Annotated in this window: 55 protein-coding genes (2 of these 55 only partly in view); all 55 read left to right on the top strand. The window is 40.8% G+C overall.

The window, feature by feature from the left end:
• Window positions 1–1,122, top strand: partial view of a flagellar assembly protein A gene (locus LF822_RS03930; RefSeq protein WP_371925851.1) — the 3' portion only. The gene continues 252 nt to the left of window position 1, outside the view; only the last 1,122 of its 1,374 coding nucleotides appear in the window; its start codon lies off the left edge, out of view; it ends in the stop codon at window positions 1,120–1,122.
• Window positions 1,123–1,326: 204 nt separating this feature from the next.
• Window positions 1,327–1,743: a DUF6115 domain-containing protein gene (locus tag LF822_RS03925; RefSeq protein ID WP_253922648.1), complete on the top strand. Its 417-nt coding sequence runs from the start codon at window positions 1,327–1,329 to the stop codon at window positions 1,741–1,743.
• A gap of 162 nt (window positions 1,744–1,905) precedes the next feature.
• Entirely contained in the window at window positions 1,906–2,652 is a 747-nt protein-coding gene (rpsB, locus tag LF822_RS03920) for a 30S ribosomal protein S2 (RefSeq protein ID WP_253922647.1), read from the top strand.
• A gap of 80 nt (window positions 2,653–2,732) precedes the next feature.
• A complete protein-coding gene (gene tsf, locus LF822_RS03915; RefSeq protein ID WP_253922646.1) occupies window positions 2,733–3,617 on the top strand; it encodes a translation elongation factor Ts in 885 nt (294 codons plus the stop codon).
• A 117-nt stretch (window positions 3,618–3,734) separates the two neighbouring features.
• A complete protein-coding gene (gene pyrH, locus LF822_RS03910; protein WP_101843910.1) occupies window positions 3,735–4,457 on the top strand; it encodes a UMP kinase in 723 nt (240 codons plus the stop codon).
• Window positions 4,458–4,459: 2 nt separating this feature from the next.
• A complete protein-coding gene (frr, locus tag LF822_RS03905) occupies window positions 4,460–5,017 on the top strand; it encodes a ribosome recycling factor (RefSeq protein WP_253922645.1) in 558 nt (185 codons plus the stop codon).
• A gap of 233 nt (window positions 5,018–5,250) precedes the next feature.
• Window positions 5,251–6,018: an undecaprenyl pyrophosphate synthase gene (locus tag LF822_RS03900; RefSeq protein ID WP_253922644.1), complete on the top strand. Its 768-nt coding sequence runs from the start codon at window positions 5,251–5,253 to the stop codon at window positions 6,016–6,018.
• 14 nt (window positions 6,019–6,032) lie between these two features.
• The gene (locus LF822_RS03895; protein ID WP_253922643.1) at window positions 6,033–6,824 is read left to right on the top strand and encodes a phosphatidate cytidylyltransferase; all 792 of its coding nucleotides are present in this window, start codon (window positions 6,033–6,035) and stop codon (window positions 6,822–6,824) included.
• A 68-nt stretch (window positions 6,825–6,892) separates the two neighbouring features.
• Window positions 6,893–8,038, top strand: a complete 1,146-nt coding sequence (dxr, locus tag LF822_RS03890; RefSeq protein ID WP_253922642.1) for a 1-deoxy-D-xylulose-5-phosphate reductoisomerase — start codon at window positions 6,893–6,895, stop codon at window positions 8,036–8,038.
• A 16-nt stretch (window positions 8,039–8,054) separates the two neighbouring features.
• Window positions 8,055–9,311, top strand: coding sequence for an RIP metalloprotease RseP (rseP, locus tag LF822_RS03885; RefSeq protein WP_253922641.1), 1,257 nt, complete (start codon window positions 8,055–8,057; stop codon window positions 9,309–9,311).
• Between the two features lie 93 nt (window positions 9,312–9,404).
• Window positions 9,405–11,111, top strand: a complete 1,707-nt coding sequence (locus LF822_RS03880; protein ID WP_253922640.1) for a proline--tRNA ligase — start codon at window positions 9,405–9,407, stop codon at window positions 11,109–11,111.
• Window positions 11,112–11,199: 88 nt separating this feature from the next.
• Window positions 11,200–15,492, top strand: coding sequence for a PolC-type DNA polymerase III (locus LF822_RS03875; protein ID WP_253923452.1), 4,293 nt, complete (start codon window positions 11,200–11,202; stop codon window positions 15,490–15,492).
• Window positions 15,493–15,721: 229 nt separating this feature from the next.
• Window positions 15,722–16,195, top strand: a complete 474-nt coding sequence (rimP, locus tag LF822_RS03870; protein WP_253922639.1) for a ribosome maturation factor RimP — start codon at window positions 15,722–15,724, stop codon at window positions 16,193–16,195.
• Between the two features lie 13 nt (window positions 16,196–16,208).
• Complete coding sequence (nusA, locus tag LF822_RS03865; protein ID WP_253922638.1) at window positions 16,209–17,309, top strand: transcription termination factor NusA; 1,101 nt, start codon at window positions 16,209–16,211, stop codon at window positions 17,307–17,309.
• A gap of 12 nt (window positions 17,310–17,321) precedes the next feature.
• On the top strand, window positions 17,322–17,594 hold the full coding sequence (rnpM, locus tag LF822_RS03860; protein ID WP_253922637.1) for an RNase P modulator RnpM: 273 nt from the start codon (window positions 17,322–17,324) through the stop codon (window positions 17,592–17,594).
• Window positions 17,594–17,905: a YlxQ family RNA-binding protein gene (locus LF822_RS03855; protein ID WP_253922636.1), complete on the top strand. Its 312-nt coding sequence runs from the start codon at window positions 17,594–17,596 to the stop codon at window positions 17,903–17,905. The genes rnpM and LF822_RS03855 overlap by 1 nt, the downstream gene beginning before the upstream one ends.
• Window positions 17,906–17,909: 4 nt before the next feature.
• Window positions 17,910–19,985 carry a translation initiation factor IF-2 gene (gene infB / locus LF822_RS03850; protein ID WP_253922635.1) on the top strand — a complete coding sequence of 692 codons (2,076 nt, stop codon included), beginning with the start codon at window positions 17,910–17,912 and terminating at the stop codon, window positions 19,983–19,985.
• A complete protein-coding gene (locus LF822_RS03845; RefSeq protein ID WP_253922634.1) occupies window positions 19,982–20,260 on the top strand; it encodes a DUF503 domain-containing protein in 279 nt (92 codons plus the stop codon). The genes infB and LF822_RS03845 overlap by 4 nt, the downstream gene beginning before the upstream one ends.
• A 26-nt stretch (window positions 20,261–20,286) precedes the next feature.
• Complete coding sequence (rbfA, locus tag LF822_RS03840) at window positions 20,287–20,637, top strand: 30S ribosome-binding factor RbfA (protein WP_253922633.1); 351 nt, start codon at window positions 20,287–20,289, stop codon at window positions 20,635–20,637.
• 93 nt (window positions 20,638–20,730) lie between these two features.
• Window positions 20,731–21,627 carry a tRNA pseudouridine(55) synthase TruB gene (truB, locus tag LF822_RS03835; protein ID WP_253922632.1) on the top strand — a complete coding sequence of 299 codons (897 nt, stop codon included), beginning with the start codon at window positions 20,731–20,733 and terminating at the stop codon, window positions 21,625–21,627.
• A gap of 20 nt (window positions 21,628–21,647) precedes the next feature.
• On the top strand, window positions 21,648–22,574 hold the full coding sequence (locus tag LF822_RS03830; RefSeq protein ID WP_253922631.1) for a bifunctional riboflavin kinase/FAD synthetase: 927 nt from the start codon (window positions 21,648–21,650) through the stop codon (window positions 22,572–22,574).
• A gap of 165 nt (window positions 22,575–22,739) precedes the next feature.
• Complete coding sequence (gene rpsO / locus LF822_RS03825; RefSeq protein ID WP_253922630.1) at window positions 22,740–23,009, top strand: 30S ribosomal protein S15; 270 nt, start codon at window positions 22,740–22,742, stop codon at window positions 23,007–23,009.
• A gap of 117 nt (window positions 23,010–23,126) precedes the next feature.
• Complete coding sequence (gene pnp, locus LF822_RS03820) at window positions 23,127–25,244, top strand: polyribonucleotide nucleotidyltransferase (protein WP_253922629.1); 2,118 nt, start codon at window positions 23,127–23,129, stop codon at window positions 25,242–25,244.
• A 109-nt stretch (window positions 25,245–25,353) separates the two neighbouring features.
• The gene (locus tag LF822_RS03815) at window positions 25,354–26,262 is read left to right on the top strand and encodes a polysaccharide deacetylase family protein (RefSeq protein ID WP_253922628.1); all 909 of its coding nucleotides are present in this window, start codon (window positions 25,354–25,356) and stop codon (window positions 26,260–26,262) included.
• Window positions 26,263–26,277: 15 nt separating this feature from the next.
• Complete coding sequence (locus LF822_RS03810) at window positions 26,278–26,499, top strand: YlmC/YmxH family sporulation protein (protein ID WP_253922627.1); 222 nt, start codon at window positions 26,278–26,280, stop codon at window positions 26,497–26,499.
• A gap of 132 nt (window positions 26,500–26,631) precedes the next feature.
• Window positions 26,632–27,525, top strand: coding sequence for a dipicolinic acid synthetase subunit A (gene dpaA, locus LF822_RS03805; RefSeq protein ID WP_253922626.1), 894 nt, complete (start codon window positions 26,632–26,634; stop codon window positions 27,523–27,525).
• Window positions 27,525–28,121: a dipicolinate synthase subunit B gene (locus tag LF822_RS03800; protein ID WP_253922625.1), complete on the top strand. Its 597-nt coding sequence runs from the start codon at window positions 27,525–27,527 to the stop codon at window positions 28,119–28,121. The genes dpaA and LF822_RS03800 overlap by 1 nt, the downstream gene beginning before the upstream one ends.
• Window positions 28,122–28,223: 102 nt before the next feature.
• Window positions 28,224–29,270: an aspartate-semialdehyde dehydrogenase gene (gene asd / locus LF822_RS03795; protein ID WP_253922624.1), complete on the top strand. Its 1,047-nt coding sequence runs from the start codon at window positions 28,224–28,226 to the stop codon at window positions 29,268–29,270.
• Window positions 29,271–29,293: 23 nt separating this feature from the next.
• Window positions 29,294–30,514, top strand: a complete 1,221-nt coding sequence (gene dapG, locus LF822_RS03790; RefSeq protein ID WP_253922623.1) for an aspartate kinase — start codon at window positions 29,294–29,296, stop codon at window positions 30,512–30,514.
• Window positions 30,515–30,529: 15 nt separating this feature from the next.
• Window positions 30,530–31,411, top strand: coding sequence for a 4-hydroxy-tetrahydrodipicolinate synthase (gene dapA / locus LF822_RS03785; RefSeq protein ID WP_371925819.1), 882 nt, complete (start codon window positions 30,530–30,532; stop codon window positions 31,409–31,411).
• 75 nt (window positions 31,412–31,486) lie between these two features.
• Entirely contained in the window at window positions 31,487–32,221 is a 735-nt protein-coding gene (locus tag LF822_RS03780; RefSeq protein ID WP_253922622.1) for a ClpP family protease, read from the top strand.
• Window positions 32,218–32,427, top strand: a complete 210-nt coding sequence (locus tag LF822_RS03775) for a YlzJ-like family protein (protein WP_253922621.1) — start codon at window positions 32,218–32,220, stop codon at window positions 32,425–32,427. Before LF822_RS03780 ends, LF822_RS03775 begins: the two co-directional genes overlap by 4 nt.
• A gap of 104 nt (window positions 32,428–32,531) precedes the next feature.
• Window positions 32,532–34,808: an FtsK/SpoIIIE family DNA translocase gene (locus LF822_RS03770; protein WP_253922620.1), complete on the top strand. Its 2,277-nt coding sequence runs from the start codon at window positions 32,532–32,534 to the stop codon at window positions 34,806–34,808.
• Between the two features lie 201 nt (window positions 34,809–35,009).
• Entirely contained in the window at window positions 35,010–35,735 is a 726-nt protein-coding gene (locus LF822_RS03765; RefSeq protein ID WP_253922619.1) for a GntR family transcriptional regulator, read from the top strand.
• A gap of 104 nt (window positions 35,736–35,839) precedes the next feature.
• Window positions 35,840–36,955: a BMP family lipoprotein gene (locus tag LF822_RS03760; RefSeq protein WP_253922618.1), complete on the top strand. Its 1,116-nt coding sequence runs from the start codon at window positions 35,840–35,842 to the stop codon at window positions 36,953–36,955.
• Between the two features lie 152 nt (window positions 36,956–37,107).
• Window positions 37,108–38,634 carry an ABC transporter ATP-binding protein gene (locus tag LF822_RS03755; RefSeq protein ID WP_253922617.1) on the top strand — a complete coding sequence of 509 codons (1,527 nt, stop codon included), beginning with the start codon at window positions 37,108–37,110 and terminating at the stop codon, window positions 38,632–38,634.
• Entirely contained in the window at window positions 38,634–39,680 is a 1,047-nt protein-coding gene (locus LF822_RS03750; RefSeq protein WP_253922616.1) for an ABC transporter permease, read from the top strand. Before LF822_RS03755 ends, LF822_RS03750 begins: the two co-directional genes overlap by 1 nt.
• A complete protein-coding gene (locus LF822_RS03745) occupies window positions 39,681–40,640 on the top strand; it encodes an ABC transporter permease (RefSeq protein ID WP_253922615.1) in 960 nt (319 codons plus the stop codon).
• A gap of 141 nt (window positions 40,641–40,781) precedes the next feature.
• Window positions 40,782–42,068 (top strand): EF-P 5-aminopentanol modification-associated protein YfmF, encoded by a 1,287-nt coding sequence (yfmF, locus tag LF822_RS03740; RefSeq protein ID WP_253922614.1) that lies wholly within the window; start codon window positions 40,782–40,784, stop codon window positions 42,066–42,068.
• Window positions 42,068–43,354 (top strand): EF-P 5-aminopentanol modification-associated protein YfmH, encoded by a 1,287-nt coding sequence (gene yfmH, locus LF822_RS03735; protein ID WP_253922613.1) that lies wholly within the window; start codon window positions 42,068–42,070, stop codon window positions 43,352–43,354. Before yfmF ends, yfmH begins: the two co-directional genes overlap by 1 nt.
• Window positions 43,351–44,070 (top strand): elongation factor P 5-aminopentanone reductase, encoded by a 720-nt coding sequence (gene ymfI, locus LF822_RS03730; RefSeq protein ID WP_253922612.1) that lies wholly within the window; start codon window positions 43,351–43,353, stop codon window positions 44,068–44,070. Before yfmH ends, ymfI begins: the two co-directional genes overlap by 4 nt.
• A 75-nt stretch (window positions 44,071–44,145) precedes the next feature.
• Entirely contained in the window at window positions 44,146–44,406 is a 261-nt protein-coding gene (locus LF822_RS03725) for a DUF3243 domain-containing protein (protein ID WP_253922611.1), read from the top strand.
• A 155-nt stretch (window positions 44,407–44,561) separates the two neighbouring features.
• Window positions 44,562–45,350, top strand: a complete 789-nt coding sequence (locus LF822_RS03720) for a DUF3388 domain-containing protein (protein WP_253922610.1) — start codon at window positions 44,562–44,564, stop codon at window positions 45,348–45,350.
• Window positions 45,351–45,369: 19 nt separating this feature from the next.
• Window positions 45,370–46,308: a helix-turn-helix domain-containing protein gene (locus LF822_RS03715; RefSeq protein WP_253922609.1), complete on the top strand. Its 939-nt coding sequence runs from the start codon at window positions 45,370–45,372 to the stop codon at window positions 46,306–46,308.
• 94 nt (window positions 46,309–46,402) lie between these two features.
• Window positions 46,403–46,981 (top strand): CDP-diacylglycerol--glycerol-3-phosphate 3-phosphatidyltransferase, encoded by a 579-nt coding sequence (gene pgsA / locus LF822_RS03710; RefSeq protein WP_253922608.1) that lies wholly within the window; start codon window positions 46,403–46,405, stop codon window positions 46,979–46,981.
• Complete coding sequence (locus LF822_RS03705) at window positions 46,978–48,213, top strand: competence/damage-inducible protein A (RefSeq protein ID WP_253922607.1); 1,236 nt, start codon at window positions 46,978–46,980, stop codon at window positions 48,211–48,213. The genes pgsA and LF822_RS03705 overlap by 4 nt, the downstream gene beginning before the upstream one ends.
• Window positions 48,214–48,370: 157 nt before the next feature.
• Entirely contained in the window at window positions 48,371–49,411 is a 1,041-nt protein-coding gene (recA, locus tag LF822_RS03700) for a recombinase RecA (RefSeq protein ID WP_253922606.1), read from the top strand.
• Window positions 49,412–49,676: 265 nt separating this feature from the next.
• A complete protein-coding gene (gene rny, locus LF822_RS03695; protein ID WP_253922605.1) occupies window positions 49,677–51,236 on the top strand; it encodes a ribonuclease Y in 1,560 nt (519 codons plus the stop codon).
• A gap of 64 nt (window positions 51,237–51,300) precedes the next feature.
• Window positions 51,301–52,098 carry a TIGR00282 family metallophosphoesterase gene (locus LF822_RS03690; RefSeq protein ID WP_253922604.1) on the top strand — a complete coding sequence of 266 codons (798 nt, stop codon included), beginning with the start codon at window positions 51,301–51,303 and terminating at the stop codon, window positions 52,096–52,098.
• 108 nt (window positions 52,099–52,206) lie between these two features.
• The gene (locus tag LF822_RS03685; RefSeq protein WP_253922603.1) at window positions 52,207–52,467 is read left to right on the top strand and encodes a stage V sporulation protein S; all 261 of its coding nucleotides are present in this window, start codon (window positions 52,207–52,209) and stop codon (window positions 52,465–52,467) included.
• A gap of 177 nt (window positions 52,468–52,644) precedes the next feature.
• Window positions 52,645–53,685, top strand: coding sequence for an L-threonine 3-dehydrogenase (gene tdh, locus LF822_RS03680; RefSeq protein WP_253922602.1), 1,041 nt, complete (start codon window positions 52,645–52,647; stop codon window positions 53,683–53,685).
• 16 nt (window positions 53,686–53,701) lie between these two features.
• A complete protein-coding gene (locus LF822_RS03675) occupies window positions 53,702–54,877 on the top strand; it encodes a glycine C-acetyltransferase (protein WP_253922601.1) in 1,176 nt (391 codons plus the stop codon).
• A 137-nt stretch (window positions 54,878–55,014) separates the two neighbouring features.
• A complete protein-coding gene (gene miaB / locus LF822_RS03670) occupies window positions 55,015–56,586 on the top strand; it encodes a tRNA (N6-isopentenyl adenosine(37)-C2)-methylthiotransferase MiaB (RefSeq protein WP_253922600.1) in 1,572 nt (523 codons plus the stop codon).
• Complete coding sequence (locus tag LF822_RS03665) at window positions 56,587–57,012, top strand: YlbF/YmcA family competence regulator (RefSeq protein ID WP_253922599.1); 426 nt, start codon at window positions 56,587–56,589, stop codon at window positions 57,010–57,012.
• A 166-nt stretch (window positions 57,013–57,178) separates the two neighbouring features.
• On the top strand, window positions 57,179–57,671 hold the 5' portion of the coding sequence (locus LF822_RS03660) for an outer spore coat protein CotE (protein ID WP_253922598.1). Its footprint extends 80 nt past the window's final position; 493 of the gene's 573 nt are visible here — the first part of the coding sequence; the start codon lies at window positions 57,179–57,181; the stop codon falls past the right edge of the window.

Raw genomic sequence — 57,671 nt, 5'->3', positions numbered from 1 at the left:
GATGGACGGATTATTTTTGAAGTGAATTATCAACCTGAAGTGAAGGTGGAGGGAAAGAATGACTTTAGAGACGTTATTAATATTCCTTCAGTCTGCGAAGGGGAAAAGCTTGCTGTGCTTAAGGAACCAATAGCCGGAGCTGCCGGGGTTAATGTTTTAGGTGAAGAAGTGCCGGCCCGGGACGGAAGGGAATCGAAAGTAAAAGCTGGGAAAAACGTAATATACAAAGATCGTGCGTTTTACTCAGAGATTAACGGGCAGCTTAACTATCAGAATTATAGAATAAGCGTCCAGCCATTATACGAGGTTAAGGGTGATGTTGACCTTTCTACTGGTAACCTTGATTTTATTGGTTCAGTTATCATTCGAGGTAATGTACCAACAGGCTTTAAAGTGGCAGCAGGAGGAGACATTTCTGTACACGGCTTAGTTGAAGGAGCAGAATTACGAGCCGGAGGGTCCATACATATAAGCGAAGGGGTCTCTGGACTGGATAAAAGCCTAATTAGTGCGGAAGGAGATATAAGAGCAGGCTATTTGAACCAGGCTAATGTGGAGGCTGGTGGTGATATATTGGTACAGTATTCTATACTTCACAGTCACTGCGTGGCAAAACAGTCTGTATCCTGCCTCACCGGAAATATTATTGGAGGAACGATTTCAGCTGGACATTCTATTGAAGCTAAAGATGCAGGCAATCGAATGAATACAGCAACCTCTTTGTCTATCGGAACCAATATTCAAGTGGAACGAAGGAAAAACAAGTTGATTAAGCAGCTTGCTGATAAACAATACGAACTTAGCAAGCTTGTGAAGATAGGCAGGATGTTAGAAGTCAAAATGCAAAAGGCTGGAGGTTTATCAGTCAAAGAACGGATTACCCATCTGCGCCAAAGGAACTCTACTCAGGTGATTCGTGAACAGATAGAAGATTTAGAAGGACAACTAATGCATCTTGAGTCGGCAATAGGGGATTTAAATCAATCAAAAATTAAAGTGAGCGGCTCTCTGTTTGGAAATGTTGAGTTAGCTTTCGGCAAATATATACGAAAAACATTACGTACATATCAGCATGTTATAGTAAGGACGGAAGATTTCGAAGTTATAATTGAAGACATTTAAAACTCAGACTGTTTTTAATTGCTGTTATGAAACTTGGTAAAGAAGCAAGAGCGTTCCTTCATAGTTGGTTCTTCTATTAAAGCTCCCGATTTGAGAAGAAAAGCTATGATAGTTTTAAATAAGAGTAACCTGCTTGCAGTGTGGTGCACCGGAGAGTCTCCCCTTTTCGATGCTGAAACGTAAAATGTAATAGAGGATGAAAAGATGATATACTTTTTATTAATTATAAGTTTTATTGTTGATGGATTATTAATATATGCACTTTTTACTATTTTTACAAAGGTAAAGAAGTCTGAAGAAATAGAACTGAGGCAGCAGGAAGTCGCACGTGAGATCGAAGACCTGTTCTCCTCTTATCTTCTCGAGATTAAGGAAGAGAATAAGCGGCTGGAATCTAAATTGACAAGTACTTCCTTTCGCGCCGGTGAGGGTGCAGGGAAACAACAGGAAGAATATACGCCGCCTGAGCCTGAGAATGATGAGCCGGAGTATCAATTGTCTCCACAATCAAAAGTGATTTCTTTACATAATAGAGGACATTCAATAAATGATATAGCTAAAAAGCTGAACTTAGGTATCACGGAGACGCAGTTAATCGTTAAATTTCATAAAAGAAATTAAATGGATCTACTTGATTGAGAATGGTGATTATGGTATATTTACTGACGGTGTCAATACACACACCTTTTAATTTCCTTCTCAGGTTGCTCTATTAAATAGAGTTGAGATCGAAAGATGATAAAGGTGGAGGATACTAAAAAAACCATTTAGGAGGATTTACTAATGTCTGTTATTTCAATGAAACAGCTTTTAGAAGCTGGTGTTCATTTTGGACACCAAACCCGTCGCTGGAATCCGAAGATGAAAAAATACATCTTCACTGAGCGTAACGGAATTTACATCATCGACCTGCAAAAAACGGTTAAGAAGGTAGATGAAGCATTTAACTACGTACGTCAAGTAGCCGCTGATGGCGGTAACATTCTTTTCGTTGGTACGAAGAAGCAGGCGCAGGATACGGTTCGTGACGAAGCCAACCGCTGCGGCATGTACTACATTAACCAACGCTGGTTAGGTGGAACACTAACGAACTTCCAAACCATCCGCAAGCGTATTAACCGCTTGAAAGACATTGAGCGCATGGAAGAAGATGGTACATTTGATGTACTTCCTAAAAAAGAAGTAGTTGATCTGTTGAAAGAAAAAGATCGTCTTGTGAAATTCCTGGGCGGTATTAAAGAAATGACTTCAATTCCAGATGCAATGTTTGTCATCGACCCTCGTAAAGAGCGCATTGCAATTGCTGAAGCACATAAACTTAATATTCCGGTAGTTGGAATTGTTGATACAAACTGTGATCCAGATGAAATCGACTATGTAATTCCAGCTAACGATGATGCAATTCGTGCGGTTAAATTGCTTACAGCTAAAATGGCTGACGCTGTTCTTGAAGCGAAACAAGGTGAAGAAACTGAAGAAGTTCAAGAGGCGGAAGTTGAAGAAGAAGCAGTAGAATCCGTAGAAGAGTAATTGATGTGGTCAAGAGGTGATAAGGGGGAATACCTTTTATCACCTTTTTTAAAGCTAGAATACTTAAGGAGGCTATAACTATGGCTATTAATGCAAAAATGGTAAAAGAACTTCGCGAAAAAACCGGCGCAGGTATGATGGACTGTAAAAAAGCACTGACTGAAACTGATGGTAATATGGAGAAAGCTCTTGAGTGGCTTCGTGAAAAAGGAATTTCTAAAGCTCAGAAGAAAGCTGACCGTATTGCAGCAGAAGGTTCAGCGCATATCGTAGTAGAAGGAAATACGGCTGCTTTATTCGAAGTAAACTGTGAAACAGATTTCGTTACAAAGAATGACCAATTCCAAAGTCTGCTTCAAGAGCTTGGTAAGCACCTGGTTACACAAAAGCCTGCAGATCTTGAAGAAGCTTTAGAGCAGAAGCTGCATGGTGAAGGAAATAAATTAAACGACTATATTACTGATGTAGTAGCTAAAATCGGAGAAAAAATCTCTCTTCGTCGTTTTGTAATTAAAGAAAAAACAGATAACGACGCTTTTGGTGCCTACACTCACATGGGTGGACGCATTGGCGTATTAACTGTTCTTGAAGGGTCTGCAGATGAAGCAGCTGCTAAAGACGTTGCTATGCATGTTGCAGCTGTTAATCCTCGTTACGTTTCCCGTGATGAAATTCCTGAGGAAGAAGTAAATGCTGAGCGTGAAACACTTAAAACACAAGCTCTTAATGAAGGAAAGCCTGAAAACATTGTAGAAAAAATGGTTGAAGGCCGCCTTAATAAATTTTTCCAGGAAATTTGCCTGCTTGAACAGGATTTTGTTAAAGATCCTGATCAAAAAGTGAAGAAGTATGTAGCTGCTGCCGGCGGTGAAGTTAACGGGTTCGTTCGCTTTGAAGTTGGAGAAGGTATGCAGAAGCGTGAAGAGAACTTTGCTGATGAAGTAATGAGCCAGGTTAAAAAATAATAGATAAAGGAATAGGGGACACGGAGTGTTCCCTATTTTAAAAAAGTTCTCCTCGAGCTACATAGAGATTAAGATTCGTAGCCATGATGAAAGAACAGGGAATAAATGGAGGTTTCTATGACTACAGCGCGCTATCGACGAATTGTATTAAAACTTAGTGGTGAAGCTCTAAGTGGGGAAAATGGCTTCGGGATTGAACCGGGCGTCATTAAGTCCATTACTCAACAAGTAAAAGAAGTAGCTGAATTAGGTGTGGAAGTAGCAGTAGTTGTCGGTGGCGGCAATATATGGCGCGGTAAAGTCGGCAGTGAAATGGGTATGGACCGTGCTAATGCTGATTATATGGGGATGCTGGCAACTGTCATGAATTCTTTAGCGCTTCAAGATAGTTTAGAGAATATCGGGATACCTACGAGAGTGCAGACCTCAATTGAAATGAGACAGGTTGCAGAGCCTTATATTCGAAGAAAGGCTATACGACATCTAGAAAAGAAACGTGTTGTCATTTTTGCAGCAGGAACCGGAAATCCTTATTTTTCAACTGATACGACAGCTGCGTTAAGGGCTGCGGAAATCGAAGCAGATGTGATTTTAATGGCAAAAAACAATGTGGACGGCGTTTATTCAGATGATCCTAAAGTAAATGAAGATGCTAAGAAATACGATAAAGTGTCATATTTGGAAGTATTAAATGAAGGGTTAGGGGTAATGGATTCCACTGCTTCTTCATTATGTATGGACAACGACATTGATTTACTGGTATTCTCTATTACAGAAGAAGGTAACATTAAGAAAGCTGTAATGGGCGAAAATATTGGAACGATTGTAAGGGGGAAATAATCATGTCTGACTCTGTGATTAACGAAACTAAGCAACAAATGGAACAAGCCGTACAAGCTTTTTCAAGACAATTAGCTACTGTAAGAGCAGGAAGGGCGAATCCTTCACTTCTTGACAATGTGTACGTCGATTATTATGGCGCAGCTACTCCGTTGAAGCAGCTGGCTCAAGTGTCAGCTCCAGAACCACGTTTACTTGTAATTACACCATTTGATAAAACAGCTATTTCTGAAATTGAAAAAGCGATTCAAAAAGCAGACCTTGGCCTTTCTCCATCAAGTGATGGAAACGTAGTAAGAATTAACATCCCTGCTTTAACTGAAGAGCGTCGTAAAGACCTGGTTAAAGTAGTCGGTAAATATTCTGAAGAAGCCAAAGTTCAAGTACGTAACATTAGGCGTGAAGCCAATGATCAATTGAAAAAACTACAAAAAGACGGAGATTTAACTGAAGACGATCTTCGTTCATCTCAAGAAGATGTACAAAAAGTAACAGATCAAAACATTGCTGAAATCGACAAATTAGCTAAAGCTAAAGAAGCAGAAATGTTGGAAGTCTAACTTCTTGATCATGCGTTTTAAAGAAGTTTCAAGATAAGGACTGCTGAAACACGCTGAAGTTTTAAACAGCCGCACTGTTGCTGGATAGGCAGTGCGGCTTTTGTTTTGCCAATCTCTCTGCTTCCAAGGCGTCACTTAAGCATTTCTTAAATCCTCTTTAAGAGACCGGCAGCATGTTGTAGGATAATAGTATATAATAATATAATGGAGCCATCGAACTGGAGGATTTATTCATGCCAATCAAGTTTCCATTTTCAAAAAATAAAAAACAGACGATAAACCGAACCCTGGGATTAGACTATGATCATATCCCAAAACATGTTGCGATCATAATGGATGGAAATGGTCGATGGGCTAAAAATAGAGGAATGCCTCGTATTGCTGGTCATAAAGAGGGGATGAGTGTCGTCAAAAAAATAGTACGCCATGCTTCCGATCTTGGGGTTGAGATCCTTACTCTTTATGCGTTTTCTACGGAAAATTGGAAGCGTCCGAAAAATGAAGTTGACTTTCTTATGAAGCTTCCTGTTGACTTTTTAGGTACATATTTACCTGAACTAATTGAGAGGAATGTCCAAGTGCAAACCATTGGTGATGTTACACTGCTGCCGGCTCATACTCAAAAAGCGATAAAGGATGCTGTGGAGAAAACGTCAACTAATGACGGGCTGATTTTAAACTTTGCATTAAATTATGGAAGTCGTTATGAAATGGTGCATGCAGTTAAGGAAATTGCAGAAAATGTAGAAAAGGGAACCATTTCGGCAGAGGATGTTACTGAAGAAATGTTTACTTCTCATTTGTATACTTCAAAACTTCTTGAGCCGGACTTACTTATTAGAACCAGCGGGGAGCAGAGGCTCAGCAACTTTTTATTATGGCAGCTCGCTTATTCAGAATTCTGGTTTACAGAAGTCTTCTGGCCGGACTTTGATGAAAGCCATTTTGAAAAAGCCCTTTATGACTATCAAAATAGGAAGCGTCGTTACGGCGGAATTTAAGGTGTGAATGTATAATGAAACAAAGAACCATTACAGCAGTCGTTGCAGCACTCATTTTTTTACCTATTGTAATATTAGGCGGTCTGCCATTTCAGCTGTTTGTCTATTTAATTGCAAGTATAGCTATATTTGAACTAATGAGAATGAAGAAGATAGCCAGGTATTCTATTGCTTCAGGAATCACTTTATTTTTGTTGTGGTCACTAATGTACAAGGAAGGTATGTTTACAGGCTTCAGCCTGCCGATTACGAAGGCGGAAATAACATTGCTGGCCGTACTGATTCTGCTCAGTTATACAGTTCTCGTTAAAAATCGGTTTACCTTTGATGATGCAGGTTTTCTTATCATTTCTGCTTTTTATGTAGGAATGGGCTTTTATTATTTAATCGAAACGAGAGATGCTGATTTAGAATACATTTTCTATGCGTTATTTGTGGTGTGGGCTACGGATACAGGTGCATATATATTTGGCCGCGCATTCGGAAAAAGGAAATTATGGCCGCAAATCAGCCCGAAGAAAACCATTGAAGGTTCCATAGGAGGAATTGCACTGGCTTGTGTAGTAGCCTTTATTTTTCAACTTGTAGAACCTGTTCATTCCTCCATGATTGTTGTTTTACTTGTAACTGTCATCATTTCAGTAGCAGGTCAAATTGGTGATCTTGTTGAATCAGCATTTAAACGACACTATGCTGTGAAGGATTCCGGGAATATCTTACCAGGACACGGGGGAGTGCTGGACAGGTTTGACAGCTTAATTTTTATGCTTCCCATATTACATTTAATCGGATTTATCGCAAATTAAAGTAATGCACAATAAATAGAATCAAAGAGCAGAAGCTTGTTTGAAAATAGTGCGCCAGGGGGATTAGTATGAAGCAGATTGCATTGCTGGGGGCAACGGGGTCAATTGGACTGCAGACGCTCGATGTGCTTCGCCTGCACAAAGAAGAATTTTCTTTATATGCCATGGCTTTTGGCAGGAATATAAAAGAAGCTGTTCCACTTATTCAGGAATTCGAGCCGGAAATTGTTGTAGTTCAGGATGAAGTAGCAAAAAGTGAACTGGAAAAAGAAATTACTAAGCCTGCGATTTTAAGTGGAACAGGAGGTTTAATTGAAGCCTCTGTTGCCGATTCTGTTGATGTAGTAGTAAATGCTGTCATGGGCAGTGTCGGCCTTCCCGCTACTCTTAAAGCTATAGAAGCGAAGAAGTCGATTGCTATTGCAAACAAAGAGACACTGGTGACGGCCGGCCACTTAGTTATGGAGGCTGCAAAAAAACATGGTGTAGAACTGCTTCCTGTCGATAGTGAGCACTCGGCGATTTATCAGTCTTTGAATGGTGAGAATACGAAAGATATTCACAAGCTGATCATCACCGCTTCAGGCGGAAGTTTCCGTGATAAGTCTCGTGAAGAATTAAGAGGAGTTACCGTTAAAGATGCTTTAAACCATCCGAACTGGAGCATGGGGGCAAAAATTACTATCGATTCTGCGTCTATGATGAATAAAGGCTTAGAAGTCATCGAAGCCCATTGGTTATTTGGGGTGCCATATGAGCAAATTCATGTTATTCTTCATAGAGAAAGTGTGATCCACTCTATGGTTGAATTCGTTGACAGAAGCGTTATGGCACAATTAGGTACGCCTGATATGAAGGTTCCAATTCAATATGCGTTAACATATCCAGATCGATTAAATCTGCCTGTAACGAAACAGCTTAACCTAGAAGAGATTGCATCATTACATTTTGAAAAAATGGATATGGAGAGGTTTCCTTGTTTACGAATGGCTTACGAGGCAGGGATTCAGGGTGGTACAATGACTACAGTACTCAATGCAGCTAATGAAGAAGCGGTTCAGCTGTTTTTAAATAACCAAATTTCGTTTTTAGAAATTGAACAGCTGATCGAAAGAGAGCTGAATAACCACCGAGTCATTCATACCCCTGACTTATCAACCATACTATCTATAGACAAGACTACCAGGGAAAGAGTCCGCAGCCATTTAAAATAAAAGGAAGGTGCTTCATTTGACTACAGTGATTGCGTTTGTACTCATGTTCGGCTTACTCGTGTTTGTACATGAGTGGGGGCATCTCATTTTTGCCAAACGTGCAGGAATGCTTGCTAGAGAGTTTGCAATCGGTTTTGGACCGAAAATCTTTGCTTTTACAAGAAACGAAACACTTTATACAATTCGTTTATTACCAATAGGCGGTTATGTAAGAGTGGCTGGGGAAGATCCTGAAATCATTGAATTAAAAGCGGGGCATCACATTGGCTTAGAATTTAATGATTCGGGGAAAGTTAGTAAAATTATCGTTAATAACAAATCGAAGCATCCAAATGCACGTGTAATAGAAGTGGAGAAGGCGGATTTGGACCATCGATTAATTATCGAAGGCTATGAGATCGATGAAGAAGAGAAGCTTTATTTCGATGTCGATCCTAAAGCCATGTTTGTCGTTGATGAAAAGGAAACACAAATTGCTCCTTATGACCGCCAATTTGCTTCAAAAACAGTACCTCAACGAGCCATGCAGTTATTTGCCGGTCCGCTCATGAATTTTGTTTTAGCAATCGTTTTATTTATGATTCTAGGCTTTATTCAGGGAGTGCCTGCAGAAAAAGCATTAATTGGGGAAATTCAGCAGGAATCACCTGCTGAACAGGCGGGTCTGCAGCCTGGAGATGAAGTAGTAGCGGTCAACAACGAGAACGTATCTACATGGGAAGAGTTTACAACCATTGTAAGAGAACATCCTGAAGAGGAAGTAACTCTAACGATTTCAAGAGATGGGGAGACCAATAACCTGACCGTGACTCCTGATAAGCTGGAAGAAGGCGATATGGAAATCGGACAGGTGGGAGTAGCTCGTGCTTTTGAAGATTCGATAGCTAAAAAGCTGACCTTCGGCTTTACTCAAACTTATGAATGGGGAACCCTGATTTTAACCAATCTTGGAATGCTCGTTACCGGTCAGTTTTCACTTGATATGCTCTCAGGCCCTGTAGGTATTTATGATGCAACGGACCAGGTTGTTCAAACAGGATTAACTAATTTTGTAATGTGGATGGCCATACTAAGCGTGAACCTGGGGATTATTAATCTTCTGCCTCTGCCGGCATTAGATGGGGGACGTTTACTATTTGTCGGTTTAGAGGGAGTCCGCGGCAAACCAATCGACCCGCAGAAAGAAGGAATTGTCCACTTTGTTGGCTTTGCCTTACTCATGCTGTTAATGCTGGTTGTTACGTGGAACGATATTCAACGATTATTTCTTTAATGAACAGGCTCGGGAGCAGGGGGAGAAATGCAGCTCTCATTCTGCTCCAGGGCCTTCTTTTTTTATTTCTAATACAAATTGGGGTGTGAAAAAATGAAACAAAGCCAAATGTTAATACCTACCTTAAAAGAAAACCCGGCAGATGCTGAAATAAAAAGTCATCAGCTGCTCGTACGTGCAGGCTACATAAGACAGATCGCTTCAGGTGTTTACAGCTTCCTGCCATTAGGAAAACGGGTTCTAAGAAAGGTAGAAGATATTGTACGTGAAGAGATGGACAAGGCAGGAGCCCATGAATTAATGATGCCTGCTCTGCAGCCCGCTGAGCTCTGGCAGGAAAGCGGGAGGTGGAATACGTACGGATCAGAGTTAATGCGTCTTCACGATCGCCATGAAAGAGAGTTTGCATTGGGTGCCACCCATGAAGAAGTTATTACGAGCATAGTGCGCGATTCTATTAAGAGCTACAAACGTTTACCATTAATGGTCTATCAGATTCAAAATAAATTCAGGGATGAAAGACGTCCACGCTTCGGTCTTCTTCGCGGCCGTGAATTTCTGATGAAGGATGCTTACTCATTCAATGAGTCGTTTGAGAGTCTTGATGAAAGCTATACTCAAATGTTTAACGCCTACTCAAAGGTATTTGAAAAGTGTGGTCTCGATTTCCGGGCAGTTATTGCTGATTCCGGGCAGATGGGTGGAAAAGATACTCATGAGTTTATGGTGCTTTCGGAAGTCGGCGAAGACGTTATTGCTTACTCCGACACGTCTGATTACGCAGCTAACATTGAAATGGCACCAGTCGTCTTAGATTATCCTGAATCGAATGAAACCCCTCTGAATTTAGAGAAAAAAGAGACGCCGGACCAAAAAACGATGCAGGAAGTGGCCGATTATCTGGGTCACGATTTAAATCAAGGCTTAAAATCGATCATGTTTAAAGTGGATGAGCGGTTTGTAATGGTAGTGACCCGGGGCGACCACGAAACGAACGATATCAAGCTGAAGAATTTCTATGATGCTGACATTGTTGAACTGGCAACAGAAGAGGAAACACGGCAGCTGTTAGGCACAGGCTTTGGGTCACTGGGCCCTGTAGATGTGCCTGAGGAAGTGGAAGTCATTGGCGATTATGCTGTTGAGAAGCTGGTTAATGTAACATGCGGTGCAAATAAAGAAGGTTATCACTATATCAATGTAACCCCTAAACGGGATTTTAAAGTAAAAGCCTATGCGGATTTACGCTTTATTGAAGAAGGAGATCCTTCACCGGACGGACAAGGCTTAATTAAATTTGCCCGCGGAATCGAAGTTGGCCATGTATTCAAATTAGGTACATTTTATGCGGAGAATATGAATGCTTCCTATTTGGATGACCAGGGGAAATCACAAACAATGGTTATGGGTTCGTACGGCATTGGAGTTTCGAGAACAGTGGCTGCTATTGTGGAACAGTATCATGATGAAAATGGAATTACGTGGCCTGCTCATATTGCTCCATACCAAGTTCATCTGCTTTCGCTGAATCCTAAAAAAGATGACCAAAAACAGCTGGCTGATGAGTTGTATGAGCTGCTTCTTTCTTCAGGAATTGAAGTATTATATGATGACCGGAAAGAAAGAGCAGGAGTGAAGTTTGCAGACAGCGACTTGTTTGGAATTCCTTTAAGAATTACTGTCGGTAAACGTGCCGCTGAAGGAATTGTAGAAGTTAAAGAACGTCAATCAGGTAAGCAAGATGAAATAAACCAGTCAGATATTATTGACACTGTTCGACAATGGTTTAATAATAAATAGAGAGAATAAAGGTACCCTTGCTTTAATAGGCAAGGGTATATATTTGTTCGAAAGAAAAGGACCCTGGTCCAGAGAGGAAGGAATTACATTGGATGTGAGCAATCAAGACAAAATGCATTATTTGTTGGAACAAATCCAATTTCCTCAAGAATTAATTCAGCCCCACTTCGAAAACAGCAGGTTGTTAAAGCTGACGGTTTATAAAACAGAAAAGAAATGGCATTTTTTATTTCAATTGGATAAACCTCTGCCGCCTTCAGTCTATCAGCTTTTTACGAGTAAATTATTAAACACTTTTCAATCTCTGGCTGCGATAGACTGGACGATTGAATCTAATGATCAAACGTTGAGTACAGATGACCTTTGTGAATACTGGAAGCATTTCATTCAATCATTAAGTGGTTTAACACCAGGGTATAAGGACTTACTTATTGAACAAACACCCGAAGTTAACGGAAATAAGATTATGTTAACCTGTAGGAACTTAGCAGAAAGTCATGCGGTAAAGAAAAAGCTGGAACTGCCACTGCAAAGTTTCTGTGTTCAGTCAGGACTTCCTTCATTGCTTCTCAACACACGAGTTAAGGAAGAACACGAAGAGCTTAAAAAGTTTCAAGAACAGCGGCAGCAAGAGGATAAACTGATTGTTCAAAAAGCGGTAAAAGACCAGGAAGAACGTGCTAAAGAAAGGGAAGACCACAAACCAAAAGGGCCTCTTGAAATTGGTTACAAAATTCAGGAGGATGCTGAGCCAATGGAAACCCTGCTTGAAGAAGAAAGAAGAAAGACGGTTCAAGGGTATGTATTTGATGTTGATATTAAAGAACTCCGTTCGGGACGTCACTTGTTACTTCTTAAAGCTACGGATTACACTGATTCATTCTCTATTAAGATGTTCTCGCGGGGGGATGATCATCCTGAGCTCTTTAAGCAGGTGCAAAAGGGGATGTGGATTAAAGCCCGCGGCAGCATTCAAACAGATAATTTCACCAGTGAATTAACGATGATGGCAAATGATATTAACGAAATAACCCCTACACTGAGAAACGATGAAGCTCAAGAGGGTCAAAAACGGATTGAGCTTCACGCCCATACTACGATGAGTCAGATGGATGCTCCTGTCTCTGCCTCACGTCTAGTAGCCCAAGCAGGAAAGTGGGGACATGAAGCGATAGCGATTACTGATCACGCGGTGGCACAGGCGTATCCAGAAGCACACTCTGCCGGGGAAAAACATGGTGTGAAAATTATTTACGGCATGGAAGCTAACCTGGTAGACGATGGAGTGCCAATCGCATATGAGGAACAGGATCGAGATTTAGAGAATGATGTCTATGTCGTGTTTGACGTTGAAACTACAGGTCTTTCAGCTGTGTACGATAAAATTATCGAATTAGCAGCTGTCAAGGTGAAAGACGGGGAAATTATTGACCGTTTTGAATCCTTTGCGAATCCTCACCAGACCTTATCTCAGACGACGATAGATCTGACGGGAATAACAGATGATCATGTGAAAGACGCACCGGAAATTGAAGATGTCCTAATAGATTTTCATAAATGGATGGGTAATGATATTTTAGTAGCGCATAATGCCAGCTTTGACATGGGATTTTTAAATACAGGGTTTCAGAGAATAGACCTGGGTAAGGCGGTAAATCCGGTAATTGATACGCTGGAGCTTGCCCGCTTTTTAGTGCCTGAGTTGAAGAATCACCGATTAAACACACTATGTAAGAAGTTTGATATAGAGCTTACTCAGCACCACCGTGCAATTTATGATGCCGAAGCTACCGGCTATTTGTTGTGGAAGCTTCTTAAGAAAGCTTTCGAGCGTGGAATAAGGAATCATAGGAACTTGAATGATTATATGGGTGAAGGTAAAGCATATCAACGTTCAAGACCTTCCCATGTTACGCTGTTAGCTGCTAATACAACTGGGTTGAAGAATATTTACAGACTGGTTTCAGAGTCTCACGTTAATTATTTTTATAGAGTTCCCCGTATCCCCCGTTCGCGGCTGTCAAAACTGAGGGAAGGTATCCTGGTCGGTTCTGGATGTGATAAGGGTGAAGTTTTTGAAGCTGCCATGCAGAAATCTGAAGAAGAAGCAGAAAAAACAGCTTCCTATTATGATTTTATAGAAGTACAGCCACCGGGCAATTACTATCATTTATTAGAGAAGGACCTGGTACAAAACCAAGCCCAAATCTATGACATCTTAAAAAAAGTAGTGAAAATAGGAGAACGTTTAAATAAAACAGTAACAGCGACTGGCAATGTACATTATTTAGAGCCTCATGATAAACAGTACCGTCAAATATTAATTTCTTCTCAAAACGGGAATCCATTGAATCGTCAAACCCTTCCAGATGTACATTTTAAAACGACGAATGAAATGATTGAGGAGTTCTCATTTTTAGGTAATAATAAGGCGGAAGAAATCGTAGTAACTAACACTCACCTTATTAATGACCGTATTGATGTAATTACGCCCGTAAAAGATGATCTCTACACCCCTAATATTGAAGGAGCAGATCAAGAGATTAGAGAAATGTCCTATAATAAGGCAAAAAGCTTATATGGAGATGAACTGCCTGAACTCGTAGAAAAACGTTTGGAGAAGGAGCTGGCCAGTATTATCGGTCATGGCTTCGCTGTCATTTATTTGATTTCGCAGAAACTTGTAACAAAATCTTTAGAAGATGGTTACCTCGTAGGTTCACGCGGGTCGGTAGGTTCATCGTTTGTTGCGACGATGACCGATATTACTGAAGTGAACCCTCTTCCGCCTCATTACGTATGCCCGTCATGCTGTCATCACGAATTTTTCACAGATGGCTCGGTCGGGAGTGGGTTTGACTTACCGGAAAAGGATTGTCCTCAATGTGGTACGGCGTATAAGAAAGATGGACAAGATATTCCGTTTGAAACGTTTCTGGGGTTCAAGGGAGATAAAGTCCCTGATATTGATTTAAACTTCTCAGGAGAATACCAGCCTAAGGCCCATAACTATACTAAAGTATTGTTTGGAGAAGAGAACGTTTATCGTGCAGGAACGATTGGCACAATTGCTGAGAAAACGGCGTATGGTTATGTAAAAGGCTATGCAGGAGATCATCAGCTTCAATATAAAAATGCAGAGGTCGACCGTCTCGTTCAAGGTTGCACTGGAGTAAAAAGAACGACAGGGCAGCACCCTGGAGGCATCATTGTCGTGCCGGACGATATGGATATATTTGACTTTTCGCCAATTCAATACCCGGCTGATGATACAAAATCGGAATGGAAAACGACTCATTTTGATTTCCATTCTATTCATGATAACCTGCTGAAGCTTGATATTCTCGGGCACGATGATCCGACGGTGATAAGAATGCTACAGGATCTCAGCGGCATCGACCAAAAAGAGATCCCTGTGGATGACCCCGAAGTAATGAAAATCTTCAGCGGACCGGAAGCGCTTGGAGTAACGGCTGATCAAATTATGTGTAAAACGGGAACACTAGGTGTTCCTGAATTCGGAACGCGTTTCGTCCGTCAAATGCTTGAAGATACAAAGCCTAAAACTTTTGCAGAGCTGGTCATCATATCCGGACTTTCCCACGGGACAGATGTGTGGCTTGGAAATGCAGAGCAGTTAATAAATGATGGCATCTGCACCCTGCCTGAAGTTATTGGTTGTCGTGATGATATAATGGTTTATCTCATGCACAAAGGACTGGATCCTTCTCTTGCTTTTAAGATTATGGAGTTTGTAAGAAAAGGAAGAGGCCTGCAGGATGAATGGATCGAAGAAATGAAAAAACATGGTGTACCCGACTGGTACATCGATTCCTGTAAGAAGATCAAATATATGTTCCCTAAAGCTCACGCCGCAGCTTACGTTTTGATGGCTGTGCGGATTGCTTATTTTAAAGTCCATTATCCTATATATTTCTATGCCGCTTACTTCACTGTGCGGGCTGGTGACTTTGAGCTTGAAACAATGATTAAAGGTTCAGAAGCTATCAGTAAACGCCTTGAAGAAATTCAGGCTAAGGGTTTAGATGCAACACCGAAAGAAAAAAACTTAATGACCGTGCTTGAGATCTCGTTGGAAATGTGTGAGAGGGGATACGGCTTTAAACCTGTTGATCTTTATCACTCAAGTGCAACCGACTTCTTAGTTGACGGTAATAATTTAGTGCCGCCATTTAATGCCGTAGACGGTTTAGGAACAAATGCAGCGATTAATATAGTAAATGCAAGGAAAGAAGGAGAATTTCTTTCAAAACAGGACCTTCGTGAACGGAGCCGCATTTCTAAGACAGTTCTTGAATATTTGGACACCCAGGGGTGCTTAGAAGGCATGCCTGAAGAGAACCAGCTTTCTCTATTTTAGGTTGTATTGCATTATAACGGAAACTGTGGTATATTTTTTATGGTGACAAGAGCGATAAGAACGGCCGGAAGAGTGGGGAAACCCACTCTTTCGTATATTTTAAGCGCATGTTCGTAAAGTTTTTCTCGTAAGCCGCTATGATTATTCATAGCGGTTTCGTTTCGACTCTATTTAGTTCGTAATGTCATTACCAAACCAGAAATGAAATCAGCTCAAGGAGGGATTCCAGTTGAGTCAAGACATTACAGCCGTAACACAACAATTAGTTAAACCTATTTTAGAACAATTAAATCTTGAATTAGTTGATGTAGAGTACAAAAAAGAGGGTAAGAATTGGTTTTTGCGCGTCTTTATCGATAAGACCGGAGGCGTGGATATTGAAGAATGTGGACAAGTATCGGAGCAGCTTAGTGAAAAGCTCGACGAAACGGATCCTATTGAGGGCGCGTATTTTCTTGAGGTTTCCTCTCCTGGAGCTGAAAGACCTCTTAAAACACAGGATGATTTCATAAAGTACTCAGGAGAGCACATCTATGTGAAGTTATACGAACCAATGGACGGGGAGAAAGAATTTGAAGGAACTCTATTGAGTTTCGAGGATGAGATCGCTACGATTGAGATTCGTATTAAAGCCCGTAAAAAACAATTACAAGTACCATTCAACAAAATTGCCAAAGCTAATTTGGCTGTAACATTTAATTAAGGGGGATTAACTCTTGAGTAGTGAGCTATTTGATGCCATGAATTATTTAGAAAAGGAAAAAGGCATTGACAAAGATTTACTGTTGGAAGCGTTAGAAGCAGCTCTTATTTCTGCTTATAAAAAGAATTTCAACTCTGCGACAAATGTTCGTGTAGATATTAATGAAGAGGAAGGCAGCATGAAAGTGTTTGCCAGAAAAGTCATCGTGGAAGAAGTCATGGATCCTCAGCAGGAAATTTCTCTGGAAGAAGCCAAAGAAAAAAATCCGAACTATGAAGAAGAGGATGTTATTGAAGTAGAAGTAACTCCTATGGACTTCGGCAGAATTGCGGCCCAAGCTGCTAAACAGGTTGTTACCCAGCGTGTCCGTGAAGCAGAGCGCGGCATCATCTATGGGGAGTACGTAGATCGTGAAGAGGATGTTATGACAGGAATCATTCAACGTAAAGATCCTCGCTTTGTCTACGTTAACCTGGGTAAAATCGAAGCGAGACTTCCTGAAGGTGAACAAATGCCTACAGAAGTATATGAAGTTCACGACCGGCTTAAAGTTTTCGTAACTAAAGTCGAGAATAGTAATAAAGGTCCTCACATTTATGTATCCCGTACTCACCCTGGTCTTCTGAAAAGATTATTTGAAATGGAAGTACCGGAAATTTACGATGGAACAGTTGAAGTTCGTTCAGTTGCACGTGAAGCCGGTGACCGCTCAAAAATCTCAGTACATGCTGAAGATCCGGAAGTGGATCCAGTGGGTTCATGCGTCGGACAGCGGGGGCAGCGTGTACAAGCCATTGTTAATGAGCTGAAAGGTGAAAAAATTGACATTGTCCAATGGTCAGAAAATCCAGTTGAATATGTTTCAAATGCTTTAAGCCCTTCTAAAGTAGTTGAAGTTATTGTGAATGAGGAAGAAAAAGCTACAACTGTAGTTGTACCTGATTACCAGCTTTCTTTAGCCATAGGTAAGAGAGGTCAGAATGCGCGTCTTGCTGCTAAGCTGACTGGCTGGAAAATTGACATTAAAAGTGAAAGCGAAGCCGAGGAAGAAGGCATTTTAACAAAAAGCACAGCTGATTATGAAGAAGAAACAGAAGATTCAAAGGAAGATTAAGGAGGGGGAGCGATGGCCCGTTCCAAGAAACAACCTTTACGTAAATGTGTAATTACACAGGAAATGAAGCCGAAGAAAGAGTTAATCCGTGTTGTCCGAAACAAAGAAGGCGAAGTGTTCGTTGATCAATCAGGCAAACAAAACGGACGAGGGGCTTATGTTTCAAAAAGCCTTGAAGTCATAGATCAGGCTGAGCAAAAACAAGCATTAAGCCGTCATTTAAACACTAAAGTGGATGCTTCTGTTTACGAAGATTTAAGAAAAGCTGTAGAAGGTAACTCCTAATGGGCAGCTACCTGAATTTATTAGGGCTTGCTCTTCGTGCCGGCAGATTGACATTAGGTGAAGAACAAATCGTTAAAGAAATACAAAACAAGCGGGCAAAGCTTGTGCTAATTGCTAATGATACAGGTAAACAAACAAAAAAGAAGCTGACCGATAAGTGCAGCTTTTATCATATACCCTGCTATGTGGTGGATGATCGTGAAACTCTTTCACAAGCCATAGGAAAGTCAGGGAGAGTCGCGGTCGCAGTTCTGGATCAAGGATTTGCGAAAAAGTTGCAATCGCTGCTCGATGAATCTATCCGGGGGTGAACGTATGAGTAAAATGCGCGTATATGAATATGCCAAAAAGAATGAACTATCTAGTAAACAGGTAATTGATAAATTAAAAGAAATGAATGTGGAAGTTTCCAACCATATGTCTACAGTTGAAAATGACGTTAAAGGGAAATTAGACCAGGCTTTTGGAAAGAACCAATCCCAGTCAAAGCCTGCTAATGATAAAAAAACTTCCAATAAGCAAAATAACCAGCAGCCTAAAGGGAAAAATAATTCCAAAGGCAATAAACCTAATAAGAAAAATCAGCGTCCTCAGAAAAATCAAGGACCAAAAAATGACAAGCCAAAACAAAAACAGACACCAGAGAAAATTACTTACACAGGATCTTTAACGGTAAGTGAACTGGGTAATAAACTTAATAAAGATTCTACAGAAATAATTAAAAACTTAATGATGCTTGGAGTTATGGCTACGAAAAACCAGGATTTGGATGCAGATTCGATTGAACTAATCTGTGCAGAATATAACGTAGAAGTTGAGGAAGAAGTACTCATAGACGAAACCGACATTGAAAACCTTGATGTGGAAGATGCTCCTGAGGATCTACGGGAGCGTCCGGCAGTTGTTACGATTATGGGTCACGTTGACCACGGTAAAACAACGCTTCTCGATTCAATCCGTCATACGAAAGTAACAGAGGGAGAAGCTGGAGGTATCACTCAGCACATCGGAGCGTATCAAGTTGAAGAAAATGACAAGAAAATCACTTTTCTAGATACACCCGGGCACGCAGCCTTTACCAGCATGCGTTCACGCGGCGCTCAAGTAACAGATATTGCGATCCTTGTTGTTGCAGCTGACGATGGAGTTATGCCGCAGACACGGGAAGCCATTAACCATGCGAAAGCAGCTGAAGTTCCAATTATCGTAGCGGTTAATAAAATGGATAAAGAGGGAGCAAATCCTGATCGTATCATGCAGGAATTGATGGAGTATGAATTAATTTCCGAAGACTTTGGCGGAGAAACGATTTTCGTGAAAATGTCTGCAGTTAAAGGTGAAGGAATTGATGAATTACTTGAGATGATTGTATTAGTATCCGAGATGGAAGAATTTAAAGCTAACCCTGACCGTCCAGCCTTTGGTACAGTTATTGAAGCTGAACTTGATAAAGGAAGGGGGCCTGTTGCTACTTTGCTGGTACAGAATGGTACGCTAAATGTAGGAGATGCCATTGTAGTTGGTAACACTTTCGGCCGCGTCCGTGCGATGGTTAATGATCTGGGACGCCGTGTTAAAACAGCAGCTCCATCTACGCCTGTTGAGATTACAGGGCTGAATAATGTTCCCCAGGCGGGTGACCGATTCCTCGTGTTTGAGGACGAGAAAAAAGCTCGTTCAATTGGAGAAACACGTGCTCAAAAACAGCTTGAAGCGGATCGTAGTTCCACAGCGAGAGTCAGCCTGGATGATTTATTCAGTCAAATTAAAGAAGGCGAAATTAAGGATATTAATCTTATCCTAAAAGGTGATGTTCAAGGGTCGGTTGAAGCGTTAGCCGGTTCTCTTGAAAAGATTGAAGTAGAAGGTGTCAAAGTAAAGATTATCCACACTGGTGTGGGAGCAATTACCGAATCTGATATTTCATTAGCTTCTGCTTCAAATGCGATTGTCATTGGTTTTAATGTTCGTCCAGACGGGAATGCTAGGAAAGCAGCAGAATCTGAAAACGTTGAAATCCGACTGCACAATATCATTTATAAAGTTATGGAAGAAATAGAAGCAGCTATGAAAGGGATGCTTGATCCTGAATATGAAGAGAAAATCATCGGTCAGGTTGAAGTACGGGAAATCTTTAAAGTATCCAAAATTGGCACAATCGCCGGTTCTTATGTAACAGATGGCAAAATCACACGTAACTCAGGAATCCGAGTGATTCGAGATGGTGTAGTCATTTATGAAGGTGAAGTTGACGCATTAAAACGTTATAAGGACGATACGAAAGAAGTAATGCAGGGGTACGAATGCGGAATCACAGTGAAAAACTTTAATGATTTAAAAATCGGCGACATTATCGAACCATACGTTATGGAGGAGATTGAACGCACATGATTTTAAGTGCTGAGGTAGAGTGTATTCTCTATGATGCACAATCATTAAAACAGAAACGCTCTGTTCTAAAAAGAATTCAAACGAGACTAAGCAACGAGTATAACGTAGCTGTAAGTGAATTAGATTTCCAGGACTTGTGGCAGCGTACTTGTATAGGCATTGTGACCATTTCGAGCAGCAAGGTTGTGGCGGAACAAACAATGCAGCAGGCTTTGGCTTTAATTGATTCTTTTCCAGAAATTGAACGAACAGAAACGTTAACTGAATGGTTGTAATGTTGTGGTTGAAGAGGTGAAGAGATATGAACGATTTACGTGCAAACCGAGTCGGTGAGCAGATGAAGAAAGAATTAACTGACATCATTAGTAAGAAAATTAAAGACCCGAGAGTAGGCTTCGTAACAGTTACTGAAGTTAAAGTAACCGGAGACCTGCAGCAGGCCAAAGTTTTCATTTCTGTATTGGGAGATGAGAAGCAGAGGCATGATACACTTGTAGGTCTTGCAAAAGCAAAAGGTTTTATTCGTTCAGAAATTGGTCAAAGGATTCGTCTTAGGAAAACACCTGAGATTACATTTGAATTCGATGACGCAATTGAACGAGGAAATCGAATAGAAACCATTCTAAAGGATCTAAATGATACTGAGAATTAATGTTTTCAGTATAGCTTTCTGCTAGATAAGGAATCCGTGCTGTTCTAGCACGGATTTTTTAATGGATGATCTTATAGAGAGGATGGAAGCAGTATGGATGGAATTCTTCCTTTATGGAAAGAAAAAGGCTTTACTTCTCATGATTGTGTAAGTAAAGCACGAGGTATGCTGAGAACGAAAAAAATAGGTCACACGGGAACATTAGATCCTGATGTGGAAGGCGTTCTCCCACTATGTATAGGTAAGGCAACAAAGATTGTACCTTTTTTGACGGATACAGAGAAAGTTTATGAAGCGGAAGTTACGGTTGGCAGATCAACAGAAACTGAAGATGCTTCAGGAGCTATTATCGAAAAAGAGGTGGTTAATAAGTGTCCATCTATATTGGAAATCAAAGACATTTTACAAAGGTTTAAAGGTGAAGTCACACAAATTCCCCCGATGTATTCTGCTGTTAAAGTAAAAGGGAAACGCTTATATCAATATGCCAGGGACGGGGAGGAAGTTGAGAGACCCGTAAGAAGAGTTCATATTAAAGAAATTGGTTTAAATGAAGATTCTGTTACATTTACTAATGAGGAATTACTGTTCAAATTGAACGTAACGTGTTCTAAAGGGACTTACATACGCACACTGTGTGTGGATATCGGAAAAGCTTTAGGCTTTCCTGCGCATATGTCATCGCTTATCCGTTTGGAAACTGGTGGTATTGACAGAGAGAAGTGCTTCACTTTTGAGCAAGTTCAGGAGCTGGTGGATAAAGGCAGTGCCATGGATGCCATTCTACCCATAAGTGTAGGCTTGACTCATTTAAATGATTTCCCTATTAATAATGATGAAAGGTTTGTGTTTGAGCATGGTCAAGTTCTGCCAAAGCCGCCAAATGTGACAAATGATCCATTTGTTGTAAAATGTAAAGGTGAGGTCATAGCAATTTATCAGCAGCACCCTTCTAAACCTGATAAAATAAAACCTATACGAGTATTTTGATCTAAAGCAGGTGAGAATTAGTGAAAACCATTTATTTGAGAGAAAAAGAATCGCTGCCCCCACACTTGTCACCCAGCGCTTTAGCGGTTGGTTTTTTTGATGGTGTTCATAAAGGACACCAGCAAGTAATATTAACCGCTCAGAGAAAAGCGAGTGAACTCGGTGTTCAAAGTGCAGTAATGACATTTGATCCACATCCTTCCGTCGTGTTAAATCGAAGTGTTGAAAAAGCGAAATATATAACTCCACTAAAAGAAAAAGAGCAGATTATTGAAAATTTGGGTATTGATACATTATTTGTGGTCCATTTTGACAGGCAGCTCGCATCATTACCTCCGGAGGATTTTGTTGAAAGCTATTTTATTTCTTTAAATGTCAGGCACGTTGCGGCGGGCTTTGATTTTACCTTTGGTTTTAAAGGAAAAGGAACCATGCACTTACTGCCGGAATATGCACAAGGACGGTTTACAACCAGTACGATTGAACAAGTATCCGATGAAGGTGAAAAAATAAGCTCTACTCGAATACGCAGACTGCTGGATGAAGGCAACGTCTCTGCAGCCGGTCAATTGCTGAGCCGCCCATTAACCATTACAGGAGAAGTTGTGACGGGGGACAGGCGCGGGCATACGATTGGGTACCCGACTGCTAATATAAGCTTAAATCACGAGTATTATCTGCCGAAAAATGGTGTTTACGCTGTTACGGTAAATGTAGGAAACGAATTGTATAAAGGAATGGCTAATCTCGGCTATAAACCTACTTTTAATGGAAATAAAAGAACTCTGGAAATTCATATTTTTGATTTTCACCGCGATATTTATGGCAATGTGGTAAGGGTTCACTTCCGCCAATTTATACGAAGTGAAAATAAATTTAATGGAGTAGATGAGCTTGTCCGTCAGCTGAATGATGATGAGTTAAAAACACGCAGACTGTTAAAATAATAAGGCGTCTGTAAGTTGTCAGGTAATTGGGACATCATACTTTTTACTTGCATTTTACCTTTAAAAAATGTACCCTTTAATATGGAACCTTCGCTTGGCGGTACGTAACTCCGACGACCGCTCGGGGAAAGGGAATTCTAAATCTTAATAGGAGGTGTAGCTATAATGGCTATCACACAAGAACGTAAGCAAGAACTAATCAATGAGTATAAGACTCATGAAAATGACACAGGATCTGCAGAAGTACAGATCGCTGTTCTGACTGAACAAATCACGAACTTGAATGAGCATCTGCGTGCACATAAGCAGGACCACCATTCTCGTCGCGGCTTGCTTAAAATGGTAGGTAGACGCCGTAACTTACTCAACTACCTGCGTAATAAAGACATTACACGTTACCGTGAGTTAATTAAGAGCCTTGGTCTGCGTCGCTAATGCATGAGAGAAAAGCGGGAGTAAATCCCGCTTTTTCTGTATGTTTACATAAAATAAGTGTAAACTGTGTGATATAATCTATTATTTTTTTGGTGATTGAGAGGAGTTAAATACTTTATGGCAGAAGAAAATCAAGTGTTTTCTATTGATGTAGCAGGCCGCACATTTTCTATAGAAGTAGGTGAGCTGGCCAAGCAGGCCAGCGGTGCCGCTATGATTAAATATGGTGATACCTCCGTGCTATCTGCAGCAACCGGGTCTAGAGAGCCTAAAGATTTGCCGTTCTTTCCATTAACGGTTAACTATGAGGAGAGATTGTATGCGGTAGGTAAAATACCTGGTGGTTTTATTAAAAGAGAGGGTCGTCCGAGCGACAAAGCTGTTCTGGCTTCACGTTTAATCGACCGCCCCATCCGCCCGCTGTTCCCGGATGGATTTAGAAATGACGTTCAAGTTATCAGCACTGTAATGAGTGTAGACCAGGATTGTTCTACAGAAATGGCAGCAATGCTTGGTTCCTCTATTGCTCTTGGCATATCAGATATTCCTTTTGGAGGACCGATTGCCGGTGTTGTGGTAGGGCGGATTAATGGAGAATTTATTATTAACCCTACAGTAAAACAGCAGGAAGAAAGCGACATTGATTTAACTGTAGCCGGTACTAAAGATGCAATAAATATGGTAGAAGCTGGCGCGCTGGAAGTTTCCGAAGAGGATATGCTTGAAGCGATCATGCTTGGACACGAAGAAATTAAACGTCTCGTAGCGTTCCAGGAAGAAATTATCGCTGCGGTCGGTAAAGAAAAAATGGAAGTACAGCTGTTCGATCTTGCCCAGGAATTAAAAGACAAGGTTGAAGACGAGGCTAGAGAGCCCCTGGTTACTGCAATCAAGACTGAAGAGAAAAAAGCTCGTGAAGAAGCAATAGATGATGCAAAGAAAGCTATTGTAGAAGCCTACGAAGAGTTAGAAGCTGATGAAGAGACAATTAAACAGGTGAAATCGATACTTGATAATATTGTAAAAGAAGAAGTGCGCCGTCTGATTACGAAAGATAAGATCCGCCCTGATGGACGGGGTGTTGATGAGATTCGTAAGCTTTCTTCCAGAGTAGGTATTCTTCCAAGAACTCATGGTTCAGGATTGTTTACACGCGGGCAGACTCAAGCCTTAAGTATTTGTACTTTAGGTGCGCTTGGGGATGTACAGATTTTAGATGGACTTGACTTGGAAGAATCGAAGCGTTTTATGCACCATTATAATTTTCCACATTATTCAGTGGGAGAGACGGGCCCTATCCGTGGACCAGGACGCAGGGAAATCGGCCATGGTGCTTTAGGGGAGAGGGCATTAGAAGTGGTTATTCCTTCTGAAAAAGAATTCCCATATACCATTCGCCTTGTTTCAGAAGTATTAGAATCAAACGGTTCCACTTCTCAGGCGAGTATTTGTGCAAGCACGCTGGCTATGATGGATGCCGGTGTTCCTTTAAAGGCCCCTGTAGCAGGGATTGCTATGGGACTGGTTAAATCAGGAGAAGATTATACAATCCTAACTGATATTCAAGGTATGGAAGATTTCCTTGGAGATATGGACTTTAAAGTAGCCGGGACTGAAAAAGGGATCACAGCACTTCAAATGGATATCAAAATCGAAGGTCTTTCCCGTCAAATATTAGAAGAAGCTCTTGAGCAGGCTAAAAAAGGACGCATGGAGATCTTAAGCTCCATGATGGCTACGCTGCCTGAATCCAGAAGTGAACTATCTCAGTATGCACCTAAGATTATGACGATGAAGATTAATCCGGATAAAATCCGCGATGTCATTGGACCAAGCGGGAAACAAATTAATCAAATTATTGATGATACAGGGGTAAAAATAGATATTGAGCAGGATGGTACGGTGTTTGTTTCTTCTACTGATGCATCTATGAATAAAGTGGCAATGAAAATTATAGAAGACATCGTCCGTGAAGTAGAAGCTGGAGAAGTATATGAAGGCAAGGTTAAACGTGTGGAGAAGTTCGGTGCTTTTGTTGAACTATTCAAAGGTAAAGAAGGTCTTGTTCATATTTCGGAACTCGCAGAAGAACGTATTGGTAAAGTAGAAGACGTTGTTTCTGTAGGAGACTCTATTAAGGTAAAAGTAAAAGAAATTGATAAGCAGGGCAGAATTAACTTATCAAGAAAAGCCATTCTTATTGATGAAAAGAAAGCTCAGGAAACGAGTGAGTAATAAAAACGGAGACTGGTCAGCCAGTTTCTTTTTTTATGCTTACAGAACCCTCCTTTTAGTATAAGGTTGTCCTTTTACGCATAGATATGAAGTGAAGGGGGAGTTTTCGGTGGGAAGAATCATTCAAATACTTGCTGCTGTAGTTCTCGTTATAATATTTTTCGTTATTACGGCTGACCCCGATTCTCAACCTGTCTCAAAACATCCCTCCTTACAAGATAAAATTTTAGAAAAAGAAAAAGATTATTATCAGGCTCCGGAGAATGCTTATATTGATAAAGTCTGGAAAAAAACCCCGGGATTATATGGGAAGAAGGTAAATGTAGAAAAATCATTTCAAAACATGAAGAAAGAAGGGGAATTTGATGAAAAGAAACTTGTTTTTGACGAAATTCCGCCTTCCACTTCTTTAAAGGATCTTTCTCCTGCTCCTATATATAAAGGGCACGGTAAGAAAAAGGCGGTTAGTTTTCTTATTAACGTATCATGGGGAGAAGAATATATACCGGATATTCTTCAAACCCTTAATAAATTTAATATCAAAGCGAATTTTTTTATTGACGGTGCTTTTGCCCAGAAACATAAGCAGCTTGTATCAATGATTGCTGAAGATGATCATATAATAGGAAGTCATGGCTATAACCATCCTGACTTTTCACATCTGAACTCTTCAACTTCCGAAGAAAACCTTACAAAAACAAATGAAATTCTTCAAGCTATAACAGACGATGAAATTGAATATTTTGCTCCCCCTTCCGGCAGTTTTTCAGACGTAACGGTACAAACAGCGGACAAACTGGGAATGGAAACGGTTCTTTGGTCGGTGGATACCATTGACTGGAAGAATCCTACTGAAGAAGTTTTAACCCACCGTGTGACATCTAAGCTGCATAATGGCGCCACCATACTCATGCATCCGACAGAAGTCACTTCGAACAGTTTAGATGAGTTGATTACTCAAATCGATAAAGATTACAAGATTGTTCATTTTTCACAACTAATCAGTGAAAAGCGATAAAAGGAGCGTGCAGGCATGCGGTTGAAACAGCTTTCTTCTAAAGAAGTTATTGATATAAAGGAGGGGAAAAAATTAGGTGTGTTAGGGCAGGCAGATTTAACCATAAATCCTGAAAGCGGGGAAATATTATCGCTCATCATTTTAAATAAGGGGCTTTTTCATTCCCGGGGCGAAATCGTAATCGATTGGAACCATGTGGAGATTATAGGAGAAGATACAATTTTAATTAACAGCTAGCTGTGACCGTGTGTCACAGCTTTTTTTGTGCTCTCATAGACTGCTTAAAGTGAGGGATTTGAACACACTTACGCAAGTAAATCTGCATACGATACAAGGAGATGAAACCTAATAAAAAGGAGACTTTCCGGCATGTTAACAGGATTCCACGTTGCGGTTATAGGCGGAGATGCCCGCCAGATTGAAATCATACGAAGATTACATGAATGGGATGCTCAAGTGTACTTAGCCGGGTTTGATCAATTAAATGGCAGCTTCACTGAATGCATTGATTTGGATTTTGATGGTTTCCATGTAAACTCTCTTGATGCAATCATACTCCCTATTTCAGGTACAGATGAAAATGGCTGTGTAGACGGTATTTTTACAAACCGTACATTATGCCTGCAGACAGAATGGCTGAAAAAAACACCATCACATTGTCAAATCTACTCAGGAATTGCGAATGAGACACTGAAAAAAATTGTTCATGATGCGGATCGAAGGCTGATCCCTCTCATGAACAGAGATGATGTGGCTATTTATAACTCCATTCCGACGGTTGAAGGTACCATCATGATGGCCATTCAACACACAGATTTTACTATTCACGGCTCAAAGGTTGTAATCTTTGGTTTGGGTAGAGTGGGTATGAGTCTGGCACGGGCATTTGATCAGCTTGGTGCTAAAGTAACAGTCGGCGTTCGTTCACACTCTGGTGCTGCAAGAGTTCATGAAATGGGGCTTGATTTCATTGATATGGGGAAGATCAGTTCGTATGATATGAACTATGATTATCTCATAAATACGGTACCGTCCCCTGTAGTAAACGCATCAATTATAAAAAAACTTCCATCCCACGCACTTATACTAGACCTCGCATCAAAGCCTGGAGGATCTGATTTCCGCTACGCAGAAAAAAGAGGCATCAAAGCTATTTTATTACCTGGTTTACCAGGTCTGGTTGCTCCAAAAACAGCTGGTCGTATAGTTGCTAATGTTATTTGTAAGGAATTACAAGAGCTTGATCGAAAGGCGGAGGAATAATGGCTAGTTTAAAAGGTAAGACCATTGGATTTGGATTAACAGGATCTCACTGTACGTATCACGAAGTTTTTCCTATTTTGAAGCAGTTAAAAGATTTAGGTGCAGAAATTGTACCGGTTTTATCCTATACCGTTCAAAAAACAGATACAAGGTTCGGTGATGCAGCCGATCATATAAAAACGATAGAGAGCATAACGGGAGAACCAATCATTATGACAATACCCGATGCAGAACCTCTAGGACCTAAAAGACCTCTAGACTGTATGGTGATTGCCCCGATGACAGGGAACTCTACCAGTAAATTTGCAAATGCTTTAACTGACTCCCCGGTGTTAATGGCAGCAAAAGCAACACTTCGAAACGAGAATCCAGTAGTGCTTGCGATCTCTACAAATGATGCGTTAGGATTAAACGGAGTAAATATCATGAAATTAATGGCTGCCAAAAATATCTATTTTGTTCCATTTGGGCAGGACCACCCATTTAAAAAACCGAACTCTCTCGTAGCTGATATGACGCTGATTCCTGAAACGATTGAAGATGCGCTGGACGGAAAGCAGAAACAGCCCGTATTAATTGAACGATACCAGGCGTAAATCTATATTTTCATAACAGTTTTTTGAGCAAGTATGATAGAATAACAAATAGTGACTCTTAACGACAGTTGAACTATTAATTACGTGAAAGGGGATATCATTATGACACAATCTAACCAATATAACATAGCTGTAGTAGGTGCAACAGGAGCGGTCGGTCAAAAGATGCTCGACACACTTGCAGATCGTAGTTTCCCAATCAATGAACTGAAGTTATTATCTTCCAGCCGTTCAGCGGGAACCAAAGTACCATTTAGAGGAAGCGAATATACAGTAGAAGAAGCCACTCCGGAAAGTTTTGACAATATTGATATTGCTCTTTTCTCAGCAGGCGGATCTGTATCAAAAAAACTTGCTCCTGAAGCTGTAAAACGGGGAGCGCTGGTTATAGATAACACTAGTGCTTACCGCATGGATGAAACTGTTCCATTAGTTGTGCCTGAAGTTAATGAAGAAGACATTAAAGGTCATAACGGTATAATTGCTAATCCGAACTGTTCTACAATCCAAATGGTAGCTGCCCTTGAGCCGATTAAGCAACATTTAGGCCTTAACCGGGTTATTGTCTCTACGTATCAGGCAGTATCAGGTGCTGGGAATGAAGCAGCAGATGAATTAAGGGATCAATCACAGGCTTTTCTTAATGGAGAGGAACTGGAAGCAAACATTTTACCAGTAGGAGGAGACAAGAAACACTTCCCAATTGCTTTTAATGCACTTCCGCAAATTGACGTTTTCCAGGAGAACGGCTACACCTTTGAAGAAATGAAAATGATTAATGAAACAAAGAAAATTATGCATGCGCCATCTCTTCCTGTAGCGGCTACATGTGTACGTTTACCGTTCTTTACTTCCCATGCGGAAAGCGTCTATGTAGAGGTCGGTCAGGAAGGGGTTACGGTTGATCAAGTTAAATCTTTACTTGCGGAAGCTGAAGGAATTGTATTGGAAGATGATCCTTCCAATCAATCTTATCCTACCCCATTAAGCGCTGCAGGTAAGCGTGACGTATTTGTCGGTCGGATTCGCAAGGATCTCGATCAGGAAAACGGGTTCCACCTTTGGGTAGTCTCTGATAATTTACTTAAAGGAGCTGCTTGGAATTCTGTGCAGATCGCTGAACGTGTAATTGCTAATCAGTGGTTGTAAACAAGAATAATTGAGGTGTGAACATGAAATTATTAGTCCAAAAATTTGGAGGTACTTCCGTTCGTGACGAAGAAGGTCGCTCACGCGCAATTACTCATATTAAAAAAGCTTTGAGTGAAGGCTATAAAGTAGTTGTCACAGTATCAGCCATGGGTCGTGAAGGTGACCCATATGCTACAGATTCATTGCTTGGTCTCGTTGATTTTCCATTATCTAAAATTTCAGCAAGAGAACAAGATATGATCATGTCTTGCGGGGAAACGATATCTTCAGTTGTTTTTACCCATGAATTGCTGGAATCAGGAGTCACTGCTGCCAGTTTGACAGGTGCGGGAGCTGGATTTTTAACAAACGATGATTTTACAAAAGCAAAAATTCTACGTATGGACACGACTCGAATATTAACTGAACTGGAAACGCATGATGTAGTTGTTGTAGCCGGATTTCAGGGTAAAACAGAATCCGGTGATACAACGACCATCGGGCGTGGAGGCAGCGATACTAGTGCTGCTGCTCTTGGAGCTGCCCTGAAAGCTGAGTATATAGATATTTTCACCGATGTTGAAGGAATTATGACAGCGGACCCACGTATCGTAGAGTCGGCTAGAGCGCTGCATGCGGTAACTTACAATGAAATTTGTAACCTGGCTTATCAGGGTGCAAAAGTTATTCACCCGCGGGCAGTGGAAATCGCCATGCATGCCAAAGTGCCTATGCGTGTAAGGTCAACATATTCAGGTCAGCCCGGTACTCTTGTTGCTGCTTCAAGAGAAGGAGAAGCGGGCAACGATCTGCCGGACCGCCTTGTGACTGGTATTGCTCATATGGCCGGTATTGCCCAGATTAAAGTTCAATCAAAAGAAGATCCTTCCAAGTTACAATCCGAAGTATTTAAATCAATGGCAGAAGCGAATATTTCTGTAGATTTTATTAATATTTCGCCAAGTGGAGTAAGCTATACAATAGATAGTAAATACACAACTCAGGCAGTGTCGATTTTACAGAATGTTGGTTATGAGCCAGAGGTGCGTGAAGGCTGTGCAAAAGTATCCACTGTGGGTGCAGGAATTACAGGGGTACCGGGAGTCACAGCAAAAATTGTGCAGACTTTAATCGAGAAAGGTGTGCAGATTCTTCAATCCGCAGACTCTCATACGACAATTTGGGTGCTGGTAAAAGATGAAGATCTCATACAAGCAGTAAATGCCCTACACGAAATATTTGAATTGAATGTAGATAGATGAAAGGGGAAATAGGGCGTGGATTTTGGTAAAGTGTTAACTGCTATGGTTACCCCTTTTGATAACCACGGCAATTTAGACTTAAATAAAACCACTGCATTAGTGGAATATTTGATCGATCATGGGACAGACGGGTTGGTTGTAGCAGGAACAACGGGTGAGTCTCCAACATTAACAATTGAAGAAAAGGTGGCTCTTTGGGATCATGTCGTCCAAACGGTAAATGGCCGTGTTCCAGTTATAGCGGGAACGGGCAGTAATGATACTCACGGTTCCATTTTGTTATCTGAGAAAGCAGCAGCAGTGGGAGTGGATGCTGTTATGCTTGTAACCCCTTATTATAATAAACCAAACCAACGGGGGCTGTATGAGCACTTCAAAACAATTGCTGAATCCATAACCATACCTGTTATGCTTTATAATATCCCCGGCAGATCTGCTGTGCGTATTAACGTGGATACCATTCTTGAATTGTCTAAGGTTCCAAACATTGTTTCAGTAAAGGAAGCCACAGGGGACTTAGACAGTATGGCGAGAATCATAGAAAATACCCCTGATGATTTCACACTTTACAGTGGAGATGACAATTTAACATTACCTATATATGCTATCGGAGGAAATGGGATAATTTCAGTTTCTTCACACGTTGTGGGCTTAGAAATGCAGGAAATGCTGAAACTGTATGATGAAGGCAAAGGGAAAGAAGCAGCCGCGCTTCATCGTAAACTGCTTCCTATATTAAAAGGGATGTTTATGGCACCTTCACCATCTCCAGTGAAAACAGCTCTGCAAATCAAAGGACTTGATACAGGCGGAGTACGCTTGCCGCTTGTTCCGGTAACTGCTGAGGAACGTGAAGTGATTCAGCAGCTCATGACAGGATTGAAACAGCAAAGTTAACGCTTTGCTGTTTTTTTGTATGTTTCAACAGTTCTGATTCATACTAAGACAAAGTATGAAAGGAGCACGAACCTAATGAGTGAACATCAGAATAACGAACAGACTGATAAAGATAAAGATGAATCAAAAGACCAATCGGAATTAGTTGATAAAATTCAACAGCTTGGTCAGTCCAACGTAGCAAATGCTGGGGATTCTAATATTCATGTCCTTCCTATTATCGGGCAGGTGGAAGGTCATGTTCAGCTGCCTGCTCAAAATAAGACAACGAAATACGAACATCTCATTCCTCAGCTGATCGCAATCGAACAAAATCCTAAGATTGAAGGACTTGTGGTTTTATTAAATACAGTTGGCGGCGACGTAGAAGCAGGGTTAGCCATTTCTGAGATGATTGCATCCATATCAAAACCTTCTGTATCCATCGTTCTCGGAGGGGGTCATTCCATTGGAGTTCCTATTGCAGTAGCTGCTGATTATTCGTTTATTGCAGAAACAGCAACAATGACCATCCACCCTATTCGTCTTAACGGATTAGTCATAGGTGTTCCCCAGACATTTGAATACATGGATAAAATGCAGGACCGTGTGATTAACTTTGTTACAAGGCACTCCAATGTAGAAGAAGAAAAATTTAAGGAGTTAATGTTTGAAAAAGGGAACCTTTCCCGTGACATCGGTACAAACGTCGTCGGTCAGAAAGCAGTTGACGTAGGTTTAATTGATGCTGTCGGCGGTGTGAAAGAAGCAATGAACAAACTGAATGGATTTATTGAAGCGAACAAAGGCGAACAGAAGGTGGTTCAATGACGATTCTATATACCCCGCTTAGTGAGTATGATGTATTCCCTCAAAACGAGGCGGAAAATTCTATTGTTTATGAAACTTTTAACAATACACAGGTCAAATGCTTTGATCATGGCAATGGTAAAAAACAAATTATTCAATTATTATCTACTGATCCTCAGGATTATATGGACCCATCTTTACAACCAGGACAATGGCTGGGCTACTAACAATCCTAAGCCTGTGGTATAATCAGGGAGAGAGAAAAGGGATGTCGTAGCTGAATTCAGCACACGGCATCCTCTTCTTTTCAACATGATCGGAGGTGTCACCAGTGGCAAGAAAGAAAAAAACGAAATCAAGAAAAAAGAAATCTGCCTTAAAACAGCACGTGAAATTTGAGCTCGTTGGTGTATTTTTTATATTTATAGCTGTATTCGGCAGCGGTGCCTCCCTAATCAGCGAAGGGGCTATTCCCGGGGGATTAGAACGAATCTGGCAGGTATTACTGGGAGTATGGTATTTTACGGCCTCGATATTTTTCTTAATTACAGGTATTTATTTGATGATTAAAAGAAAATGGCCGCATTTTCTACATAAACGGCTCGTTGGAATATATATTATGCTGGCAGCTCTGCTGCTCTTTACCCACGTGCAGACACTGGCACCTGACTTAAATAATAATGGGGGAGTTTTTGAACTAACCTGGGACCGGCTAATTTTGATGATGAGAGGGGAGATGTCCTCGACCAGTATAGGTGGAGGAATGATTGGTGCCTTTTTACTGCTCATCACGTATTATTTATTTTCGGCGACAGGATCAGTTATATTTTCCATGTTTCTATTTATTATCGGTGCTATGTTTTTTACGGAACGCTCTATCGGCGAATTACTTGCCTACTTCACCGATAAAAGCAAAGAATCATACAGCCGTTTTAAAGAAAACAGACAAGTCAGGAAAGATAAAAAACAGAGCCAGGAAGAGCGTAGAGTGGAACCCTCCGCTTCAAATGATGTTCCTATTGTCGAACCTGAACAGGCTTCTGCTGTCGAAGAAGACTATGAACCTATCATTCAAGATTTCACTGAACAGGCCTATCAAAAAACTGAGGTTCCCGAGGATACAGGAGCAGCTAAGGGTGAAGCGGATTTAGATAAAACTATGAATACTGCTGAACTTGAAAACCCTGATTACAGACTTCCGGGTTATGAACTTCTGGACGAACCTACTTCCAGTCCACAAAGTCAAGGCAGGGCTCACATTCAAGCGACAGTTAAGAAATTAGAGCAGACGTTTCAAAGCTTTGGTGTTAAAGCTAAAGTTACAAAGGTACATGTAGGGCCTTCAGTAACTAAATATGAAGTGTATCCTGATGTAGGAGTAAAGGTTAGTAAAATTGTCAACTTAAATGATGATCTTGCGTTGGCGCTGGCTGCGAAAGATATTCGTATAGAAGCTCCGATACCAGGTAAGTCAGCCGTAGGCATTGAAGTCCCCAACCAGGAAGTTTCCATGGTGTCGCTCAGAGAAGTTCTGGAACAAGGGAAAGCGCACCCGGATGCTAAGCTCAGCTTTGCTCTCGGCCGCGATATTTCCGGGGAAGCAGTAATGGCTGAACTGAATAAAATGCCTCACCTTCTCGTCGCAGGGGCGACAGGCAGCGGTAAAAGTGTTTGTATTAACGGGATTATTACCAGTGTTCTTATGCGGGCCAAACCTCATGAAGTCAAAATGATGATGATTGACCCGAAGAAGGTAGAACTGAATGTTTATAATGGAATTCCACATTTGTTAGCGCCGGTTGTGACGGACCCGAAAAAAGCATCACGTGCTTTGATGAAGGTTGTTTCGGAGATGGAACGGCGCTACGATTTGTTTTCTGAGTCCGGTACTCGAAATATAGAGGGATATAACGAATATATTAAAAGGCATAATCGGGAAAATGAGGATGACCAGCCTTTTCTTCCTTACATTATCGTACTTGTAGATGAGTTAGCGGATCTAATGATGGTCGCCTCAAATGACGTAGAAGATGCGATAACACGTTTAGCCCAAATGGCCCGTGCCGCAGGGATTCATTTAATTATTGCTACTCAACGTCCTTCAGTAGATGTAATTACAGGTGTGATTAAAGCTAATATTCCATCCAGAATTGCTTTTAGTGTTTCTTCTCAAACAGATTCCAGAACGATCCTGGATACCGGTGGTGCAGAAAAACTGCTGGGAAGAGGGGATATGTTATTTACTCCTGTAGGATCGAATAAGCCGACACGTGTTCAAGGGGCTTTTCTTTCCGATGATGAGGTAGAACGGATCGTTAATTTCTGTGTCGAACAGCAAAAAGCCCAGTATCAGGAAGAAATGATACCAGATGAAGAATCTGAATCCTATACAGAGGTGGACGATGATTTGTATCCTGAAGCCGTGCAGATGGTTATTGAAATGCAGAGCGCAAGTGTTTCAATGATTCAAAGAAGATTTCGTGTGGGTTATACGCGAGCAGCCAGGTTAATAGATGCAATGGAGGATAATGGAGTAGTAGGTCCTTATGAAGGAAGTAAACCTCGTACTGTACTTGTAACTAATACAGTTGAAGAAAGCCAAAACTGATGCTTACATAGCATCAGTTTTTTTACAATATTTTAATAATTTTAATATTCTGATTTAATAAATATGTGTACTATTCGATAAAAATGTCCTAATTCTATTTATTTATTTAAAGAAAAGTGTTATATTATTCTCGAATATGATGTGTCGAACGTCAGATGTCAGATCTCTTACCTATAGGCAAATAGATTTGGAGTGAAAGTTATGTCGATCAGGCAGGATACACGTCACTTGTACTTACAAGTGATAGAGCAGATCAAAAGAGATATTGAAAATGGTGTGTATTTAGAAAAAGAAAAACTTCCATCAGAGTTCCAATTGTCTAAGTCTTTAGGAGTTTCAAGAGCCACTTTGAGAGAAGCTCTTAGAATTCTTGAGGAAGAAAATATCGTGACGAGAAGGCATGGGGTTGGAACGTTTGTTAATCCTAAGCCTGTCTTTACTTCAGGTATTGAAGAATTAGACACTGTAACCGGTATGATTTCAAAATCAGGAATGGTTCCCGGCTCACAGTATTTATCTGCGGAACTAATAGAACCCACCGAAGATGAACGTCAGCGATTCTCCCCTGTAGCAATACATATGTTAGCCAAAGTTGAGCGTGTGAGAACAGCTGATCAACAGCCCGTTGTCTACTGTAAAGATAGAATTCCAGAAGGACTTATTCCTATTGATCAAGTTAGAGAAGCAGATTCCCTTTTCGGGATTCTCGAACGTTTTACAGGAAAGACGATCAGCTATGCGGTTACAGATATTGAACCTATCGGCTATCACGAGAAGATTTCCCCTATTTTAAATTGCGAACCCGATCAAGCATTACTGCTGCTTAAACAAATGCATTATACAAAAGACGACGAACCTATTCTATTGTCCTCTAATTATTTTCGAGCGGACAAATTTAGTTTCCATGTTCTAAGAAGACGTGTGTAGTTTTACCTTGAATTTTAAGGAGGTGAGGATGTCTGCAGGGACGTTTAAAAAATTTTAGTTGTTTGAATTTTCGTAATACTTAACAAATTTAGGGGGTAATCGTTTTGAAAAGTCGTTTTCTGCTGATTTTGGCATTATTGCTTTCGATTGGTTTCGTACTTGCTGCTTGTGGTTCATCTGAGGAGGGTGAATCGAGCGGTGATGGCGGAGACTCTTCTGAGGAAGGCGGAGAAGAAGCTGCTGCTGATGATGACTTCTCAGTGGCTATGGTTACAGATGTTGGGGGCGTTGATGATAAATCTTTCAACCAATCCTCATGGGAAGGGCTGCAGGCGTTCGGTGATGAGAATGGTCTTGAAGAGGGAGAAGGATACGATTACGCTCAGTCTGACAGCGAAGGTGACTACACTACTAATTTAAGTCGTTTAGTACGCCAAGATTTTAACTTAATCTACGGAATTGGATACTTACTACAGCCTGCTCTTGAAGAAGTAGCAGAGCAAAACCCTGAAACCAACTTTGGTCTAGTTGACTCAGTAACAGAAGGGGACAATATTGTAAGCATTACATTTAAAGAGCATGAAGGATCTTTCCTGGCGGGTGTTGCTGCTGCTCTTAAAACTGAAACAGATAAGATCGGGTTTGTCGGCGGTGAAGATGGCGACTTGATTAGAAAATTTGAATCAGGTTATGTAGCTGGTGCGAAGTCAGTAAATCCAGATATTGAAATTGATAGACAATACGCTGAGAGCTTTGCCGCAGCCGATAAAGGAAAATTAATTGCATCTAATATGTATAACAATGACATCGATGTCATCTATCACGCTTCCGGTGCTACAGGGAATGGAGTGTTTGCTGAAGCAAAAGACAGAAAGCAAAACAATCCTGACGAGGATCTCTGGGTGATCGGGGTTGACCGTGACCAACATGAGGAAGGGGAAATTGACGGAAATAATATTACGTTAACTTCTATGGTGAAACGAGTCGACGTAGCTGTCAACGAAGTAGCTTCTTTAACGATGGAAGGTGACTTCCCTGGAGGAGAAGTTATGGAGTATGGTCTTGATGATGATGCAATTAGTATCGCTAAGACAAATGAAGACGCCATGACGGAAGATATAGTTTCTGAAGTGGAAGAGTGGAAAGAGAAAATCTCAAATGGTGAGGTTGAAGTTCCTAGTACAGATGAAGAATTAGAAGAATTTGAAAGCTCACTATAGTGGACCATGGATGTATGGGGCTAAGGAAATTAGTCCTATGCATCTATGAAAATCATCAAATGAAGAGAAGTATTCCGGATCTCTTCATTTGATGATTTTTTAGGGCAATATGGGGAGACAATGGTCGCATATAAAAGGGGTGTATGGGAAAAATGGATTACGTTATAGAAATGTTGAATATCCGTAAAGAATTCCCTGGTATCGTTGCAAACAATAATATCAATTTACAAGTGAAGCAAGGAGAGATTCATGCTTTGCTCGGGGAAAACGGTGCTGGAAAATCAACACTGATGAATGTTCTATTTGGTCTTTATCAGCCGGAAAAAGGCGAAATAAGAGTGCGTGGAAATAAAGTTAATATTACAGATCCTAATGTGGCGAACCGTTTAGGAATCGGGATGGTACACCAGCATTTTATGTTAGTTGAAACATTTACCGTAACCGAAAATATCGTCCTCGGCAGTGAACCAAGGAAAGGAGCAGCGGTCGACATAAAGAAAGCTGAAAAAGAAGTATCTGAACTTTCTAAACGTTATGGATTAAACGTAGATCCCAAAGCTAAAATTCGTGACATATCTGTAGGTATGCAGCAGCGTGTTGAAATTTTAAAAACGTTATACAGAGGAGCCGATATTCTAATCTTTGATGAACCAACAGCAGTGCTTACTCCACAGGAAATTAAAGAGTTAATCGACATAATGCAAAGCCTCGTTAAAGAAGGTAAATCTATTATACTTATTACCCACAAGTTAAAAGAAATTATGGAAGTGTGCGATCGATGTACCGTTATTCGTAAAGGTGAAGGGATCGGCACAGTGAATGTAAGCGAGACGAACCCAAATGAACTTGCTTCTTTAATGGTCGGTAGAGAAGTAAGTTTTAAAACAGAGAAAAAACCAGCTGAGCCTAAAGAAACGTTTCTTACTATAAAGGATTTATATGTAAAAGATTTTAGAAATGTGAATATGGTGAAAGGGTTGAATTTGGAAGTTCGAGCGGGTGAAATCGTAGGCATAGCAGGGATTGATGGAAATGGCCAGTCAGAATTAATCGAAGCTATAACTGGTTTAAGAAAATCAGACTCTGGTGCCATTCAGCTCCATGATAAAGTGATTACAAATCTATCTACTAGAAAAGTAACGCAGGCTGGAATCTCTCATATACCGCAGGACAGGCATAAGTACGGTTTGGTTCTGGATTTTCCGATTGGAGATAATATGGTACTTCAAACCTATTATCAACAGCCTTTTTCCAAAAAAGGGATCATGAATTTTAAACATATTTATGAAAAAGCCAAGTCTTTAATAAGTGAATACGATGTACGTACACCTAATGAAATGACTAAAGCAAGGGCTCTTTCTGGAGGAAATCAGCAGAAAGCTATTATAGGAAGAGAAATCGACAGGTCTCCTGACTTAATTATAGCTGCTCAGCCAACCCGAGGCCTTGATGTTGGTGCGATTGAGTTCATCCACCGTAAGTTAATAGAAGAGAGAGACAAAGGAAGAGCTGTTCTTCTATTGTCATTTGAGCTGGATGAAATTATAAATTTAAGCGATCGTATTGCCGTGATGTTTGACGGCCAGATCATTGCTGAGGTAAATCCCGAAGAGACAAATGAGCAGCAGCTCGGCTTATTAATGGCCGGGAATACAGCTAAGAAAGCGGGTGCTGAGTAATGTTTACTAACCGTACGATTAATATACTTATTCCCATTATTTCAGTTATTCTCGGACTTCTTGTCGGCGCTGTAATTATGCTTATTTTTGGATATAACCCTGTTTTAGGCTATGGGGCTTTGTGGGAAGGTGCTTTTGGAGACAGTTACTTCTTTGGGGAAACCATAAGGATGGTTACTCCATATATATTGTCTGGTTTAGCAGTAGCCTTTGCATTGCGGACAGGTTTATTAAATATAGGGGTGGAAGGCCAAGTGTTTGTCGGCTGGCTGGCCTCTGTCTGGGTAGGGGTGGCCATTGACCTTCCTATGGCGGTCCACTTACCTCTCGCTATCATTGCAGCAGCTGCTGCCGGAGCATTCTGGGGCTTCATCCCTGGTATTTTAAAGGCAAAGCTGGGTGTGCATGAAGTTATAGTGACAATTATGATGAATTATATTGCTCTTTATTCGACAAATGCTATTGTCCGCCACGTTATTACTGATGGAGAAGATCAGACTGAAAGGGTGGCTGGATCTGCTTCCCTTGCATCGGAATGGCTCGCTGAAATGACATTTTACTCCAGAATGCACTACGGGATATTCATTGCTCTAATAATGGCTGTTATTATGTGGTTTATCCTTAATAAAACAACAAGAGGCTTCGAGCTCCGGTCTGTAGGTTACAACCCACATGCTTCTAATTATGCCGGTATGAGTGTAGGAAAGAACATTGTCCTTGCGATGATGATTTCCGGTGCATTTGCTGGTTTAGCAGGGGCGATGGAAGGGTTGGGAACATATGGCTACCTGGCTGCGAAATCAGGGTTTACGAATATTGGTTTTGAAGGGATTGCAGTTGCCTTATTAGGTGCAAATACGGCATTAGGTGTAGTTTTGGCAGCTTTCTTATTTGGAATTTTAAAGATAGGTGCTTTAAACATGCCGACAGTCGCAGGTGTTCCTACTGAGCTTGTGGAAATCGTCATTGCACTTATTATTTTCTTTGTCGCGTCAAGTTATATGATACGCTGGTTTATTCTCAGGTTTAAGAAGGAGGGGAAATAAATGATCGTTTTTGATATCTTGCAATCTATCATACCGCAAGCCTTATTCTTTGCGGCCCCTCTTATTTTTACCGCGTTAGGCGGTGTATTTAGTGAACGATCAGGGGTTATTAACATTGGTCTCGAAGGTCTCATGGTAATGGGAGCGTTTGTTGGTATTGTCGTCAACCTTGCCTTTGCTGATGTTTTTGGCTCAGCTGCACCCTGGGTATCCATTATTGCAGCGATGATAATTTCGGCAGTATTTGCTTTAACACATGCAGTAGCTTCTATTACTTTCCGTGCCGATCAAGTAGTCAGTGGGGTGGCGATTAACTTTTTAGCCTTGGGGATCGGTGTATTTCTGACTAAACAATGGTATGACAAAGGGCAGACAGATATGATTAGTCAACCTTTTTATACAAAAGATGTATGGTTATTGAGTGAAATTCCTATTATAGGTGATCTGTTTTTCTCAAGTATGTATATTACCTCTTATATAGCTATTATCCTGGCTTTTGTAGTATGGTTCGTATTGTTTAAAACACCTTTTGGTTTGCGCCTTCGTTCTGTAGGGGAGCATCCGATGGCCGCAGATACAAATGGTATTAATGTTTATGGAATGAGATACGTTGCTGTTATGCTGTCAGGGGCGTTTGGAGGTCTTGGAGGTGCTGTATTTGCCCTTACCATAGCAATGAATTTCTCCCAATCCACGATCGTGGGACAAGGTTTTATGGCACTTGCAGCTGTCATCTTCGGTAAATGGCATCCATTGGGTGCAATGGGGGCGGCGATTTTCTTTGGATTTGCTCAAAGCCTAAGTGTTGTCGGCTCAGGGATTCCATTACTTGCAGATGTTCCTCAAGTCTTTTTATTAATTGCGCCTTATCTTTTAACCATCCTGGCCTTAGCAGGGTTCATTGGGAGAGCAGAAGCACCAAAGTCTCTTGGTGAAGCGTATGTAAAAGGAAATCGTTAGCATTCTACGGTCCGGTGCAAAAGTACCGGGCTTTATTTTTTTACTTTTTTATCGATTTAACGTAGCATAATAATTAGTTTAACAGGGATGAAAAAGCTGAAAACTGCTTATAATAATAGACGATAATGGAGGAGGATTTTTATGAAAATATCAAAAGAATCGGTTTATGATAAACAAGGGTACAGATTACATATTCTGCCAAGCAAAAAATATAAGACCGTATCGATTGTAGCTAAGCTCAAATCACCTTTAAAAAGAAAAGGAATTACAGAAAGAGCATTACTTCCTCACGTCCTTCAGAAAGCCACTAACAAAAATCCTAATGTAAGGTCTCTTCAGTCCGCTCTAGAGAATTTATATGGAACAGGCTTTTCCAGTGATGGAACGAAAAAAGGTGAAAATCATGTACTTTCCTTTCGAATGGAAGTGGTAAACGAAGCTTATCTGACAAATCAAGAGCCTATTTTAGAAAGAGCTATGCAAATTTTCAGTGATGTTTTATTTGATCCTAAAGCAGACAGCAGCGGTTTTGATGAAACTATTGTAAATCGTGAGATACAAACGTTAGAACAAAAGATTAAATCGATTAAAGACGATAAAATGAGCTATGCGAACATGCGGTTGATTGATCACATGTGTGAAAATGAGCCATATGCGCTGCACGTGCACGGTTACTTAGAGGACTTTAAGAATATTAATGCAAAATCCTTATATGAATATTACCAGGAAATGATTAACCGTGATTTGCTGGATGTTTATATTACGGGAGATGTTGACGAAGCAGAAATAGAAAAGCTTGCAGATCAATTTTTTTCACGTTCATCGAGTGACAATTCTGATGATCACCAGGAATCATCAGCAGGTGAAAAGCGTGAAGTGAAAGAGATTATTGAGAAAGAAGATGTAAATCAAGGGAAGCTTCACATTGGTTATAGAACCAATATAAAATTTGGAGATGACGATTATTATGCTTTACAAGTATTCAACGGTATATTTGGTGGTTTTCCGAGCTCTAAATTGTTCATGAATGTACGGGAAAAACACAGCTTAGCTTACTACGCTGCATCGAGATTTGAAAGTCATAAAGGATTACTTCTCGTATTCAGCGGAGTAGATCCAAAAGACTTTGATCAAGCAAAAAATATTATTTTAGAACAGATGGAAGCTATGAAATCTGGTGATTTCTCAGATGACCAAGTAAATGAGTCAACTGAGCAGGTTATCAACCAGCTGCAGGAAACAATGGACCATGCGAATGGACTCATTGAAGTTCTTTACCATCAAATGCTCTCAGGCGTTTCGATTCCGGCGAAAGAGATCTTAGAGAATGTTCGTAAAGTAACTAAAGCGGATGTAATCAACGTGGCAAAAAAAATAGAACTGGATACGGTATACTTTCTAACCAGCCAAAAGGGAGGGGAAGAATAATGAAAGAACACGTTTACGAACAATTAAATGAATCCGTTTATCAGGAAACAATGGATAATGGGTTAAAAGTTTTCTTGCTTTCTAAGCCGGAAATGGCGAAAACTTATGGAATCTTTACCACTAACTATGGTTCAATTGATCAGACTTTTACCCCGATAGGTAAAGAAGATAAGGTGACAGTTCCTGAGGGGATTGCCCACTTCCTGGAACATAAATTATTTGAAAAAGAAGATCGTGACGTATTTCAGGATTTCACTAAATTAGGCGCATCGGCGAATGCATTTACTTCTTTCACTAAAACCGCCTATTTATTTTCTGCCACGAGCCAGATTGAAAAAAATGTTGATACATTATTAAATTTTGTGCAGGAGCCTTATTTCTCAAAGGCATCTGTAGATAAAGAAAAAGGGATTATCGCACAGGAAATTCGAATGTACGATGATCAGCCAGACTGGAGAGCTTTCTTTGGCACGATACAGAGTATGTATGACAAACATCCTGTAAAGGTTGACATCGCAGGTACGGTAGAGTCGATTCAGGAAATTACAAAAGATGATTTGTATACATGTTATGAAACATTTTATCATCCTTCAAATATGGTGTTGTTTGTCGCAGGAAATATTAATCCTGAGAAAATGATGGATCAAATCCGTGCTAATCAGGATAGTAAAGATTTTAAAGAGCTTCCAGATATAAACCGTTTTTATCCTGAAGAATCACCATCAGTTGCCAAAGCGGAAGATTCTATAGTCATGCCAGTAACGACGGCTAAGACTATGATCGGTGTTAAAGAAGAGGTCTCTTCATTGAATGGGGAGGAACTACTGCGTGCAGAATTGTTATCAGGAATGATCCTTGATTTCTATTTCTCACGAAGCGGAGAATTCTACGAAGAGTTATACAGAGAAGATTTAATTGACGATAGTTTTCAATTTGAAACGGAACTTGATCGTCAATTTGGATTTACAATTCTTGGCGGCGATACAAGAAAACCGGGTGAATTGGCAGAACGTGTTAAAAAGATGCTGCATTCATTAAGGGAAAAGAAAATTTCGGAAGAAGATTTCACAAGAATGAAACGCAAGAAAATAGGTCAGTTTATGCGTGCACTTAATTCGTTGGAGTTTATAGCTAATCAATTCACCCATTACCATACGCTGGGTGTCGATTTATTTGATGTTCTTCCCGTAATTGAGTCTCTAACCACAGAAGACGCTGATCGTTATGTAGAACACTGGATAAAGGAAGATCGAATCTCAGTGTTTAAGGTGATGCCTCAAGAATGATGCGCAGTGTCTTAATAATAGGGGGAAGCGGAGAAATTGGATCGGATATTGCTGCTGCAGCCGCAGCCGAAGGATTAAAAGTAGGTCTTCACTATAATAATAATAAAGCAGTTATTCGTCATATGAAGTCGGTCATCCCTGAAAGTCAGTGGGGCGGAAGTTATTATGGAGATTTGTCCTCTTCGAATGGAATAGACGAGTTTGTTGATTTAATTCCCCACGAATGGGATTACCTGGTATTTTCGCCAGGTAATCATTCTTCTAAGCTGATTCAAGATGTCTCTTCAATAGAAATGGATCAATTTTATTACATTCATGTAAAAGCGTTGTGGAGAATTTCGCAGGTATTAATTCCTGGTATGGTTAGGAAGCGGCAGGGGAATATCGTTGTTATTTCTTCAATCTGGGGAGAAGAAGGAGCGAGCACAGAAGTCATTTACAGCTCGGTTAAAGGCGCACAGCTCAGCTATGTCAGAGCCTTGGCAAAAGAGCTTGCACCGAGTAAAGTGCGCGTGAATGCTGTGACCCCCGGCTTTATCTCAACTCAGATGAACAGCCGTCTTTCAATGAAAGAACAAGAAGACGTAATAAATGATATCCCCTTAGGCAGAGCAGGGACGGCCAATGATGTTGCAGCCGGGGTTAAATTTCTTTTAAGTGAAGACTCAAGCTACATTACCGGTCACACCCTGCGGATTAATGGTGGCTGGTATTAATTAATAAATTTTGCATAATTTCATTTTCCCTGCCTCATACTAAATATGAAAAATCATCTTGAGGAGGTACATGAAATGGCTGTACTTGATAACTTTGATTCTTGGAAGGATTTCTTGGGAGATCGTCTTCACCAGGCTGAAGGACAAGGAATGGACGACCGCACTGTTTCAGAATTAGCTTACGAAATTGGCGGTTATTTAGCTACGGAAGTTGAAGCCAAAAATGACCAGGAAGCTGTGCTTAGAGAATTATGGAATGTAGCTGATGAAAAAGAGCAGCACACAATTGCCAATATGATGGTGAAACTTGTTCAAAGTGAAGGGTCCCAATCATAAAATGTGTACTTAAACCGTGCAGGGTCTCCTGTACGGTTTTTTTACTAAATCTGTTTGCAGTCTTTCTTATTAGGGTAAAATCATTTATGATATAAAAAGGGACATTTCAATCTAATTTTTTTACAAACTTCGACATTTTCCAGAGGAGATGGATCATGGAAAAAAAAGAGTGGTACTTAGAATATGAAATCCAGTATAACCGACCAGGTCTGCTTGGAGATATATCCTCATTATTAGGGATGATGGCGATAAATATAGTCACGATTAACGGTGTTGAGAATTCTCATAGAGGAATGCTGCTTCTATGTAAAAGTGAGGAGCAGATTATACGTTTACGCTCTATTTTAAATACAATGGATACCATTAAGATCACAAAATTAAGAAGACCTAAATTAAGAGATCGATTAGCTGTCAGACATGGACGTTACATACATAGCGATATAGACGATAAGAAAACTTTTCGTTTTAATCGGGAGGATCTGGGACTTCTAGTTGATTTCATGGCTGAGTTATTTATGAAAGAAGGCCATAAGCTCATAGGAATCAGAGGTATGCCGCGGGTCGGTAAAACAGAGTCCATTGTTGCGGCAAGCGTCTGTGCGAATAAGCGGTGGTTGTTTGTATCAAGCACGTTATTAAAACAGACGGTCCGCAATCAATTAATAGAAGAAGAGTATAACGAAGACTATTTGTATATTATAGATGGAATTGTGTCTGCACGTAGAGCCAGTGAAAAACATTGGCAGTTAGTACGGGAAATCATGCGTCTTCCTGCTACAAAGGTTATTGAGCACCCTGATATATTTGTACAGGAAACAGAATATAAAATGAGTGACTTCGATTATATTATTGAACTGCGGAATAATGAAGATGAAGAAATTACTTATGAAACGGTAGAAAAGGAAACTAAAACAAATGAAGGGCTTTCAATGTTTGACTTTTAAATAATGGATGGTGTTAGTTATGGAAATAGGCTTACGCCTAAGAGAAGCGAGAGAGGACAAAGGTTTAACGCTTGAAGAAGTCCAAAGTACAACTAAAATACAAAAAAGGTATCTTCAAGCAATTGAAAAAAATGAGTTCAATGTTTTACCAGGAAAATTTTATACAAGAGCTTTTATCAGGGAATACGCTTCGGCAGTGGGCCTGGATCCAGAGCAGGTGATGGAGGATCACAAAAGCGAACTTCCTTCAAATGAAGAAGAGCAAGTGGTTACTTACAGCCGTGTGCAGAAGTCAAGAGGGGACGGCCGCCCTTCAAAAAACAGCGGAGTTTCTAAAGCTTTTCCTACAATTCTAACGATTGTCTTAATCGTTGGTTTACTTTTCGTTGCCTGGTACTTTATCTTACAGGTTTCTAATCCGAATGAAAGTGCCAATGAAGATGATGGGAATGACAGTGGAGATCAGGTAAATGTGTCAGATTCAGATAAGGAAGATAATGATGAATCTGATGACAGCGCGGATGATGAAAGCTCAAATGAAGAGTCAAATGATGATTCAGACGGAGACTCAAGTGATGACAATAATAATGAAGAGGATTCAGAAGAAGATTCCGAGGAGGAAGAAGAAGAAGAAATCGACATATCTCTTGAGGAAACAGGTTCCGGCGGATTTCCAGAGCATGTTTACGAAATTACCAATGCAGAAGAGCGTGAATTAACGATTGAGTTTGACGGTGAAGCCTATCTAGCTGTAACCGCTCCTAAAGGTGGAGAAGGACTGGCGGACGAAAGAATTTACGATGCTGAGGACGAAGACCTAAATATCGATATCAATGATCAAGAAGAAGTATACATCAGCACAGGATCAGTTCCTGGAATTACAGTGAAAGTAAATGAGGAAGAAATCGAGTTCCCGGCAGACAACCTGACACAAAAATTATTAATCAGGTTTGAGTGAGTACGGGATAATAACGAAGCTGTCCTTTAATTGAAAGAAGAGTTATTACTTCTTTTGGAAGGGCAGCTTTATGTCTTTAAGGAGTGAGGAAGAAATGAATTTACCAAATAAGATTACATTATCGAGAATTTTTTTAATCCCTGTTTTTATTCTTCTAATGAGCGTTCCTTTTAATTGGGGGGACATTCAAATGGGGGACCGGACTCTGCCAGCTGCCCATTTAGCAGCAGCTATTTTATTTATTATTGCTTCTACTACAGATTGGATTGACGGATATATTGCGAGAAAATATAACTTAGTAACAAATTTAGGTAAATTTCTTGATCCATTAGCCGACAAATTATTAGTAAGTGCTGCTCTTATTCTGCTTGTTGAAATAGGACTTGCTCCTGCATGGATTGTCATATTAATTATCAGCAGAGAATTCGCCGTTACAGGTCTGCGCTTAGTTGCTGCTGGTGAAGGAAGTGTACTTGCTGCCAGTCAAATGGGGAAACTCAAAACCTGGATCCAAATTGTCTCAATATCCCTGCTTTTACTCCATAACTGGCCTTTTGCTTATATTAATTTTCCACTTGGATTAATCAGCTTATATGCAGCTTTAATCATTACGGTGTATTCAGGGTATGATTATTTCGTTAAAAACTGGCATGTAATGAGAGATTCAAAATGAGAATTGAAATAATTGCAGTAGGAACGGAACTATTACTGGGGCAGATTGCGAACACTAATGCTCAATGGATATCCACAGAGCTGGCCCATTATGGTGCTAATATATATCATCATACGGTGGTGGGTGACAATTTAAAGAGAGTCGTTCATTCGTTTGAGGAGGCTCAAAAGCGCTCAGATGTTGTAATTGTCACGGGTGGACTTGGGCCGACAGAGGATGATTTAACTAGAGATGCCGCCCGGATCGCGTTGGATGATAAGTTAGTGGAGCACGAGCCGACAACGGAGAAAATTTCAGCATATTTTAAAAAGAACAGCCGGATCATGACTGAGAATAACCGCAAGCAGGCCCTGGTACTGGACAGGGCTGTTGTTTTGGAAAATGATGAAGGTATGGCTCCCGGACAGATGGTTGAGCACCAAGGAACCTCGTTTATGTTTTTGCCCGGTGTCCCTTCTGAAATGAAGAGGCTGATGAACGAATCAGTAGTCCCTTATTTAATTGAGAAATACAAACTGGAATCGAAAATAAAGTCTGAAATGCTGCGTTTTATTGGAATCGGGGAATCTGCTTTAGAAGAAGAGTTGAAGGATCTCATTTCTTCACAGACAAACCCTACCATAGCTCCTTTAGCAGGTGAAGGAGATGTCGCCATACGGCTTACATCCTCAGGTTCTACACCGGAAAAAGATATAGCTGGAATGAAAAGTGTAATATTGGAAAGAGTAGGGGATTTTTATTTTGGAAGCGATAGTATAACTATTGAAGAGGCTGTGCAGGATTTACTTGTACAAAGATCAGAAACAGTCGGCTCTGCAGAAAGCTTGACAGGCGGAAAATTTGTAGAGCGGATTATTCAGCTGACCGGAGCTTCTTCGATCTGTCCGGGGGGGCTGGTGGCTTATACTCCTTCAGCTAAACAACGGGTGATCGGTGTGCAGGAAAAAACCATTACTAAATATGGAACCGTCAGTTCTCAGTGCGCGGAAGAAATGGCTGTTAGAGCTCAGGAAATGCTGCAAGTAGATCATGCGGTCAGCTTTACAGGAGTGGCGGGTCCTTCATCAAGTGAAGGCCATAACCCCGGTCTCGTGTATATCGGTTTAAAAATAAAGGATCAGCATCCCGAGGTATTTCAATACTATTTTGACGGCAGCAGGGATAAAATTCGTCAACGTGCTGTAAACAAAGGATTTGAACTTCTTTTTCATAAATTAAAAATGAAAAAGTGATGATTCACTTAGTTGAAAGTTTTAATTTCCCCCAGGTGATTATATGAATTTGGTATTTGGAAAGCCATTAAAAAATGGGAACATTTATTCGCTTTTTAGTTGGCAAATTGAATAAAACAAGTTATGATAGGGATAGAAATATTGAAAGGGGAATATTATGAGCGATCGTAAACAAGCTTTAGATATGGCGTTAAGACAAATTGAAAAACAGTTCGGTAAAGGTTCAATTATGAAACTTGGAGAACAGGCGGAACAAAAGATCAATACTGTGTCCAGCGGTTCCCTTGCTCTTGATGTGGCGTTAGGAGTAGGCGGCTATCCCCGCGGCAGAGTCGTAGAAATATACGGTCCGGAATCCTCTGGTAAAACTACAGTAGCTCTGCATGCGATAGCAGAAGCTCAAAGACAGGGCGGACAAGCGGCGTTTATTGATGCCGAGCATGCACTTGATCCAGTATATGCCCGAGCGTTAGGTGTAAACATCGAGGAACTGTTACTCTCCCAGCCCGATACAGGAGAGCAGGCTCTGGAGATTGCTGAGGCGTTAGTGCGAAGCGGTGCGGTTGATATGGTTGTTATCGACTCGGTGGCTGCATTGGTACCTAAAGCCGAGATCGAAGGTGAAATGGGCGACTCCCACGTCGGTTTGCAGGCCCGTTTAATGTCCCAGGCTCTTAGAAAGCTGTCAGGTGCAATTAATAAATCTAAGACGACAGCTATTTTTATTAACCAGATTCGTGAAAAAGTCGGTGTTATGTTTGGTAGTCCGGAAACTACACCGGGCGGACGCGCCTTGAAATTCTACTCCTCTGTAAGACTTGAAGTTCGTCGTGCAGAAACTTTGAAACAAGGAAATGAAATGGTAGGAAACAAAACGAGATTAAAAGTTGTGAAAAACAAGGTCGCTCCTCCATTTAAGCAGGCAGAAGTGGATATTATGTATGGAGAAGGGATTTCCCGTGAAGGAGAACTCCTTGATATTGCGACAGAACTGGACATGGTTCAAAAAAGCGGTTCCTGGTACTCTTATAATAATGATCGTATGGGGCAGGGCCGTGAAAATGCGAAACAGTTCCTAAAAGAAAATGAGGCAGTGTATCAAGAAATTAAGAGTTCTGTCCGAGAGCATTATGGTATGGATGATGCTCCTGCTGTAAAAGAATCACAGGCAGAGAGTCAAGAATCTTTGGACGTATAAATTAAATGCATAATTTCAACAGCAGTCTCTTTTTTGTGATGAGTCTGCTGTTTTTTGTTTGAATTAATAGACTTTTTTGAAATTTTATATCAAATCCTCTCTGGAAGAACGAGGATTCCTTGACATTACCATTCGGCAAGCATAAAATGAATGTGTATCATTTTCATATTTATACCTTTTTTACCTTAAATGAAATGAAACTGAAAATGAATCGTTTGTACACGCCGACAAACGGACCAAGTTTATAGCAAGAGGAGGTGAAACTATGGATATGTTATCCATCATCTTCATTTTGCTTGCCCTTATCATCGGTTCTGTTGTTGGTTACCTTATTCGGAAATCTATTGCGGAAGCGAAAATTTCCAGCGCTGAGGAACTAGCGAAGCAAATTGTAGAGGAAGGCCGTCGCAATGCTGAATCTGCAAAAAAAGAAGCGCTTCTTGAGGCGAAAGAAGAAAATCAAAGTTTTCGTCAGGAAGCGGAAAACGATATTCGCGAACGCCGCATGGAACTGCAGAAAACCGAAAATCGTCTAACACAGAAAGAAGAGAATCTTGATCGTAAGAGTGACACACTGGACCAGCGTGATTTATCACTCGAAAAGAAAGAGGGGACTCTTGCCGAGAGACAACAACAAATTGAAGAAATGGAAAGCAAAGTGGAAGCTATGCTTCAAGAGCAGCAAACTGAACTTGAACGTATCTCCGGCTTAACTGCTGACCAGGCTAAACAAGTGATTCTTGAACGAGTCGAACAAGAAGTATCTCATGAGTCAGCTTTAATGATTAAGGAAGCTGAGAATCGTGCCAAAGAAGAAGCGGATAAAAAAGCGAAGAATATACTTTCACTTGCCCTTCAGCGTTGTGCAGCTGATCATGTTGCAGAGACTACTGTCTCTGTCGTCAACCTTCCTAATGACGAAATGAAAGGCCGTATTATTGGACGGGAAGGACGTAATATCCGTACGTTAGAAACGTTAACCGGTATCGATTTAATTATTGATGATACTCCGGAGGCCGTTATTTTATCCGGATTTGATCCGATTCGACGGGAAACCGCCCGCATGGCTTTAGAGAAGCTTGTTCAGGATGGTCGTATTCATCCTGCTAGAATTGAAGAAATGGTTGATAAATCACGACGCGAAGTCGATGATTACATTCGGGAGGTTGGAGAGGAAACCACGTTTGAAATTGGTGTTCACAATCTTCACCCGGACCTCGTGAAAATTCTAGGACGACTAAAATACCGTACAAGCTATGGTCAAAATGTCCTTAAACACTCTACAGAAGTAGCGTATTTATCCGGTCTGCTGGCTGCTGAACTCGGAGAAGACGAAACACTCGCTCGTAGAGCAGGGCTGCTTCATGATATTGGGAAAGCGATTGATCATGAAGTGGAAGGCAGTCATGTGGAGATTGGGAAAGAGCTGGCAACCAAATATAAAGAAAATGAGGTTGTCATTAATGCAATTGCTTCCCACCATGGAGATGAAGAGCCTACTTCAGTAATCGCAGTTCTGGTAGCTGCAGCTGATGCTCTGTCAGCGGCTCGACCAGGAGCGCGGAGTGAGACGTTAGAAAATTACATCAAACGTCTTGAAAAGCTTGAGGAAATCTCTGAATCCTATGACGGGGTTGAGAAATCATTTGCAATCCAGGCAGGACGTGAAGTACGCATTATGGTTCGGCCGGATGAAATTGATGATTTGACGGCAACAAGCTTAGCTCGCGACATTCGAAACCGAATTGAAGATGAACTTGATTATCCAGGTCACATTAAAGTTACTGTTATTCGTGAAACACGTTCAGTGGAATATGCGAAATAAGAAATGAAGCGGTCAATTTGGCCGCTTCATTTTCATTTTACTAACTATTAAAGGAGAACATTAAATGAAATTATTGTTTATTGGAGACGTTGTTGGTTCACCCGGCCGTGAAATGATCGATGAATATTTACCAAAATTGAAACAGAAATTTCAGCCCACGGTCACGATCGTTAATGGAGAAAATGCCGCAGCAGGTAAAGGTATTACCGAGAAGATATATCGTCGGTTTTTAGAAAAGGGAGCTCAGGCAGTTACGCTTGGGAACCATGCATGGGATAAGAGGGAAATATTTGATTTTATCGATGAAGCGGAGTATATGGTGCGTCCTGCTAATTTTCCAGAGGACACACCTGGTAAAGGGTTAACGTTTGTCAAAACACCAAAGGCTGAGGTAGCGGTCATTAATTTACAAGGTCGTACCTTCTTAACGCCAAATGACGATCCTTTTCGTAAGGTGGATGAGCTTATTGAAACAGCTAAAAAAAGAACGCCAATTATTTTTCTGGATTTTCACGCAGAAGCGACTAGCGAGAAGCAGGCGATGGGTTGGTATGTAGACGGGCGTGTCAGCGTGAATGTAGGTACTCATACTCACGTTCAGACGGCTGACGAGCGTATCCTGCCTAATGGCACAGCGTACGTAACTGACGTAGGGATGACTGGTCCTTATGACGGGATTCTAGGTATGGAGCGCGAAGCCGTGATAAAGCGATTCCTTACTAACTTACCCGTACGTTTTGAAGTTCCAAAATCGGGAAGAACACAACTAAGCGGAGTAGTGGTTGACGTGGACCCGCAGACAGGAAAAGCAACAAATATAAAGCGTATTCAAATTAATGATGACCACCCGTTTTTCAGCTGATTATTTGAATTTTTAGAAAAGTTCCTTCATAATGAAAAGGGAATATTCTACAACTCCAAGAATATAGTGGTTATGGAACAACTATAGTGAATGAAGGAGGAGCTAGTAATGGAAGTATTAAAAGTATCAGCTAAATCCGTACCTAATTCAGTAGCAGGAGCCTTGGCAAACGTAGTAAGAGAACGAGGGACAGCCGAAATGCAAGCCATTGGAGCTGGTGCTTTAAACCAGGCAGTCAAAGCTGTAGCGATTGCCAGAGGGTTTGTAGCACCTAGTGGAATTGACCTTATATGTATACCAGCCTTTACAGATATTATGATTGATGAGGAGGAACGGACAGCCATTAAGCTGATTATCGAGCCTCGTTAAAAATAATTTGAATTTTTTTAAAAACGACCGCATTCTTGCTATTACAGGGATGCGGATTTATTTGTGCTCAAATGTATTTATACAGTGGACACTTGCAGTTGAATAATTTTTAATACATGATAATATTTAATTTAAATACAGTCATTATAACGTTTTATTTTTAAAGAGGTGTTCACTGTGAGAGGAAAAATGAATGCGATTATTAAACATCACCGGGGTCCGGGAGCGGAACTTCAACAAGTTCAAATTCCAATAATAAAAGATGATGAGGTGCTAATTAAAGTAAAAGCCACCTCTATTTGTGGTACCGATGTACATATTTATAACTGGGACGACTGGTCTGCGAGCCGGGTACACCCGCCGTACGTATTTGGTCATGAGTTTTCTGGAGTAGTAGTTAAAGCGGGCGCCAAAGTAACTAATTTCAAAGAGGGCGACTACGTAAGTGCAGAAACTCATCTTATTTGCGGCCATTGTCCCCAATGTTTAACCGGGCAATATCATATTTGCGAAAACACAAAAATCATTGGAGTTGATACGCAGGGCTGTTTTGCTGAGTATGCAGCGGTTCCCGCGGCAAACCTCTGGCGTAATCCAGCTAATATGCCTTACGATATTGCTTCGATTCAAGAACCGATGGGAAATGCTGTTCACACTGTTTTAAAAGGTGATGTTGCTGGAAAGTCTGTGGCTGTTATAGGTTGCGGACCCATTGGTATAATGGCTGTAGGAGTTGCGAAGGCTGCAGGAGCTTCCCATGTGCTCGCTTTTGACTTAAATGAATATCGTCTCAATCTAGCTAAAGAAATGGGAGCCGACACCATCGTAAACTCTGCTGAAGTAAATCCAGTGGAAATGGCTAAGCAGCTGACAAATGGTCACGGAGTAGATGTGGTATGTGAAATGAGTGGTCATCCCGTTGCAATGGATCAAGGGTTCAAAATGATAACAAACGGCGGCCGTGTTTCTATTTTAAGTCTGCCTGCAAGCCCGGTATCTATTGATATAACGAATGACATTGTCTTTAAAGGAGTTCAGGTTCAAGGAATCACGGGAAGGAAAATGTATGAAACTTGGCAGCAGGTTTCCCGTCTATTACATTCCAAACAGGTGGATGTATCACCGCTGATTACTCATCACTTCCCCCTTGAAGAATTTGAAAAAGGTTTCGAGTTAATGAATAAAGGCTTATGCGGTAAAGTAGTATTACATCCATAATTAAAGGAGGATTCATATGAAAGGCTTTGAATACTTGCAGGTACAATTAGACGAGATGAAGCAGGAAGGAACTTTTAGAAGTTTAATTCCTCTAGAGTCGGCTCAAGGATCGAAAGTTAAAATTAAAGGAAAAGAAGTGATCCAGCTTTCTTCTAACAATTATTTAGGTCTGACCTCGCACCCTAAACTGAAAGAAGCTGCAGATCAGGCGAATAAGGAATTTGGAGTTGGTACGGGATCGGTCAGAACGATTGCAGGAACGTTAAAAATGCACGAGGAGTTTGAAGATAAATTATCGAAGTTCAAGCATACGGAGGCTTCTCTGGTGTTTCAATCAGGCTTTACAACGAACCAGGGTATTCTATCTTCTATTCTAACTGAGAAGGATGTCGTTATTTCAGATGAATTAAATCATGCTTCTATTATTGATGGAATTCGTTTAACAAAAGCCGCTCGTAAAATCTATAAACACGTAAATATGGATTCACTCGAACAGGCTCTAAAAGAGAGTTCGGAATTTCGTACACGCTTAGTCGTGACAGATGGTGTATTTTCAATGGATGGGAATATTGCTCCTCTGCCGGAAATTGTAGAACTGGCTGAAAAATACGATGCGCTTATTATGGTAGATGATGCTCATGCCAGTGGAGTTCTTGGAGATAACGGCCGGGGAACAGTCAACCATTTTAATTTAGATGGACGAGTGCATATCCAGGTCGGAACGTTAAGTAAAGCAATTGGTGTTTTAGGTGGATACGCTGCGAGTACGAAAACATTAAGAGAATACTTAATTCACAAGGGGCGTCCTTTCTTATTCAGTACATCACACCCGCCTGCAGTTACGGCTGCCAACGATGCCGCTATTGATGTATTACTTGAAGAACCCGAATTAATTGAAAAGCTCTGGGATAATACTAAATTCTTCAAGGATGGTTTAAGCAGACTTGGGTTTGATACAGGAATCAGCGAAACGCCTATAACACCTGTGATGGTAGGGGATGACGCATTAACTCATAAATTCTCAGATGAATTATTTGAGGCAGGGGTATTCGCGCAGGGCATCGTGTTTCCAACCGTACCTAAAGGAAAAGGCAGAATCCGTACGATTGTTACAGCTGAACATTCAAAAGAAGAGCTGCAGGAAGCTCTGCACGCTTTTGAAAATGCAGGAAAGAAATTGAATGTTTTATAATCAATAGAGAAAAGCCACAATGATATAAAAGATATTATTGTGGTTTTTTTGAGACAATTTTAGCCAGCCTCTTAAAAAGGAAGACAAATACTGATATAATAAGACAGTTACAAAGCTCTTTTTGAAAGGAGATCGCTATGAACGAGCAACAGCGAAAAGAAATGTCGCAAATTCGTCAGGGAGAGCCAGCGGACGTAAAATCCGAACAGGACAACCTGAAGCGGCTAAAAGATAAAACCAGCGAAGATTTTATGAAGTATTTTGAAACGACTTATCAGCCCCCTTCACTAAGGAAAGCGCAGAGGCGTCGAAAAGAAGATGTACAAATCCATTACGATTTTAAAATTCCGGAAGATATGCATGAAGCAGGGAATGGCCGCAAATACATGATTCGTACTTATGGCTGTCAGATGAATGAGCACGACACCGAGGTCATGGCCGGGATATTTGAAGAAATGGGATATGAATCTACAAGTGATACGAAAGAGGCCGACATCATCTTGTTGAATACCTGCGCCATTAGAGAAAATGCAGAAAATAAAGTGTTTGGCGAGATCGGTCACTTAAAACCGCTTAAGCTTGAGAATCCTGATTTAATTATCGGAGTCTGCGGTTGTATGTCTCAAGAGGAATCGGTCGTCAATCGTATCTTAAAAAAACACCCGTTTATAGATCTGATTTTCGGTACACATAACATTCACCGTCTGCCTCAGCTTGTCAAGGAAGCGATGTTCGGCAAAGAGATGGTGATTGATGTATGGTCCAAAGAAGGAGACATTATCGAAAACCTGCCCAGGTCTCGTAAAGGAAAGATCAAAGGCTGGGTTAATATCATGTATGGTTGTGACAAATTCTGTACGTATTGTATCGTCCCTTATACTCGAGGGAAAGAACGCAGCCGGCTTCCTGAGGATATTATTCAGGAAGTAAGACATTTGGCAGCCCAAGGCTATAAAGAAGTTACACTGCTTGGTCAAAATGTGAACGCTTATGGAAAGGACCTGGAAATCGATTACGGACTCGGAGATTTAATGGATGAACTGCGATCGATCGACATTCCACGTGTCCGGTTTACAACTTCTCATCCTAGAGACTTCGATGATCGGTTAATTGAGGTCCTGGCTAAAGGCGGTAATATGCTTGATCATATTCATTTGCCTGTACAATCAGGCAACTCAGATATTTTAAAGATTATGGGACGTAAATACTCTCGTGATGAATATTTAGAATTGGTTAGTAAGATAAGAACAGCCATGCCTGACGCTACATTGACAACTGATATTATTGTCGGGTTTCCTAATGAAACAGAGGAACAGTTTGAAGACACCTTATCATTAGTAGAAGAAGTCGGTTTTGAAGCGGCTTATACCTTTATTTATTCACCGCGGGAGGGCACACCGGCAGCACGCATGCAGGATAATGTTTCTATGGATGTTAAGAAGGAACGCCTTCAACGTTTAAATGAAATTGTGAACCGTCAGGCGGCGGAATCAATGAAAAAATATGAAGGTGAAATTGTAGAGGTTCTAGTCGAAGGAGAAAGTAAGAAAAATAAAGATGTGCTAGCAGGTTATACAAAACGGAACAAAATGGTAAACTTCAGAGGACCAGCTTCTTCTGTTGGGAATCTTGTTCAAGTTAAAATCACAGAAGCGAAAACATGGTCACTTAACGGCGAATTGGCTGAAGAAACGGCAGAGGTGAAATAAATGGCTCAATATACAAGAAAAGAAGTTGTAGATGAAGCGCATAAGCTCGCTAAAATGATTGCTGATATTGAAGAGATTGACCGCTTTAAGCAAATTGAAGCTAAACTCAATGACAACCAGAAAGTACAATCCCACATTAAAAAAATTAAAGCTCTGCAAAAACAAGCTGTTAATTTTCAAGCTTATGGAAAGACTGAAGCCCTTGAAAGAATTGAGAAGGAAATCGACCGACTTCAGGATGAATTAGATTCCATTCCGGTCGTTGCAGAATTTAAAGAAACACAAACGGTGATTAACGATATTCTGCAGATGATTTCCAGCACGATTTCCCGTGAGGTGACGAATGAAGTGATCCGTTCTACCGGCGGGGATGTGCTTAGTGGAGAGACAGGATCGAAAAAAGAAAACAGCTCCTGCAGCCATTAATTCTATAAATCCGTTAGATAAAATAATATCTAACGGATTTTTTTGTACAATTTTATAGGCTGGTGCATAGAATGAAATACAAACGTCCTGAAGTCATCGAGAATATTGTTCACCATTTGCCCAATCCCGCATAGGATGAGTGGTAGAATAAGGAGGAGTGTTTCCTATGTCATTTTTCGAACGCGAATACAGGGAGATTATTACGAAGGCTGTTTGTGGAAAAGGAAAAAAATTCGTTGAAGCTACTCACACGATCAGTCCTTCGCATCGTCCGACCAGTATACTTGGCTGTTGGGTGATTAATCATATTTACAATGCGAAGAAAAAAGGGGAGCATGTAGAAGTTTCCGGCAGTTATGATATCAACGTCTGGTATTCGTATAACGATAATACGAAAACAGAAGTTGTAACAGAACGCGTCAACTACTGCGATAATGTTCCTCTCGTTGTAAAAGACGACAATTGCATCAGTGATCATGTAGAAGTAATTGCTAAAGCGGTGCAGCAGCCTAATTGCCTAGAATGTAAAATCGCCGCCCAGGGTCAAAAAATTGTCGTTGAGGTGGAAAGAGAATTCATAGTGGACGTTATCGGCGAGACGAAGCTATGTGTTCGAGTAGATCCAGATGGCTGTGATGATGATTGTGATTTTGATTTTG

This window comes from Halobacillus sp. A5 (assembly GCF_024189315.1).
Taxonomy (GTDB): Bacteria; Bacillota; Bacilli; order Bacillales; family Halobacillaceae; genus Halobacillus_A.
This window is presented reverse-complemented; position numbering and strand designations above follow the sequence as displayed.

Coding starts and splice junctions, on each gene's coding strand:
- LF822_RS03925 (WP_253922648.1), top strand. CDS start 1,327: ATGATATACTTTTTATTAATTATAAGTTTTATTGTTGATGGATTATTA.
- rpsB (WP_253922647.1), top strand. CDS start 1,906: ATGTCTGTTATTTCAATGAAACAGCTTTTAGAAGCTGGTGTTCATTTT.
- tsf (WP_253922646.1), top strand. CDS start 2,733: ATGGCTATTAATGCAAAAATGGTAAAAGAACTTCGCGAAAAAACCGGC.
- pyrH (WP_101843910.1), top strand. CDS start 3,735: ATGACTACAGCGCGCTATCGACGAATTGTATTAAAACTTAGTGGTGAA.
- frr (WP_253922645.1), top strand. CDS start 4,460: ATGTCTGACTCTGTGATTAACGAAACTAAGCAACAAATGGAACAAGCC.
- LF822_RS03900 (WP_253922644.1), top strand. CDS start 5,251: ATGCCAATCAAGTTTCCATTTTCAAAAAATAAAAAACAGACGATAAAC.
- LF822_RS03895 (WP_253922643.1), top strand. CDS start 6,033: ATGAAACAAAGAACCATTACAGCAGTCGTTGCAGCACTCATTTTTTTA.
- dxr (WP_253922642.1), top strand. CDS start 6,893: ATGAAGCAGATTGCATTGCTGGGGGCAACGGGGTCAATTGGACTGCAG.
- LF822_RS03880 (WP_253922640.1), top strand. CDS start 9,405: ATGAAACAAAGCCAAATGTTAATACCTACCTTAAAAGAAAACCCGGCA.
- rnpM (WP_253922637.1), top strand. CDS start 17,322: ATGGCCCGTTCCAAGAAACAACCTTTACGTAAATGTGTAATTACACAG.
- LF822_RS03855 (WP_253922636.1), top strand. CDS start 17,594: ATGGGCAGCTACCTGAATTTATTAGGGCTTGCTCTTCGTGCCGGCAGA.
- infB (WP_253922635.1), top strand. CDS start 17,910: ATGAGTAAAATGCGCGTATATGAATATGCCAAAAAGAATGAACTATCT.
- LF822_RS03845 (WP_253922634.1), top strand. CDS start 19,982: ATGATTTTAAGTGCTGAGGTAGAGTGTATTCTCTATGATGCACAATCA.
- rbfA (WP_253922633.1), top strand. CDS start 20,287: ATGAACGATTTACGTGCAAACCGAGTCGGTGAGCAGATGAAGAAAGAA.
- truB (WP_253922632.1), top strand. CDS start 20,731: ATGGATGGAATTCTTCCTTTATGGAAAGAAAAAGGCTTTACTTCTCAT.
- rpsO (WP_253922630.1), top strand. CDS start 22,740: ATGGCTATCACACAAGAACGTAAGCAAGAACTAATCAATGAGTATAAG.
- pnp (WP_253922629.1), top strand. CDS start 23,127: ATGGCAGAAGAAAATCAAGTGTTTTCTATTGATGTAGCAGGCCGCACA.
- LF822_RS03810 (WP_253922627.1), top strand. CDS start 26,278: ATGCGGTTGAAACAGCTTTCTTCTAAAGAAGTTATTGATATAAAGGAG.
- dpaA (WP_253922626.1), top strand. CDS start 26,632: ATGTTAACAGGATTCCACGTTGCGGTTATAGGCGGAGATGCCCGCCAG.
- LF822_RS03800 (WP_253922625.1), top strand. CDS start 27,525: ATGGCTAGTTTAAAAGGTAAGACCATTGGATTTGGATTAACAGGATCT.
- asd (WP_253922624.1), top strand. CDS start 28,224: ATGACACAATCTAACCAATATAACATAGCTGTAGTAGGTGCAACAGGA.
- dapG (WP_253922623.1), top strand. CDS start 29,294: ATGAAATTATTAGTCCAAAAATTTGGAGGTACTTCCGTTCGTGACGAA.
- LF822_RS03780 (WP_253922622.1), top strand. CDS start 31,487: ATGAGTGAACATCAGAATAACGAACAGACTGATAAAGATAAAGATGAA.
- LF822_RS03775 (WP_253922621.1), top strand. CDS start 32,218: ATGACGATTCTATATACCCCGCTTAGTGAGTATGATGTATTCCCTCAA.
- LF822_RS03765 (WP_253922619.1), top strand. CDS start 35,010: ATGTCGATCAGGCAGGATACACGTCACTTGTACTTACAAGTGATAGAG.
- LF822_RS03755 (WP_253922617.1), top strand. CDS start 37,108: ATGGATTACGTTATAGAAATGTTGAATATCCGTAAAGAATTCCCTGGT.
- LF822_RS03750 (WP_253922616.1), top strand. CDS start 38,634: ATGTTTACTAACCGTACGATTAATATACTTATTCCCATTATTTCAGTT.
- LF822_RS03745 (WP_253922615.1), top strand. CDS start 39,681: ATGATCGTTTTTGATATCTTGCAATCTATCATACCGCAAGCCTTATTC.
- yfmF (WP_253922614.1), top strand. CDS start 40,782: ATGAAAATATCAAAAGAATCGGTTTATGATAAACAAGGGTACAGATTA.
- yfmH (WP_253922613.1), top strand. CDS start 42,068: ATGAAAGAACACGTTTACGAACAATTAAATGAATCCGTTTATCAGGAA.
- ymfI (WP_253922612.1), top strand. CDS start 43,351: ATGATGCGCAGTGTCTTAATAATAGGGGGAAGCGGAGAAATTGGATCG.
- LF822_RS03725 (WP_253922611.1), top strand. CDS start 44,146: ATGGCTGTACTTGATAACTTTGATTCTTGGAAGGATTTCTTGGGAGAT.
- LF822_RS03720 (WP_253922610.1), top strand. CDS start 44,562: ATGGAAAAAAAAGAGTGGTACTTAGAATATGAAATCCAGTATAACCGA.
- LF822_RS03715 (WP_253922609.1), top strand. CDS start 45,370: ATGGAAATAGGCTTACGCCTAAGAGAAGCGAGAGAGGACAAAGGTTTA.
- pgsA (WP_253922608.1), top strand. CDS start 46,403: ATGAATTTACCAAATAAGATTACATTATCGAGAATTTTTTTAATCCCT.
- LF822_RS03705 (WP_253922607.1), top strand. CDS start 46,978: ATGAGAATTGAAATAATTGCAGTAGGAACGGAACTATTACTGGGGCAG.
- recA (WP_253922606.1), top strand. CDS start 48,371: ATGAGCGATCGTAAACAAGCTTTAGATATGGCGTTAAGACAAATTGAA.
- rny (WP_253922605.1), top strand. CDS start 49,677: ATGGATATGTTATCCATCATCTTCATTTTGCTTGCCCTTATCATCGGT.
- LF822_RS03690 (WP_253922604.1), top strand. CDS start 51,301: ATGAAATTATTGTTTATTGGAGACGTTGTTGGTTCACCCGGCCGTGAA.
- LF822_RS03685 (WP_253922603.1), top strand. CDS start 52,207: ATGGAAGTATTAAAAGTATCAGCTAAATCCGTACCTAATTCAGTAGCA.
- LF822_RS03675 (WP_253922601.1), top strand. CDS start 53,702: ATGAAAGGCTTTGAATACTTGCAGGTACAATTAGACGAGATGAAGCAG.
- miaB (WP_253922600.1), top strand. CDS start 55,015: ATGAACGAGCAACAGCGAAAAGAAATGTCGCAAATTCGTCAGGGAGAG.
- LF822_RS03665 (WP_253922599.1), top strand. CDS start 56,587: ATGGCTCAATATACAAGAAAAGAAGTTGTAGATGAAGCGCATAAGCTC.